Annotated in this window: 49 protein-coding genes, 5 tRNA genes and 1 pseudogene; 23 read left to right on the top strand and 32 right to left on the bottom strand. The window is 46.0% G+C overall.

Going from position 1 to position 54,354, the window contains the following annotated elements; all coding sequences use genetic code 11:
• Window positions 1–189: transposase (locus OCV81_RS11075; protein ID WP_148330066.1), on the top strand; the 189-nt coding region annotated here is incomplete at its 5' end.
• A gap of 112 nt (window positions 190–301) precedes the next feature.
• Here the strand turns inward: OCV81_RS11075 and OCV81_RS11080 are convergent.
• From OCV81_RS11080 to OCV81_RS11105, 6 genes are all read right to left on the bottom strand, one after another.
• Window positions 302–373 (bottom strand) — tRNA-Glu (locus tag OCV81_RS11080).
• Window positions 374–416: 43 nt separating this feature from the next.
• Window positions 417–488: transfer RNA gene (locus OCV81_RS11085), tRNA-Glu, on the bottom strand.
• 270 nt (window positions 489–758) lie between these two features.
• Window positions 759–2,756: a fructose-1,6-bisphosphatase gene (locus OCV81_RS11090; RefSeq protein ID WP_148330067.1), complete on the bottom strand. Its 1,998-nt coding sequence runs from the start codon at window positions 2,754–2,756 to the stop codon at window positions 759–761.
• Window positions 2,757–2,781: 25 nt separating this feature from the next.
• Entirely contained in the window at window positions 2,782–4,443 is a 1,662-nt protein-coding gene (locus tag OCV81_RS11095; RefSeq protein ID WP_148330068.1) for a putative transporter, read from the bottom strand.
• A 159-nt stretch (window positions 4,444–4,602) separates the two neighbouring features.
• Window positions 4,603–6,792 carry a glutamine synthetase III family protein gene (locus tag OCV81_RS11100; protein ID WP_148330069.1) on the bottom strand — a complete coding sequence of 730 codons (2,190 nt, stop codon included), beginning with the start codon at window positions 6,790–6,792 and terminating at the stop codon, window positions 4,603–4,605.
• A gap of 53 nt (window positions 6,793–6,845) precedes the next feature.
• On the bottom strand, window positions 6,846–8,075 hold the full coding sequence (locus OCV81_RS11105) for an LL-diaminopimelate aminotransferase (protein WP_148330070.1): 1,230 nt from the start codon (window positions 8,073–8,075) through the stop codon (window positions 6,846–6,848).
• Between the two features lie 150 nt (window positions 8,076–8,225).
• Here OCV81_RS11105 and OCV81_RS11110 point away from each other — a divergent pair, with 150 nt between their 5' ends.
• Complete coding sequence (locus tag OCV81_RS11110; RefSeq protein ID WP_022352762.1) at window positions 8,226–9,113, top strand: YitT family protein; 888 nt, start codon at window positions 8,226–8,228, stop codon at window positions 9,111–9,113.
• A gap of 23 nt (window positions 9,114–9,136) precedes the next feature.
• Window positions 9,137–9,724 carry a Crp/Fnr family transcriptional regulator gene (locus tag OCV81_RS11115; RefSeq protein WP_022352763.1) on the top strand — a complete coding sequence of 196 codons (588 nt, stop codon included), beginning with the start codon at window positions 9,137–9,139 and terminating at the stop codon, window positions 9,722–9,724.
• Window positions 9,725–9,758: 34 nt separating this feature from the next.
• Here the strand turns inward: OCV81_RS11115 and OCV81_RS11120 are convergent, their stop codons facing one another.
• The 5 genes from OCV81_RS11120 to thiD form a co-directional block, all read right to left on the bottom strand.
• The gene (locus tag OCV81_RS11120) at window positions 9,759–11,006 is read right to left on the bottom strand and encodes a hypothetical protein (protein WP_148330071.1); all 1,248 of its coding nucleotides are present in this window, start codon (window positions 11,004–11,006) and stop codon (window positions 9,759–9,761) included.
• Between the two features lie 4 nt (window positions 11,007–11,010).
• The gene (locus tag OCV81_RS11125) at window positions 11,011–12,669 is read right to left on the bottom strand and encodes an AMP-binding protein (RefSeq protein WP_148330072.1); all 1,659 of its coding nucleotides are present in this window, start codon (window positions 12,667–12,669) and stop codon (window positions 11,011–11,013) included.
• 123 nt (window positions 12,670–12,792) lie between these two features.
• The gene (locus OCV81_RS11130; protein ID WP_148330073.1) at window positions 12,793–14,493 is read right to left on the bottom strand and encodes an alpha-amylase family glycosyl hydrolase; all 1,701 of its coding nucleotides are present in this window, start codon (window positions 14,491–14,493) and stop codon (window positions 12,793–12,795) included.
• A gap of 124 nt (window positions 14,494–14,617) precedes the next feature.
• The gene (gene fabD, locus OCV81_RS11135; protein ID WP_148330074.1) at window positions 14,618–15,505 is read right to left on the bottom strand and encodes an ACP S-malonyltransferase; all 888 of its coding nucleotides are present in this window, start codon (window positions 15,503–15,505) and stop codon (window positions 14,618–14,620) included.
• Window positions 15,506–15,559: 54 nt separating this feature from the next.
• Window positions 15,560–16,393 (bottom strand): bifunctional hydroxymethylpyrimidine kinase/phosphomethylpyrimidine kinase, encoded by an 834-nt coding sequence (gene thiD, locus OCV81_RS11140; RefSeq protein WP_148330075.1) that lies wholly within the window; start codon window positions 16,391–16,393, stop codon window positions 15,560–15,562.
• Window positions 16,394–16,476: 83 nt separating this feature from the next.
• Here thiD and OCV81_RS11145 point away from each other — a divergent pair, with 83 nt between their 5' ends.
• Complete coding sequence (locus OCV81_RS11145) at window positions 16,477–17,541, top strand: mannose-1-phosphate guanylyltransferase (RefSeq protein ID WP_148330076.1); 1,065 nt, start codon at window positions 16,477–16,479, stop codon at window positions 17,539–17,541.
• An 88-nt stretch (window positions 17,542–17,629) separates the two neighbouring features.
• Here OCV81_RS11145 and tpx read toward each other — a convergent pair whose 3' ends face one another.
• Window positions 17,630–18,133, bottom strand: coding sequence for a thiol peroxidase (tpx, locus tag OCV81_RS11150; protein WP_148330077.1), 504 nt, complete (start codon window positions 18,131–18,133; stop codon window positions 17,630–17,632).
• Window positions 18,134–18,260: 127 nt separating this feature from the next.
• Between tpx and OCV81_RS11155 the strand changes: the two genes are divergently transcribed.
• Window positions 18,261–19,175: a DUF368 domain-containing protein gene (locus OCV81_RS11155; protein WP_022352771.1), complete on the top strand. Its 915-nt coding sequence runs from the start codon at window positions 18,261–18,263 to the stop codon at window positions 19,173–19,175.
• 249 nt (window positions 19,176–19,424) lie between these two features.
• Here the strand turns inward: OCV81_RS11155 and OCV81_RS11160 are convergent, their stop codons facing one another.
• Window positions 19,425–21,164 carry a glutamine--tRNA ligase/YqeY domain fusion protein gene (locus OCV81_RS11160; protein WP_022352772.1) on the bottom strand — a complete coding sequence of 580 codons (1,740 nt, stop codon included), beginning with the start codon at window positions 21,162–21,164 and terminating at the stop codon, window positions 19,425–19,427.
• Window positions 21,165–21,703: 539 nt separating this feature from the next.
• On the opposite strand from OCV81_RS11160, the gene OCV81_RS11165 reads away from it, so the two are divergent.
• The 4 genes from OCV81_RS11165 (at window position 21,704) to OCV81_RS11180 (ending at window position 24,784) form a co-directional block, all read left to right on the top strand.
• Entirely contained in the window at window positions 21,704–22,978 is a 1,275-nt protein-coding gene (locus tag OCV81_RS11165) for a replication-associated recombination protein A (RefSeq protein ID WP_148330078.1), read from the top strand.
• A gap of 27 nt (window positions 22,979–23,005) precedes the next feature.
• On the top strand, window positions 23,006–23,965 hold the full coding sequence (locus OCV81_RS11170) for a D-2-hydroxyacid dehydrogenase (RefSeq protein ID WP_148330079.1): 960 nt from the start codon (window positions 23,006–23,008) through the stop codon (window positions 23,963–23,965).
• Between the two features lie 14 nt (window positions 23,966–23,979).
• Entirely contained in the window at window positions 23,980–24,447 is a 468-nt protein-coding gene (locus tag OCV81_RS11175) for a C-GCAxxG-C-C family protein (RefSeq protein WP_148330080.1), read from the top strand.
• Between the two features lie 133 nt (window positions 24,448–24,580).
• Window positions 24,581–24,784 carry a winged helix-turn-helix domain-containing protein gene (locus OCV81_RS11180; protein ID WP_022053671.1) on the top strand — a complete coding sequence of 68 codons (204 nt, stop codon included), beginning with the start codon at window positions 24,581–24,583 and terminating at the stop codon, window positions 24,782–24,784.
• Window positions 24,785–24,850: 66 nt separating this feature from the next.
• Here OCV81_RS11180 and OCV81_RS11185 read toward each other — a convergent pair whose 3' ends face one another.
• Window positions 24,851–25,777, bottom strand: a complete 927-nt coding sequence (locus OCV81_RS11185) for a cation diffusion facilitator family transporter (RefSeq protein ID WP_148330081.1) — start codon at window positions 25,775–25,777, stop codon at window positions 24,851–24,853.
• A 165-nt stretch (window positions 25,778–25,942) separates the two neighbouring features.
• On the opposite strand from OCV81_RS11185, the gene OCV81_RS11190 reads away from it, so the two are divergent.
• The gene (locus OCV81_RS11190) at window positions 25,943–26,149 is read left to right on the top strand and encodes a hypothetical protein (RefSeq protein ID WP_148330082.1); all 207 of its coding nucleotides are present in this window, start codon (window positions 25,943–25,945) and stop codon (window positions 26,147–26,149) included.
• Between the two features lie 157 nt (window positions 26,150–26,306).
• The gene (locus OCV81_RS11195; RefSeq protein ID WP_148330083.1) at window positions 26,307–26,771 is read left to right on the top strand and encodes a MaoC family dehydratase; all 465 of its coding nucleotides are present in this window, start codon (window positions 26,307–26,309) and stop codon (window positions 26,769–26,771) included.
• Between the two features lie 87 nt (window positions 26,772–26,858).
• Here OCV81_RS11195 and OCV81_RS11200 read toward each other — a convergent pair whose 3' ends face one another.
• The 5 genes from OCV81_RS11200 to OCV81_RS11220 are packed head-to-tail and all read right to left on the bottom strand — an operon-like array spanning window position 26,859 to window position 31,073.
• Window positions 26,859–27,416 carry a phosphatase PAP2 family protein gene (locus OCV81_RS11200; RefSeq protein ID WP_148330084.1) on the bottom strand — a complete coding sequence of 186 codons (558 nt, stop codon included), beginning with the start codon at window positions 27,414–27,416 and terminating at the stop codon, window positions 26,859–26,861.
• Window positions 27,416–27,790: a diacylglycerol kinase family protein gene (locus OCV81_RS11205; protein WP_148330085.1), complete on the bottom strand. Its 375-nt coding sequence runs from the start codon at window positions 27,788–27,790 to the stop codon at window positions 27,416–27,418. The genes OCV81_RS11200 and OCV81_RS11205 overlap by 1 nt, the downstream gene beginning before the upstream one ends.
• A gap of 10 nt (window positions 27,791–27,800) precedes the next feature.
• Window positions 27,801–28,559: an exodeoxyribonuclease III gene (locus OCV81_RS11210; protein WP_022352782.1), complete on the bottom strand. Its 759-nt coding sequence runs from the start codon at window positions 28,557–28,559 to the stop codon at window positions 27,801–27,803.
• Window positions 28,560–28,564: 5 nt separating this feature from the next.
• A complete protein-coding gene (locus OCV81_RS11215; RefSeq protein ID WP_022352783.1) occupies window positions 28,565–29,272 on the bottom strand; it encodes a porin family protein in 708 nt (235 codons plus the stop codon).
• A 1-nt stretch (window position 29,273) separates the two neighbouring features.
• Complete coding sequence (locus OCV81_RS11220; protein ID WP_148330086.1) at window positions 29,274–31,073, bottom strand: PBP1 and LysM peptidoglycan-binding domain-containing protein; 1,800 nt, start codon at window positions 31,071–31,073, stop codon at window positions 29,274–29,276.
• Between the two features lie 110 nt (window positions 31,074–31,183).
• Here OCV81_RS11220 and uvrA point away from each other — a divergent pair, with 110 nt between their 5' ends.
• The 3 genes from uvrA to OCV81_RS11235 are packed head-to-tail and all read left to right on the top strand — an operon-like array spanning window position 31,184 to window position 35,313.
• Window positions 31,184–34,033: an excinuclease ABC subunit UvrA gene (uvrA, locus tag OCV81_RS11225; RefSeq protein ID WP_148330087.1), complete on the top strand. Its 2,850-nt coding sequence runs from the start codon at window positions 31,184–31,186 to the stop codon at window positions 34,031–34,033.
• Window positions 34,020–34,502, top strand: coding sequence for a Cys-tRNA(Pro) deacylase (gene ybaK / locus OCV81_RS11230; RefSeq protein ID WP_022352787.1), 483 nt, complete (start codon window positions 34,020–34,022; stop codon window positions 34,500–34,502). Before uvrA ends, ybaK begins: the two co-directional genes overlap by 14 nt.
• A gap of 28 nt (window positions 34,503–34,530) precedes the next feature.
• Window positions 34,531–35,313: a TerB family tellurite resistance protein gene (locus OCV81_RS11235; RefSeq protein ID WP_148330088.1), complete on the top strand. Its 783-nt coding sequence runs from the start codon at window positions 34,531–34,533 to the stop codon at window positions 35,311–35,313.
• 1 nt (window position 35,314) lies between these two features.
• Here OCV81_RS11235 and OCV81_RS11240 read toward each other — a convergent pair whose 3' ends face one another.
• The gene (locus OCV81_RS11240) at window positions 35,315–36,487 is read right to left on the bottom strand and encodes a dicarboxylate/amino acid:cation symporter (RefSeq protein ID WP_148330089.1); all 1,173 of its coding nucleotides are present in this window, start codon (window positions 36,485–36,487) and stop codon (window positions 35,315–35,317) included.
• A 116-nt stretch (window positions 36,488–36,603) separates the two neighbouring features.
• Between OCV81_RS11240 and OCV81_RS11245 the strand changes: the two genes are divergently transcribed.
• A complete protein-coding gene (locus OCV81_RS11245) occupies window positions 36,604–38,157 on the top strand; it encodes a carbon-nitrogen hydrolase family protein (protein WP_148330090.1) in 1,554 nt (517 codons plus the stop codon).
• 49 nt (window positions 38,158–38,206) lie between these two features.
• Here OCV81_RS11245 and rfbC read toward each other — a convergent pair whose 3' ends face one another.
• Window positions 38,207–38,782 (bottom strand): dTDP-4-dehydrorhamnose 3,5-epimerase, encoded by a 576-nt coding sequence (rfbC, locus tag OCV81_RS11250; protein WP_148330091.1) that lies wholly within the window; start codon window positions 38,780–38,782, stop codon window positions 38,207–38,209.
• A gap of 15 nt (window positions 38,783–38,797) precedes the next feature.
• The gene (gene rfbA / locus OCV81_RS11255; protein WP_148330092.1) at window positions 38,798–39,691 is read right to left on the bottom strand and encodes a glucose-1-phosphate thymidylyltransferase RfbA; all 894 of its coding nucleotides are present in this window, start codon (window positions 39,689–39,691) and stop codon (window positions 38,798–38,800) included.
• Window positions 39,692–39,898: 207 nt separating this feature from the next.
• Between rfbA and OCV81_RS11260 the strand changes: the two genes are divergently transcribed.
• From OCV81_RS11260 to OCV81_RS11285, 6 genes are all read left to right on the top strand, one after another.
• Window positions 39,899–39,970, top strand: a tRNA-Cys gene (locus tag OCV81_RS11260).
• 25 nt (window positions 39,971–39,995) lie between these two features.
• A tRNA-Cys gene (locus OCV81_RS11265) sits at window positions 39,996–40,070 on the top strand.
• Between the two features lie 11 nt (window positions 40,071–40,081).
• Window positions 40,082–40,154, top strand: a tRNA-Lys gene (locus OCV81_RS11270).
• A 242-nt stretch (window positions 40,155–40,396) separates the two neighbouring features.
• Window positions 40,397–41,200 (top strand): phage integrase SAM-like domain and Arm DNA-binding domain-containing protein, encoded by an 804-nt coding sequence (locus OCV81_RS11275; RefSeq protein WP_148330093.1) that lies wholly within the window; start codon window positions 40,397–40,399, stop codon window positions 41,198–41,200.
• Window positions 41,201–41,476: 276 nt separating this feature from the next.
• Complete coding sequence (locus tag OCV81_RS11280; protein WP_068856636.1) at window positions 41,477–42,076, top strand: hypothetical protein; 600 nt, start codon at window positions 41,477–41,479, stop codon at window positions 42,074–42,076.
• Window positions 42,077–42,079: 3 nt separating this feature from the next.
• Window positions 42,080–43,150: an XRE family transcriptional regulator gene (locus OCV81_RS11285; RefSeq protein WP_068856637.1), complete on the top strand. Its 1,071-nt coding sequence runs from the start codon at window positions 42,080–42,082 to the stop codon at window positions 43,148–43,150.
• Window positions 43,151–43,437: 287 nt separating this feature from the next.
• On the opposite strand, the gene OCV81_RS11290 is transcribed toward OCV81_RS11285, so the two are convergent.
• From OCV81_RS11290 to OCV81_RS11325, 8 genes are all read right to left on the bottom strand, one after another.
• The gene (locus OCV81_RS11290; RefSeq protein ID WP_148330094.1) at window positions 43,438–47,370 is read right to left on the bottom strand and encodes an Eco57I restriction-modification methylase domain-containing protein; all 3,933 of its coding nucleotides are present in this window, start codon (window positions 47,368–47,370) and stop codon (window positions 43,438–43,440) included.
• A gap of 6 nt (window positions 47,371–47,376) precedes the next feature.
• Window positions 47,377–48,396: a restriction endonuclease subunit M gene (locus OCV81_RS11295; RefSeq protein ID WP_148330095.1), complete on the bottom strand. Its 1,020-nt coding sequence runs from the start codon at window positions 48,394–48,396 to the stop codon at window positions 47,377–47,379.
• Between the two features lie 232 nt (window positions 48,397–48,628).
• A complete protein-coding gene (locus OCV81_RS11300) occupies window positions 48,629–49,837 on the bottom strand; it encodes a tyrosine-type recombinase/integrase (protein WP_148330096.1) in 1,209 nt (402 codons plus the stop codon).
• 5 nt (window positions 49,838–49,842) lie between these two features.
• The gene (locus OCV81_RS11305) at window positions 49,843–50,502 is read right to left on the bottom strand and encodes a hypothetical protein (protein ID WP_148330097.1); all 660 of its coding nucleotides are present in this window, start codon (window positions 50,500–50,502) and stop codon (window positions 49,843–49,845) included.
• 2 nt (window positions 50,503–50,504) lie between these two features.
• Window positions 50,505–51,437, bottom strand: coding sequence for a relaxase/mobilization nuclease domain-containing protein (locus tag OCV81_RS11310; RefSeq protein WP_148330098.1), 933 nt, complete (start codon window positions 51,435–51,437; stop codon window positions 50,505–50,507).
• Entirely contained in the window at window positions 51,434–51,799 is a 366-nt protein-coding gene (locus tag OCV81_RS11315) for a plasmid mobilization protein (RefSeq protein ID WP_148330099.1), read from the bottom strand. The genes OCV81_RS11310 and OCV81_RS11315 overlap by 4 nt, the downstream gene beginning before the upstream one ends.
• A gap of 181 nt (window positions 51,800–51,980) precedes the next feature.
• Window positions 51,981–52,436: a DUF3408 domain-containing protein gene (locus OCV81_RS11320; RefSeq protein WP_148330100.1), complete on the bottom strand. Its 456-nt coding sequence runs from the start codon at window positions 52,434–52,436 to the stop codon at window positions 51,981–51,983.
• 249 nt (window positions 52,437–52,685) lie between these two features.
• Window positions 52,686–52,910, bottom strand: coding sequence for a hypothetical protein (locus tag OCV81_RS11325; protein ID WP_148330101.1), 225 nt, complete (start codon window positions 52,908–52,910; stop codon window positions 52,686–52,688).
• Window positions 52,911–52,979: 69 nt separating this feature from the next.
• Here OCV81_RS11325 and OCV81_RS11330 point away from each other — a divergent pair, with 69 nt between their 5' ends.
• A complete protein-coding gene (locus OCV81_RS11330; RefSeq protein ID WP_148330102.1) occupies window positions 52,980–53,294 on the top strand; it encodes a helix-turn-helix domain-containing protein in 315 nt (104 codons plus the stop codon).
• A gap of 41 nt (window positions 53,295–53,335) precedes the next feature.
• On the top strand, window positions 53,336–53,638 hold the full coding sequence (locus OCV81_RS11335) for a helix-turn-helix domain-containing protein (RefSeq protein WP_148330103.1): 303 nt from the start codon (window positions 53,336–53,338) through the stop codon (window positions 53,636–53,638).
• 96 nt (window positions 53,639–53,734) lie between these two features.
• Here OCV81_RS11335 and OCV81_RS11340 read toward each other — a convergent pair whose 3' ends face one another.
• Both OCV81_RS11340 and OCV81_RS11345 read right to left on the bottom strand, forming a co-directional pair.
• Window positions 53,735–54,127, bottom strand: a complete 393-nt coding sequence (locus tag OCV81_RS11340) for a transporter (RefSeq protein ID WP_262640335.1) — start codon at window positions 54,125–54,127, stop codon at window positions 53,735–53,737.
• Window positions 54,124–54,354: pseudogene (locus OCV81_RS11345) on the bottom strand (hypothetical protein); the annotation flags it as partial. The gene OCV81_RS11340 and the pseudogene OCV81_RS11345, both read right to left, overlap by 4 nt.

Raw genomic sequence — 54,354 nt, forward strand, 5'->3', positions numbered from 1 at the left:
CTTGCCTTTGGAAGAGTGGCAAGATCCATACAGACACATTATCTGGAAATCATCAACTTCTTTGAGAAGCGTTCCACAAACGCTGCATCTGAATCCTTCAATGCAAAAATAAAGAGCTTCCGTTCACAGTTCAGGGGAGTAAAGGACAAGGCTTTCTTTTTGTTCAGGCTGGCTAAAATTTATGCTTAATCAACGAATCCCTCAGATTTTTACGTTGAGCCTTTTTTTGTGCAACTACCTCTCTTGGTAAGGCTAAAACAAAAAAGCCGTTTCAAATTTCTTTGAAACAGCTTTCTGAGAGTAGCCCGTGGGGGAATCGAACCCCCCTTTCAAGAATGAAAATCTTGCGTCCTAACCGATAGACGAACGGGCCATCCTTTTGCACCGGATTTCCGTGTGTGTTATTTCTTTTTCAGTAGCCCGTGGGGGAATCGAACCCCCCTTTCAAGAATGAAAATCTTGCGTCCTAACCGATAGACGAACGGGCCATCCTGGCTTTGTGTTGAGGCGTTTCTCAATCACGGGTGCAAAGGTACGCATTATTTTTGAATTTGCAAGCGTTTTATGAAAAAAAGATGCATATTGGGTCAATTTTATGTATAACGGAAAACGTCTAAGCGTTTTGCTTCAAACGCCGAAACGTTTTCTACAAAACGCTTAGACGTTTTACATAAAACGCAAGGGCGTTTTATTGCAAACGTCCTTGCGTTTTTTAAGGGGTATCTTAACGACTGAAAAATCGATAGAGAATTTTCAAATTAAATACCTTTTTCCTTGATAATACCATTCTGATAAGCCACCAGCAATTTTTTCAGGTCTTCAATCTGGACCATCAGTTCTCGTCCCTTGTCGGTGTCTTTCACCATCATTCGTTTGCTGCTCAGCTCTACGATTTGGGTGGTCGACTTGATATCGAGTCCTTCTTCGATTGCTTTCTGGGTGGAAGTGAACGGTTCATGTTGTACGAGTTGGAAACCGCGGGAGTGATATACCAGTGTATAGCCTGCAATACCTGTTTCCGGCTGGTAAGCTTTGGAGAATCCTCCGTCGATGACCATCAGTTTTCCGTTGGCTTTGATGGGTTTTTCTCCCTTCACGGCTTTCACGGGTACATGTCCGTTGATGATGTGGCGGTGCTCGCCTTCCACTCCAAACTCATCCATAATCATGTCGCAGATATCTTCCCGGTCGCGTAGGGTATAATAGTATCCTTTCACCTCCTTGTGTGTCTCCTTGTCGGTCAGGAAGTATCGTTCAAAAGTAGCCATCTTGCTCTTGTCGAAAGCGGGAGAATCTTTTCCGCACCACAGATACCAGATGAAATCTTTGGCAAAAGCTTTCTCCGGATGGTCGTCTTCTGCGAAATAGGCCGTACGAATAAGTTGTCCTACCCGTTTCAGTAGGGCCTCACCTTTATATTTGTTACCCAGTATTTCTACTTCTTTCAAGGTTCCGTCGGCGTTCATCGGCATGGAAGCATGGAAAAGCAGGTTGGAATTGCAGACATTGTACATGCAGCCGTAACGGAAGATGCATTTCATGTGTTTGCGCAATTTCTCACTGCCCGTAAAGGAATTGTGCAGTTTCAGCACGATTTCCTGTTCTTCTTCCGTCAGCTGGTACGGGTTTTCCGGGTCGACGGTGGGGAACAGACAGTCGCGCATCTCATAATCTTTTCCATCAAGCTGGAATACTTTCCGTTTGAAGTCAATGTGATGCAGGAGCAGTCGGCTGTTCATGTCAAACTCCGGATGGCGGAGAATGGCGGCTGCTTCCAGCTTGAACTGTATGATGGTGATGGCCTTATGCATCTGTGCGATGAGCCGTAAGGTCTTGTCGTTGTAGGTGCTGCTTTCCGGCGCAATTTTGGGCGCAAAATACTGGCATGGGTCGTTGGCGTATGCCTCCATGGCAAAAGTGGCCAGCGGAAGCAGATTGATTCCGTATCCGTCTTCCAAGGCCGAGAGATTGCCGTAGCGCATGGCCAGACGGAGCACGTTGGCGATGCAGCAGTCGTTGCCGGAAGCGGCTCCCATCCACAGGATATCGTGATTACCCCACTGGATGTCAAAGTTATGATAGTCGCAAAGTGTGTCCATGATGATGTGCGGACCGGGACCGCGGTCGAAGATATCTCCCAAAATGTGCAGGGAATCGATAGTCAGCCGTTGGATAAGGTTGCACAAGGCAATGATGAAGTCATCGGCACGTCGTGTGTCAATGATGGTACGGATGATGACATTGATATAGGCCTGCTTGTTGGGGTCCATGGAGCTTTCGTGAAGCAATTCCTGAATAATGTAGGAAAATTCTTCAGGCAGTGCCTTGCGGACCTTTGAGCGGGTATATTTAGACGAAACGTTCTGGCAGACTTTGACAAGCTGGTTCAGGGTGATGACATACCAGTCTACCAAATCTTTTTCCACTTCCTTTACCAGTTGCAGCTTTTGTTCGGGATAATAAATCAGCGTACAAAGCTCTTTTTTCTCCATTTCGCGGAGGTTGTTGCCAAATATTTCGTTGACTTTTCGCTTGATGGCTCCAGAGGCGTTGCGGAGCACATGTTGAAAAGCTTCGTATTCCCCGTGTAGGTCGGCCAGAAAGTGTTCTGTACCTTTCGGCAGATTGAGGATAGCTTCCAGGTTGATGATTTCCGTACTGGCAGCTGCCAGGCTGGGAAAATCGTGGGAGAGGAGTTCCAGGTAACGGATGTCCTCTTGTATCATTTCGGGAGTGATTTGTTTGTACGTTTCCATGATATGGCTTGAGTTAAGATTTTGTTTATAAGAATAGCATCAGTACCAACTGGGCAATGATGACGCGGGTAAACATGCCGAGCGGATATACGGTGGCATAACTTACGGATGGTTCATCACCGGGTATGATGTCGTTGGCATAATTCAGTGCCATGGGGTTGGCCATGCTTCCGCACAGCATGCCGCAGGTATTTCCAAAGTCCATCTTGCACAGACGGAGGGCCACTATGGCCATGATGACAACCGGGATGAAGGTAATCAGGAAACCAATTCCGACCCACAAGGCTCCTTCCGGTCGCATGACGGTTTCAAAGAAATGGGCTCCGGCATCCAGTCCGAGGCAGGCCAGGTAGAGAGAAAGCCCGATACCTCTCAGCATGAGGTTGGCACTTCGGGTAGTATAAGTCACCAGGTGCAGACGAGGCCCGTATGCACCTATCAGAATACCCATGACGATGGGACCTCCTGCCAGTCCCAGTTTGACGGGAGAACTGATTCCTGGAATGGCGATGGGAATGGAACCGACCACCAGTCCCAGTACGATACCGATAAAAATGGAAGCCAGGTTAGGGTCTTTCAGTGTTTTGACGGTATTCCCCAATACTTTTTCTACGTTTTGGATGGCTGCAGCTTCACCTACTACGGTCAGTCGGTCGCCCAATTGCAATACCAGTCCGGGGGTAGCCAGCAGTTGTACACCGCTTCGGAGTACCCGGCTGATGTTGATTCCGTAAGTATTTCTCAGTCGGAGTGAGCCCAGCTTCTTTCCGTTGATTTCCGGGCGCGACACGATGATGTGCTTGGATATCAACTTGCTGTCGATGGCATTCCAATCGATGTCCTCCTTGTTCCAATCCCGTTTCTCCTGTTCGCCGAAAAGAATGGTCAGTGTCGGTGCATCTTTTTCGGTGGTGATTACTAGGATACGGTCGTTTTCCTTCAGTATCTTTTCGGAAGTAGGAATACTGACCATGCCTTCTCTCCAAAGACGGGAAATGACGAATTTGGGATAGCCGGCTTGAGCGATATCTTGTATGCTTTTATTGAAGATAGCAGGATTGTGTACCTGAAAAGTAGCGATGTAGGTGTGATTCGGGTCATCGTGTTCATGTTCCTGCATATCGGACGGGCGGACAAAGAATTTTTTAATGACCAGAATCGCGAAAATGACACCTACCACACCTAGCGGATAAGTTACTGCACAGCTGAGGGCTGCTCCACTGGTGGGTTCTCCCAACTGTTTCAGGGTCTGTTGAGCCGCTCCAAGTGCAGGGGTATTGGTGGTGGCACCACACAGGATACCAATCATGTCAGGTAATCCGATGGGGGTGGTCAGACTCAGTATTACGGCCATTATTGTACCTAGAAAAATAACTCCCAGCCCCAGCATGTTCAGACGGTATCCGCCCCGCTGGAAAGAACTGAAGAAGCCGGGACCCACCTGCAGCCCGAGTGCATACACAAAAAGTACCAGTCCGAAACTTTCTGCGTAACTCAGCATCTGTGGGTCGATGGAAAAACCGAGATGTCCGGCCAGAATGCCAGTAAAGAAAACAAATGTAACTCCGAGAGAAATTCCGCAAACATGAATTTTTCCCAGTCCTAACCCGATGGCTGTAATCAGGGAAAGTATGACGACCGCCTGTAGTGCGGATTGTTCCACAAATAAATTAATTAACCATTCCATGCTGCAAAGATATATACTTTGGCGAAAATAAATCTTCTGTGCCCGACAAAATGTTAGAAAAGTGCACCGATAACAAATCCCCGAAGGGTTTCCGGGCGGAATGTAGCCACAGAAAAGCCTTCGGGGATGATAAAATAATTGCGAGGTGGAACTTGTGGGTTACCGAACGAACAGCAGTTCGCGGTATTTCGGAAGTGTCCACATCTGGTCGTCGACAATCAGTTCCAGTTTGTCGATATGGTAACGGATCTGTTCCAACATCGGAGCTACCGTGTCATGATAAGCAATGGCTTTTTCACGTTCGCTGGCAATGCGGTTGGCAACCTTGCGGGCTTCTATCATTTCGTCTACATGTTTCTTGATGAATGAAGTATGTTCAGAAATTGCCTTGATGATGGCCAAATTTTCGGCTGACAATGCGTGAGCTTCGTCTTCCGGGAACAGTGATTTCATCTTGTAGGCATTGTCAATCAGTTTGGTCTGGTATTCAATGGCTACTGGAACGACGTGGTTCATCACCAAGTCGCCCAATACACGGGCTTCAATCTGGATTTTCTTGGTGTACATTTCCCATTTCACTTCATTGCGGGCCTCCAGTTCCTTGCGTGTCATGACACCGGTAAATTCGAACATACGGATACTTTCCGGTTTCAGGTAGTTGTCAAAGATAACCGGACAGCTGGTTTCGCAGTCCAGTCCGCGGCGGGCGGCTTCTTCCTTCCATTCTTCACTGTAGCCGTTTCCGTCGAAGCGGATTGGTTTGCATTCTTTGATGCATTTGCGTACAATCTGGATGATGGCTGAAATTTTGGGTTCTCCTCTTTCAATCAGTTCGTCGACTTCTTTCTTGAATTCAATAAGTTGTTCGGCTACAGCAGCATTCAACGCAATCATGGCACTGGCGCAGTTGGCTTCAGAACCTGGTGCACGGAATTCGAAACGGTTGCCGGTGAAGGCGAACGGAGAAGTACGGTTACGGTCGGTGTTATCAATCAGCAGTTCCGGAATCTGCGGAATATCGAGTTTCATTCCTTGTTTTCCCCCTAAAGAAACGAGGTCGTCGTTGGTACTTTCTTCCAGGTGGTCGAGTACCTTGCTGAGCTGTGTACCCAGGAAAGAAGAGATGATGGCAGGAGGTGCTTCGTTGGCTCCCAGACGGTGTGCGTTGGTAGCGCTCATGATAGAAGCCTTCAGCAGTCCGTTGTGACGGTATACAGCCATCAGTGTGTTGACCACAAATGTAATGAAGCGCAGATTTTCTTCAGAAGTTTTTCCCGGAGCCATCAGCAGGGTGCCGGTATCTGTACCGAGCGACCAGTTGTTGTGCTTACCGGAACCGTTGACACCTTTGAACGGCTTTTCATGCAGCAGTACACGGAATCCGTGGTTGCGTGCAATTTTTCGCATGAGCGACATGACCAGCATGTTGTGGTCGACAGCCAGGTTGCATTCTTCATAAATGGGGGCTAGCTCAAACTGGTTCGGAGCTACCTCGTTGTGACGTGTCTTGACTGGAATACCCAATTCGAGCGACTGGATTTCAAGTTCTTTCATGAAAGCGGCCACACGGGTAGGGATAGCACCGAAATAGTGGTCTTCCAACTGCTGGTTCTTTGAAGCCTCGTGCCCCATCAGCGTACGTCCTGTCAGCAGCAGGTCCGGACGGGCGGCATACAAACCTTCGTCTACCAGGAAATATTCCTGTTCCCAGCCCAGGTAGGAGACAATTTTTTTGACAGATGGATCGAAGTAATGCATGACGTCCAAGGCAGCTTTGTTGACTGCGCGGAGAGCTTTCAGCAGCGGAGCTTTGTAGTCGAGTGATTCTCCGGTGTAGGCGATGAACACTGTGGGAATACACAAGGTGTCGTCTACCACAAATACGGGTGAAGAAGGATCCCATGCACTGTAACCGCGGGCTTCGAATGTGTTACGGATACCTCCGTTCGGGAATGAAGAACCATCTGATTCCTGCTGTACCAGCAGTTTGCCGGAGAATTCTTCCAGCATGCCGCCTTTTCCGTCGTGTTCCACGAAAGCATCGTGCTTTTCAGCCGTTCCTTCTGTCAAAGGCTGGAACCAGTGAGTGTAGTGAGTAACTCCCAGTTCAATGGCCCATTTTTTCATTCCGTCGGCTACGGCATTGGCGATGCTACGGTCGAGAGAAGCACCGTTGTCAATTACGTCAATCAGTTTGGCATAGACATTGCTCGGCAGATACTTGAACATTTTTTCCCGGTTGAACACGTATTTCGCAAAATACTCACTCGGACGTTCAGCGGGTGAAGGTACGTCTACCGGTTTTTTGTGGAATGCCTTTTCCACTACTCTGAATCTTAATTTTGACATACTACCTTATTTCTTATTTTAAGTTGTTTGGTTTTTATTTGATGTATGGATGTTTATAAACACTGGCAAATTCTCCGGATGCCTTCTTCACATTGGTGACGGTCTCCGAAAGAAGTGAGGCGTACATATCCTTCACCGCTAGGACCGAATCCAACTCCCGGAGTACTTACTACGTGGGCTTCGTAAAGCAATTTGTCGAAGAATTTCCATGCTGTCTGGTTCCCCGGTGCTTTTACCCATAAGTAAGGGGCATTGTCTCCTCCAAAGAACTGGATTCCAGTTTTCGACAGCATTTTTTTCATGATTTTGGCGTTGTCCATGTAATAGCTTACCATTTTTTTCACTTGTTCCTTCCCTTCCGGCGTATAGATGGCTTCGGCTCCCCGTTGGGTGATATAGGAAACTCCATTGAATTTGGTGGACTGGCGTCTGAGCCACAGTTTGTTTAATTGTATCCGTTCGCCTTCCAGTGTGGCGGCCGTCACTTCTTTGGGTATGACCATGTATCCGCAACGCACTCCGGTGAATCCTGCGGTTTTTGAAAAACTCCGGAATTCGATGGCTACCTTTTTGGCTCCTTTTATTTCATATATGGAGTGGGGAATATCCGGGTCTTGTATATATGCTTCGTATGCCGCGTCAAAAATAATAAGGGCATCGTTTTCAATGGCATAATTCACCCATTTTTTGAGCTCGCTTTTCGTAAGGACGGCTCCGGTGGGATTGTTGGGGTAACATAAATAAATGATGTCTATGCGTTGTTTGGGAATTTCGGGTACAAATTTGTTTTCTATCCGGCAAGGCATGTATACGACATTGCTCCATTTGCCGTCTTTTTCCAGTACGCCGGCTCTTCCGCAGGAAACGTTCGAGTCAATATAAGCCGGATAAATGGGATCGGTTACTCCAATGCTGTTGTCATGTCGCAGGATGTCGCCGATGTTTCCTGTGTCCGACTTTGAACCGTCGCTGATGAATATTTCATTGGCGTCGAAGTTGATACCGTGGGCGGCATAATCATGTTTTAGGATAGCCTCGATTAAAAAATCGTAGCCTTGTTCGGGACCATATCCCCTGAACGTTTCCGGATTGCCTAGTTCTCCGGCAGCTTTTTGCATTGCTTCTACACATGCTTTGGGGATAGGAAGGGTCACATCGCCGATTCCCAGATGAATGATGCGGGCCTGGGGATGTGTCACTTTAAAAGAATTTACTCTTTTTACAATATCGGTAAACAAGTAGTTTTCCGGTAATTTGAGCAGGTGTTCGTTGACTAATGCCATTTATTATTCTATTTGCCGGCAAAAGTACGAAAATCATGTCATTTTTAAAAGTATGTGCTCTCTTATTTTCGTATTTTTGGACTTGATATAAGTCAATTATTTGGATTTTTTTCTTACTTTTGCAGTTGAATTTTAAAGATTATCCATAAAATGAATCCAGCTTTGCCTGCTACTAAAAAGCAGAAATTATTGAGAGAGACCAAGGATTATTTAATGATTGCTTTGGGAATGATTATGTATGGTATCGGATGGACCGTGTTTTTGTTGCCAAGTGACATTCCTTCGGGAGCGGTACCCGGAATTGCATCCATTGTGTATTGGGGAACGGGTTTTCCGGTGCAGTATACCTATTTGATTATAAATTTTCTGTTGCTTTTGCTTGCCCTCAAGATTTTGGGACTTAGGTTTTGTTTGAAAACTATTTTTGCGGTTTTCACATTGACTTTCATATTAAGTGTCATCCAAAAGTTTGTATCAGGGCCGTTGATTCATGACCAACCTTTCATGTCGTGTGTACTGGGAGCTTCTTTTTGTGGAGCGGGTATTGGAGTCGCATTCTCGGCCAATGGAAGTACAGGAGGAACGGATATTATTGCGGCTATTGTCAACAAATATCGTGATATTACTTTAGGAAGAGTCATCTTGATTTGTGATATAATCATTATATCTTCCAGTTATTTGGTGTTGCATAATTGGGAAAAAGTGGTGTATGGTTATGTAGTGCTGTTTATTTCCAGTTTTGTGCTTGACCAAGTAGTGAACAGTGCTCGTCAGTCGGTGCAGTTTTTCATCATTTCCAGTAAATACGAAGAAATTGGAGCGCGCATCAACAAGGATCTGCACCGTGGAGTGACATTTATAGATGGAGTGGGTTGTTATACTCATAATGGCGTGAAGATGATGTTTGTTTTGGCTAAAAAGAGTGAGTCGAGCGTAATTTTCCGGTTGATTAAAGATATTGACCCGAAAGCCTTTGTGTCACAAAGTGCGGTGATTGGTGTGTTTGGTGAAGGGTTCGATCGTATTAAGGTTAAATAAATTCTAACGTTAAATTGAATAATATGACAACAAATATAGAGGCTGCCAAGATGATGGTTTCCGGGATGAATTGTCTTCTCAACCGGGAGCAGATTCATGGGTTGGCAGAGATACTGACTTGCAAGAAATATAAAAAAGGGGAGCGGATATTGGATGAAGGTGATGTGTGTCGTTCTATGCTCTATATTGAAAAAGGATTGACGCGTCAGTTTTATTTCAAATATGATAAAGACCTGACAGAACATATTGCTTATGAAGGCGGAGTGGTAATCTGTTTGGAAAGTTATTTGAAGGAAGAACCTACCCGGTTGATGATTGAAACGTTGGAACCGACGGTATTGTGGGAAATCCCTAAAAGCAAAATGGAGCAACTTTCACTGGAAGATGCGGCAATAGGGGCATGGTACCGTAGAATATTCGAACTGTCGTTGATTGAGTCGCAGGTGAAAGCCGATACATTGCGTTTTGAGCCTGCCCACGAACGTTATACCAAACTGCTTCAGCTGCATCCTGAGATTTTGAAGCGTACGCCGCTGGTTTATATTGCTTCTTTGTTGCAGATGACGCCGGAGACACTGAGTAGAGTACGTTCGGCTAGTCTGAACAGTTGACGTCAAAATTGAAAAAAGAATGGAATGGTCTGTGTCAGAACAGAACCATTCCAGCTTCTATTACCATTTTCTTGTCGAAGGCCTGATTTCCTTTGTAGGTACGTGTCCATCCGTATCCGCCGGAAACAAAAAGGCCGAATTTCTTTGTAAGGCTGTATTCCAGGCTGATGCGGGGTTCCAATGCATACAGGCGGGCCGGAAATCCTTGATTCTTGTTGTCTAATGACTCAATGTGATAGTATCCGATATCGGCACTGAGGTCCAGTTTCTTCGTGAGGCTGTGGTATACGCCAGCACGATAAAATCCACTGACAGAGAATGGATGGTTTGTTCCCAAATAATAGGCTCCTGCACCGATTTGTGTATAAGTAAACCGGTTTTTGAAGCGGATTGAAACACTGCCTTTATTGGCATTACCTCCTGAAACAATCATTTGCACACGTGTGTCAGGCTTCAGGTTGATGCATCCTATCTGGTGTGCCGTACTGTCTGTACTTACATTGATGATTCCTATTTGATAGCCTCTCGAATTGCTTTTGGTGTTGACATTCCCGATTCCTAACTGAACACCTTTGTTCTCTACGCTATAGTTGAGCAACGCGCTTTGTACACCTCTATTTTCCACACTGACATTTCCTAAAGCCGCAATCTGCCATCCTTGATTGGATTTTCCGGTGACATTGAGCAAGGAAGTCAATTGTACCCCTCTGGAAGAATTTCCGGAAACGTTCATGAGGCCTCCGATAATCAGTCCGGCTTGTATGTCTTTGTTGACGTTCGCCAGTCCGGCGATGGCCATGCCTCTGAGATCTTCACTGACATTCACCAGCCCGGCGATACCCATTCCTTTAATATCTCCTCCGGAAATATTGCCCAGTCCGGCAACTGACAAACCGTATGTGGAAGTTCCTGTTACATTGGTCAGTCCGGAAAGAATAAAGCCACACGCTCTTTTTCCTGTTACATTGGCAATGCCCGAAATCTGGACACCGGTAGCTTTCAGTCCAGACACGTTGGTCAGTCCGGATAATTGGAGTCCGTAGGAATTGTAATGTTGTAAACTTGATATGACATTGATTCCCAACCCATTCAGACAGGGCGAATTGGTGAATAATCCAACGTTCAGGTACGTTCTTTGAGGAAATTTCTTTTTGTTGGTAATATTCAGTGACACATTCGGTCCTTTTTTCAGTACGCTTTTCTGTTCTGTTTGCTGAGCAAAGAGATGTGTTCCTGCGAGGAGACTTCCCCACAGGAACACCGATATAACTTTAAATCTCATAGTGTTATTTGACATCTTGATAAAGGAAACGTTTAATGCTCTTCTTCGGCGTTTTCTCAAATTCTTCCGGGTAGATTTTGACACGGGCAATCTGAGAGTAGGCAGGAAGTTCTGCATTTACGGCCACTCGGTTTTCTTCCATAATTCTTTCGATATCTTCCTTTGTCAGTCCTTGTTTGAATGCTTCATCGAAGTCTGGATAAATCAGTGCCGCCAGTTTATTGTCACTCTGTTGGATAACGATGTTTTCACATACATAAGGCAGATTGCTCAGCTTTTCCTCAATCTCTTCCGGGTAAATATTTTGTCCGGAAGGGCCAAGTAGCATATTTTTGCTTCTTCCTTTGATTGTGACATTTCCATCCTTGTCCATGATTCCTAAATCTCCGGTATGCAGCCAGCCGTCCGCATCAATGGCTTGGGCGGTCGATTCTGGATTCTTGTAGTATCCCAGCATGACATTTTCGCCTCGGGTGAGAATCTCTCCGACAATGCGTTGCGGATCTGGACTGTCAATTTTAACTTCCATGCGGGGGGCAGCTTTTCCGCAAGACCCCGGTTTGTAGCGCTTCCAGTCTTCGTAACAGATAATCGGCCCACACTCTGTCATTCCATAACCTACTGTGTAGGGGAAATCCAAGCTCCTCAACAGGCGTTCCACATCTTGATTGAATGCCGCTCCTCCAATAATGACTTCATAGAAGTTTCCTCCAAATGCTTGTACCATGTGTTCGCGTACAGCTTCTTTGATTTTATCATTAATAAGTGGAACTCTCAATAGAATTTTCATCTTCAGTGTTTCCAGCTTAGGAAGTACATTCTTCTTAATGATTTTTTCAATAATAAGTGGAACCGAAATCACAATATGAGGTTTGACTTCCGTGAATGCCTGGAAGATAATTTTGGGGCTTGGCATACGGGTTAGGAAATATACATGACAGCCTGCACAAACTTCATAGATAAACTCGAAAGCCAGTCCGTACATGTGTGCCATCGGAAGGATGGAGATTACTTTGTTGCCGGGCTGCATGTGCAGTACCTCGAAGGCAAATTGCGTGTTGGACCACAGGCTGCGGTAAGGAATCATGACACCTTTTGAGAAACTCGTCGTTCCCGATGTATAGTTGATTAAGGCCAGTTCTTCCGGCGTGTCTCTCCGATAGCTGACATGTTCTTTCCGGAAATTACGCGGGAATTTTTTTCCGAACATCTCATTCAGGTGCTCGCGGGCATATTCCAGTTGTTTGCTGCGGCAGACCAGTAAGGTGAAATCGGTCATCAAGATGATTCCTTCCAGATTGGGCATTTCGCTTTCGTTCAACGACTCCCATACCACATCGCCCACAAAAAGCAGGCGGGCATCGGAATGGTTCACGATATTGTGAATGTTGTCTGCCTTGAACTCATGCAGAATGGGAACAGCCACGGCTCCGTAGGTCAGAATGGCCAGAAAAGCGACTCCCCAGTGCGAACTGTTACGTCCGCACAAGGCCACTTTGTCGCCTGGCTTGATACCGCTTTCTTCCAGCAGGATATGTAGTTTTTCTATTTTTCGTGCTACGTCCTTGTATTGCAAGGTGGCGCCTTTGTAGTCTGTCAGGGCGTCAAGGTCCCAGTTTTTCTTGATGCTGTCTTCGATGAAGGCCAGAAAACTTTTTTCCATATAATCGTATTTATTGTTTGCACAAAGTTGGCTCATTTGTGCAAAGATACCGTTTTGTTTCAAGTTACCAAACAAAATAAAATAAAACTATGCTGTTTGGTATGCTTTTCGTAAGGAAAAGGATTATTTTACCTTGAATTTCAGAATCTTTCCTCCGTAGGCTGGAAGTTCCGTGCAGACCGGACTGTCCGGAGAGAAGCAGATGGTTTCCTGTTTCCCTGAGAGCAGGTCCTTGCATTTGCATTTCGGGGAGGGAGTCATTTTCAGGTAATCGAATGCATGCGTAGGGATGTTGACCCCAATCTGTGCGGGAGCATCTCCGAAGTTTACCATAACCAGTAATACTTCATTGGCAAATTTCCGTAGGAAGGCATACTGCTTGTGTTCGTTCATTTGCCATCCGTTCAGATTGACATACATCAAATCGAAAAAGTCACCGTCACTGATGGCCGGTTCATTCTGGCAGATGTGCAGCACGGTTTCATAGAAATGCCGCAATTCCTTTTCTCTTTCATTCAGCAGATGTGTGTTCCAGCGTCCGTGGTTGTTCCAGCGGAAAATGCTGTCCACGCACCAATAGTCGAAAATAGTTGTCCTTCCGTCGCGTCCGCTGAATCCTTCACTGTCCATGCCTTTTTCGCCCAGTTCCTGACCGAAATAGACCATGACCGGATTTTTCCGCAGACAAGCCGAAACGATGAAGGCCGGGATAGCCTTGAATGGGTCTTCGGCAAAGAAGCCGGAGGCGATGCGTTGTTCGTCGTGGTTCTCCAGGAAGTTCAGCATGTGGTCCTGGATGTCGTCCACGCTCTGCCAGCAATGCGTAATGCCGGTGGCTGAGGCATAGTCGCAGGTGATGTTTCTCAGCGTGTCATAAAGGCCCACTTTGTCGTACAAGTAATCAAAGTGTCCATTGTGGATATAGTTCCGGTATTCGTTCGGATTATATACTTCGGCAATAAAGATAATATTCGGGTAAGCAGCTTTGATGCGCGGGATGACCCATCCCCAGAATTCGCAGGGCACCATCTCTGCCATATCACAGCGGAAACCGTCGATTCCTTTTTCGGCCCAGTAGCTCAGTATCTGCTCCATTTTATACCAGGTGTCGGGAATCGGGTCGAAGTGTCCTCCCGTATGGTTGATGTAATCCACTCCATAGTTCAGTTTGACCGTTTCGTACCAGTCGTTCCGGTTAGGCCACGGGTCAAAGCGGTCGTTGCCGGTAGCCTTTGCCGGCATCTCTTCGTAGGTCCCCATTGCAGGGTTGTAGAAATCAATTTCCCCTTCCAGTTTCTGTCCGGGAATGTAGTAGAAATTGTTTTGCGGGTTGAAAGCCTGTGTGCAGTCGTCGTTTTCTCCCAAATCTTTGACTCCCTGTGGCTTGGCGATGGAATGATACTGGCGTGCCACGTGGTTGGGTACGAAATCGATAATCATTTTCAGTCCACATTCATGGGTACGTTTCACCAGCTCCTCGAATTCTTCCATGCGTTTGTCCACATGTTCAGCCAGATCGGGGTCGACATCGTAGTAATCCCGGATAGCGTAGGGAGAACCGGCTTTTCCTTTCACGATGGAAGGATGGTTTTTAGGTATGCCGTAGGCTGTGTAGTCTGTTTGTGAGGCATGGGCCAGCAGGCCTGTATACCAGATGTGAGTGGCTCCCAGCTTTTTGATTTCATGCAAGGCTTGTTTGGTGAAGTCGTTCATTTTTCCACATCCGTTTGTCTCGATGTCTCCGTCCGGCTGGCAAGTTTTGTTTTGGTTGCCGAACAGTCTTGTAAATACTTGGTAAATAATGATTTTCTTTGTCGTCTCCATAGTGAATCTTTATTTCGTATATTGATAAAAATAAAAAGCACGAATTATACGCTTTAGCACGGATGTATGGAAAGGATCCGCCTGTTTCGTATAATTCGTGCCTTGTGTCAGACTTTGAGTCTGCTTATGCTATTCCGTGTGCGTTGACTTCTTTGTTGATTTTCTTGATCAGTCCCTGCAGTACGGCGCCCGGACCACATTCTGTAAAGTCGTCCGCTCCGTCGGCAATCATGTGTTGTACGGTCTGTGTCCAGCGTACAGAAGCCGTGAGCTGTGCTACCAGATTCTTCTTGATTTCAGCCGGGTCTGTATGAGGAAGAGCGTCTACATTCTGGTAAATCGGACATTTCGGGGTGTGGAACTCCGTGGCGTTGATGGCTGCTTCCAGTTCCACCTTGGCAGGGTCCATGAGTGGAGAGTGGAAAGCACCGCCCACTTTCAACGGAAGCGCACGCTTGGCACCGGCGGCTTTCATCAGTTCGCAAGCCTTGTTGATACCTTCGATGCTTCCTGAAATGACAATCTGTCCCGGGCAGTTGTAGTTGGCTGCCACGCAGACTTCTCCTTCAGCAGCAACCGAAGCGCAGATTTCTTCTACCTTTTCATCCGGCAAAGCAATGATGGCCGCCATGGTAGAAGGCTGGGCTTCGCAGGCTTTCTGCATGGCCATGGCACGTGCGTACACCAGTTTCAGTCCGTCTTCGAATGACAAGGCTCCGGCTGCGACCAAGGCAGAGAATTCACCCAAGGAGTGTCCGGCGGTCATTTCCGGCTGGAAAGCATCTCCCATGCACAAGGCAGAGATGACAGAGTGAAGGAATACGGCGGGCTGAGTTACCTTTGTCTGACGCAAATCTTCGTCGGTACCTTCGAACATGATGTCGGTGATGCGGTAACCCAAAATATCATTGGCTTTCTCAAATAATTCTTTGGCAAGTGGAGACGTTTCGTACAGGTCTTTTCCCATACATACGAACTGGGCTCCTTGTCCGGGAAATACAAATGCTTTCATATTTTCTTCGTTGTTTAAGTTATTGCCTGCAAAGGTAATGATTATTTTGACATATTACTCATTTTTGTCGAAAATGTGCATAGGCACAGGCGAATAGAAGTGGTTCAACGGGCCATGTCCGTGTCCGATGCAGACGTCTTTTCCGGATTCGATGCCTAAATAGACATATTGTTTGGCTTTTTCTACGGCACTGGCAACAGGCTCACCCAGAGCCAGATACGTGGCGATGGCCGAGGACAGTGTACAGCCCGTGCCGTGGGTGTTACGGCTTTCTACCTTCGGGGCCGTGAACAGATGGGGGGCGTCATCATCGGCTGTCTGAAGTACATCGCACATTTGTCCGCCGTCCAGGTGTCCTCCCTTGATAAGTACGCCTTTACAGCCCAGTTCCAGCATCTTTTTAGCCTGGCGTTGCATGTCTTCGACGGTATTGATTTTTTGTCCGGCCAGTATTTCGGCCTCACTCAGGTTCGGCGTGATGAGGGTGGCCAAAGGGATTAACCGGGTCGTGATGGCTTCTATGGCTTCATCTTCCATCAGCTTGCATCCACTGGTGGATACCATGACAGGGTCGAAGACCACAAACCGTGGACGGTATTTCTGGAGTGATCCTGCGATGACCTCTACGATTTCCGTATCATTAATCATCCCAATTTTGATGGCTTGCGGGTGGATGTCCTCCATGACAGCCTCTATTTGTCCTTTCACATAGGCAGGAGGAACAGGATGAATGCCTGTCACTCCGCAAGTGTTTTGTACAGTGATGGCGGTAATGGCACTGGCCGCGTAGGCTCCCAGTGCAGAAATGGCTTTGATGTCGGCTTGGATGCCCGCTCCACCGCTACAGTCGGAACCGGCGATGGTCAATATACAGGGGTAAGTTCTCATTTTCAGTAGATAATTTTTTACAAAGATAGGAAATATTCAAAATTAATCATTTAACTTTGCGTAGTTACCAAGAAAAGTTTGTTATGAATCCAACGAATAATCATGTGGTCATTATGGCCGGAGGCATAGGCAGTCGCTTTTGGCCGATGAGCAGTCCGGAAATGCCCAAGCAGTTCATTGACGTGCTGGGTTGCGGACGTACGCTCATTCAATTGACAGTCGACCGTTTTAAAGCTGTATGCCTGCCGGAGAATATTTGGATCGTGACTTCAGCCAAGTATGCGGATATTGTAAAGGAACAGCTTCCCAAAGTGGCTGAAGATCATATTTTGCTTGAACCGTGCCGCCGTAATACGGCCCCTTGCATTGCGTATGTAAGCTGGAAAATCAAGGCCCGTAATCCAAAGGCCAATATCGTGGTGACTCCCAGCGATCATATTGTAATGAATGTGCGTGAGTTTGCCCGTGTGGTGACTTCCGCCATGAAGTTTACTGCTGATTCGGACGCTATCGTGACCTTGGGAATGAAGGCCAACCGTCCGGAAACAGGTTATGGATACATTGAGGCTGACTTGTCGATGGCCTGTCCTTCAAATAAGGAAATATATCGTGTTGACGCTTTCCGTGAGAAACCAGACCTTGCTACGGCTGAACGTTACTTGCAGCGGAGCAATTATTTCTGGAATGCGGGGATTTTTGTATGGAATGTAAATACAATTGTCAATGCCATACGGGTTTATCAGCCGGTAATGGCCAAGATATTCGAACGTTTGCTTCCTTATTTTTATACGGATAAAGAACAGGAGATGGTAAACGAACTGTTCCCGTCGTGCGAAAACATTTCAGTAGACTACGCTATTATGGAAAAGGCGGATGAGATTTATGTCTTCCCGGCCTCTTTCGGCTGGAGTGATTTAGGCACGTGGGGTTCGCTTCATGAAAATTCCAAGCGTGATGCACACAACAATGTATGCATCGGTCCTGATATAAAGATGTATGAATCACGTAACTGCGTAGTGCATGCCACTCAGGAGAAGAAAGTCGTCATACAAGGGTTGGACGGATATATTGTAGCTGAAAAGAACAATACATTGCTGGTATGCCGTCTGACGGAAGAGCAGCGTATCAAGGAATTCTCTACAGAATAAGGAAGGTTATATATAGCAGAAAAGGGACAACCCGCATGTGTCGGTGGTTGTCCCTTTTTCTTTATTAATATGGGTTATGGATGGGTCGTTACTTGAGAGCCGCCAGTGCAGCTTCGTAATCGGGTTCTTCTACAATTTCCGGTACCAGCTGCGTGTAGATGACTTTTCCTTCCGGGTTTATGATAACTACGGCGCGAGCCAGCAGTCCACACAAAGGACCGTCTGTCATCAGTACGCCATAATCTTTTCCGAAAGTAGAAGTGTAACGGTAGTCTGACAGCGGGATGACGCGTTCGATACCTTCAGCCGTGCAGAAACGTCCTTGTGCAAACGGCAGGTCTTTGGAAATAGCCAGCACCAGTGTGTTTTCCATACCGGCAGCCAGCTGGTTGAACGTGCGGACAGAAGCGGCACATACGCCGGTATCCATACTTGGGAAAATGTTCAGCACCACGAATTTACCTTTGGCATCTGCCAGGGTAAATGAGCTGAGATCACCTCTTACCAATGAAAAATCGGGAGCCTGTGCTCCTTTTTGTATAAACTCTCCGGCCAGTGTGACGGGAGCTCCTTGAAATAAAGTTGTAGCCATAATGAATCTATTTTTGAATAATCGTCATAAATATAACAATAAAAACCATAAAATGTTTTGGAGAATGATAGCGCAGAGACTTTTTTTTATTTACTTTGCATCCGCTAACTATTTATAGATAAAATTGATGGAACGAAAACTGAAAGACTATGCGGTTCTTGTTTTAAAAGGAATGGGGATGGGAGCCGCCGACGTAGTGCCCGGAGTGTCGGGAGGAACCATTGCCTTTATCGTAGGCATTTATGACGAACTGATCAATTCAATTAAAAGTATCAACTTGGAAAGCCTGAAACTTTTCTTTACGGGAAAATGGGGGGCGTTTTGGAAGAAAATCAATGGAAACTTCTTGTTTTTCTTGCTGGCAGGCATTGGCATCAGTGTCTTTTCGTTGGCTAAGCTCATAACCTGGCTGTTGGTTGACCATCCGGTATTGGTGTGGTCGTTCTTTTTCGGGCTGGTACTGGCTTCCACTTGGTTCGTTTCAAAGGATATTAAGGAATGGAAGAGCTGGAAAACGTGGGTAGCTTTTGTCATTGGTGTAGTGATAGCGTTTTATATTACGGTGGCTACTCCTGCTGAGACGCCGTCGAATTTGCTTTTTATTTTTCTGTGCGGAGCCATTGCCATTTGTGCCATGATTCTCCCGGGTATTTCCGGTAGTTTTATTTTGGTTCTGTTGGGAAAATACTTTTTCATCATGGATGCCGTCAAGACGTTGGATGTGGTGGTGATAGCTGTATTTGGAGCGGGTGCCTGCATCGGAATCACTTCTTTCTCACGGATTTTGTCGTATGCGTTGGCACATTTCCGTAACATCACCCTTGCTGTACTGACTGGTTTTATGCTGGGTTCTTTGAATAAGGTATGGCCCTGGAAAGAAGTGGTGGAAACTTTCGTGGATAGCCACGGGGAAGTGAAACCATTGGTGGAACATAATATTCTTCCCAATGCCTATGTAGCTGAGGCCGTTGTGCTAATGGTTGTAGGATTCTTTCTTGTGTATTTTTTGGAAAAATTGTCTGCCAAGACGCCGGTGCGTTAAGGCTTTTATAAAGTGGTGAGAAGGTCGTTGAACTCTCTTTTCTAAGGGAGTACAGCGACCTTTTCTTGTAGGATAGAAAGATTGATAAAACGTCGAAGTGTTTTGTCTGAAACGTCGAAGCGTTTAAAGTAAAACGCCTTTGCGTTTTAGTCCAAACACAAAGGCGTTTTCGTCAACCGTCAAAAAGCGGTGTAATTCTTTCTTAGAATTTCTTAAAACAAGCGTTTTTCAGCTTTTGCAAAGGCGGATTTATTTATTGATTTTACTCCATGTATCTTTTAATGATACGGTACGGTTGAACACCAAGTGTTCCGGAGTAGAATCTTTATCTACGTTGAAGTAACCGATACGCTGGAACTGCAGGTAGTCGAGCGGTTTGGCATCGGCCAGGAATTTCTCGACGTAACATTCGTGCAGTACCTTCAATGAATCCGGATTGATCATTTCCTGCATTGCTTCCAGTGCGGAGCATCCTTTGGCTTCGCGGATGGCAGCCATTTCGTCGCGTGGATTTTCTACCTTCCACAAGCGGTCGTACAAACGTACTTCTGCTTTCAGGCAGTGGTTGCAGCTTACCCAGTGGAGGGTTCCTTTCACCTTGCGGTTGGCTTCCGGCATTCCGCTCTTTGTGTTCGGGTCGTATTCTGCATAGACTTCCACCACGTTTCCGTTTTCGTCTTTCTTGCAGCCCGTACATTTCACGATGTAGGCATTTTTCAGGCGGACTTCCTGTCCTGGAGTCATACGGAAGTATTTTTTCGGTGCATTTTCCATGAAGTCGTCGCGTTCCATCCAGAGTTCACGGCTGAATTCAATGGTATGTGTGCCGGCGCTCAGGTCTTCCGGATTGTTGATGGCTTCCATTTCTTCCACTTTTCCTTCCGGATAGTTGGTCAGAATCAGTTTCACTGGATTCAGCACGGCAGACACACGGGTGGAACGTACGTTCAGGTCTTCACGTACGGCACTTTCCAGCAGGGCGAAATCGTTCAACGCGTCGTAAGTGGTATAACCGATTTTGTCGATGAACTTGCGGATGGATTCCGGAGAATAACCACGGCGACGGAATGCACAGATGGTCGGCATTCGGGGGTCATCCCATCCGTCTACCAGTCCTTCTTTCACCAGCGTCAGCAGGTTACGCTTGCTCATCAGCGTATAGCTCAGGTTCAGTTTGTTGAACTCATACTGGTGTGGGCGGTTGTCGTTCAGGTCTTTGCCCTCTTTTACCCAGTCGACGAACAAGTCGTACAGCGGGCGGTGTACCACGAATTCCAGTGTACACAGTGAGTGGGTTACGCCTTCAAAATAGTCGCTCTGTCCGTGTGCGAAGTCGTACATCGGATAAGCCTTCCATTTGTCACCCGTACGGTGGTGTGGCGTTTTTACCACACGGTAGATAATCGGATCGCGGAAGTGCATGTTCGGGTTGGCCATGTCAATCTTGGCACGCAACACCATCTTGCCCTCTTCAATTTCTCCGGCATTCATTTTCTGGAACAGTTCCAGGCTTTCTTCAATCGGACGGTTGCGGTAAGGACTTTCCGTTCCAGGTTGGGTAGGAGTACCTTTCTGGGCGGCGATTTCTTCTGAAGTCTGCTCATCCACGTATGCTTTTCCTTCCTTAATCAGACGGATGGCGAAGTCCCAAAGTTGCTGGAAATAATCAGATGCATAATATTCGTGTCCCCACTGGAATCCAAGCCACTGGATGTCTTCCTTGATGGCTTCTACATATTCCACATCTTCCTTGGTGGGGTTGGTGTCATCAAAACGCAGGTTGCATACGCCGCCGTAGCGCTGGGCAATTCCGAAGTCCAGGCAGATGGCCTTTGCATGTCCGATGTGCAGGTATCCGTTGGGCTCAGGCGGGAAACGGGTCTGTATTCTTCCGCCGTTTTTACCTTCCTGTAAGTCTTTCTCTACAATTTGCTCAATGAAATTCAGACTCTTCTTTTCTGAATTTTCAGTCGTATTTATCTCTGTCATACGGAAACTTTTTATTTTTTCTTTTATGGTTGCAAAAATAGTAAAAATAATCGCCGTGTGAATAAATGCGGAAAATATTTCTGCAAATGGATGCGTTTTACTTAATTTTGCTTATCTTTGTAAGAGCACACGGATGTATGTTGTTAATAATGGCAAATGAAAGAAAATGAAAAAAAACGCAGAATGTGTTTTATGACATGTTTTTTTATTTGGTTACCTGAAAAAAACGCCGCATCTTTGTGCCGTTATCCTGAAAACAATCTTTTTACCTTAAGAAAAAAAACTAATACCTATTGAAAACTTAAAAAGGCCCTTTGTGAAAAGCGCCTTTTTTTTTGTCCTTACATTTCTGTTTCATTTTTGTTTCTTCATTTCTTTTTAGGTTCTCGAATGGGGGTATTGTACCGTTTTGTCATAAACTTTGGCTATCTTTACAAAGATTTAGGATACGCCATAGCCAAAGTCAAGAAAACTGTATTTTCTGTTTGGCTCTGCGCTTGGCTTTCACTATCTTTGAACGATATTTAAATTGATAGTGTATGTCACAACCATTGGCTGAAAGAATGCGTCCGAAGACGCTGGATGAATATATAGGTCAGAAACACTTGGTGGGAGAAGGGGCTGTGTTGCGTAGAATGATTGAATCGGGACGGATCTCCTCATTTATCCTGTGGGGACCTCCGGGAGTAGGGAAAACCACTTTGGCTCAGATTATAGCCAACCGGCTGGAGGTACCTTTTTATACATTGAGTGCAGTTACTTCGGGAGTGAAGGAAGTGCGCGAAGTCATTGAAAAGGCCAAGGCGAACTGGTTTTTCTCTCAGCAGAGTCCTATTCTGTTTATCGATGAGATTCACCGGTTCAGCAAATCACAGCAGGATTCACTGCTGGGAGCTGTAGAGACAGGTACGGTGACCCTGATAGGAGCTACTACCGAAAATCCCTCGTTCGAAGTCATCCGGCCGTTATTGTCTCGCTGTCAGCTTTATGTATTAAAACCACTGGAAAAGGAGGATTTGCTGGAACTGATACACCATGCTTTGGAAAAAGACGCGGTGCTGAAAGAGCGGAAGGTGGAGCTGAAGGAGACGGATGCCATGCTTCGTTATTCGGGAGGCGATGCCCGCAAGTTGTTGAACATTTTGGAGCTGGTCATCGAGTCGGAAGCTGAGGATCCCGTAGTTATTACGGATGAGAAAGTGGTGGCAAATCTGCAACAGAATCCGCTGGCGTATGATAAGGAGGGAGAAATGCATTATGACATTATCTCTGCTTTCATCAAGTCGATCCGGGGGAGCGATCCCGACGGAGCCTTGTACTGGCTGGCCCGGATGGTGGAAGGAGGGGAAGACCCGGCTTTCATAGCCCGGCGTCTGGTGATTTCGGCTGCGGAAGATATCGGTCTGGCCAATCCCAACGCGTTGCTGCTGGCCAATGCGGCTTTTGAGGCGGTGATGAAAATCGGCTGGCCTGAGGGACGGATTCCTTTGGCAGAGGCAACGGTGTATCTGGCAACCAGTCCGAAAAGTAATTCGGCATACGAGGGAATCAATTCGGCTTTGCAACTGGTGCGCGATACAGGCAATCTGCCGGTTCCGCTTCATTTGCGTAATGCTCCGACGAAGCTGATGAAACAGCTGGGTTACGGAAAAGACTATAAGTATGCGCATGCGTATAAGGGAAATTTCGTGAAGCAGGACTTTCTGCCGGAAGAAATCCGTACACAGCGTTTATGGCATGCGCAGGAGAATCCTTCAGAGCAGAAAATGAAGGATCGGATGGTCGGACTGTGGGGAGAACGTTTTAAAGAATAACATATAATAATCTAAGGAGGATAAAAGATGAAGATTGTCGTATTAGATGGATATACATTGAACCCGGGCGATTTGTCTTGGGATGCTTTGAAAGAGTGGGGAGAACTCACCGTGTACGAACGGACGGCTCCCAAAGAGGTGTTGAAGCGTGCTGCCGGTGCGGAAGTGCTGTTTACCAATAAAGTGGTATTGGATGCGGATACGATTGAAAAGTTGCCGGATTTGAAATACATCGGCGTGCTGGCTACTGGATATAATATTGTTGACATAGAAGCGGCATCCCGCCGGGGAGTGGTCGTGACGAACATTCCGGCGTATAGTACGAAGTCGGTGGCTCAGATGGCATTTGCCCATATCTTGAACATTGTACAGCGGACAGGACATTATGCCGAGGAAGTGAGGAATGGAAGGTGGAGTGGTCAGGCGGACTTTTGTTTCTGGGATACACCGCTGCATGAACTCGACGGAAAGAAGATGGGAATCATCGGTTTCGGCAATACTGGTCGGGCCACAGCTCGCATTGCCGTCAGTTTCGGACTGGATGTGTATGCCTATACCAGCAAATCGGCCATGGAACTTCCTCCCGAAGTGCATAAATGTCCTTCATTGGACGAACTGTTCCGGAAATGTGACATTGTAAGCCTGCATTGTCCGTTGGCAGAAGATACCCGTGAACTGGTAGATGCCCGTAAGCTGAGTTTGATGAAGCCGACTGCCATTCTGATTAATACAGGCCGTGGCGGACTGGTCAACGAGCAGGATTTGGCAGATGCCTTGAACGGGGGGAAGATTGCAGCTGCCGGTTTGGATGTGCTTTCTTCTGAACCACCTCGTGCCGATAATCCGTTGCTGAAGGCACGTAATTGTTACATAACTCCTCATCAGGCTTGGGCCACCAGCGAGGCGCGTGTCCGGTTGATGAATCTCGCTGTAAACAACCTGAAGGCTTTCGTGGAAGGTTGTCCGGTAAATGTGGTATCAAGATAAACAGGGAGTGACGTATGACAAAGGAAGAACGTATAGAAAAGGCGGTCGGCCTGTTTAAGGAAGGATATAATTGTTCACAATCGGTGGTAGGAGCATACGCCGATTTGTATGGGTTTACGTTTGAACAGGCGATGCATATTTCAGCTTCGTTTGGTGGAGGCATTGGAAGGATGCGTGAAACTTGTGGAGCGGCTTGTGGTATGTTTCTGTTGGCCGGGTTGGAACGGTGTGCCAAGGATGGAGCCGACCGTGAAGGGAAGGCAGCCAATTACAAGCTGGTACAGGAACTGGCCGGAAAGTTCAAGGAGGAGTGCGGGTCGCTTCGTTGCGCCGATTTGTTGGGACTGTCTAAAAAAGAACCTATTGTTTCTACGCCGGAAGCCCGTACTCCTCAGTATTATGCCAAGCGACCATGTGCTCGAATGGTGGAAACTGCAGCGAAAATTTGGGGAGATTTCTTGGAAAATGAAGGAAAATTGTAATAAGATACGCTTTTCTCAATTTTAAAATGAAAGTTTCCAGTTTTTCTGTATGCATTTATCTTGTTTTTTGTTAATTTTGCCACAGTTTGATGCGCGTCAATTTTAGATGTATAATTATAAAAGCAAAAAGACTATGTTAAAAGAAAAAGCAGGTGTCATTGCCGGACAAATCTGGGAGGCACTGAATGAAACAGAAGGCAAAACTCAGAAGCAGCTTAAAAAAGAAGCCAAATTGAAAGCAGACAAGGACTTGTTCTTGGGATTGGGTTGGTTGCTGAGAGAGGATAAAATTGAAACAAGTGAAGTGGATGGGGAATTGTTTGTAAAATTGAAATAATTCTTTAAGAAAATAGAAAAGTGCGCTGGCTGGGATGGAAGTCCGGGTGAGCGCACTTTTTTTGTTTTAGTGGGAAGCTTGTTTATAGCATCCTTCGGCGGTTTCCTCACAAGGTGTATCCGATGTTTCGAACTCGATGGTAGAATGCGAAATACCATGTGCGGAAAGCAGCTGTTTCAGTTGATGTTTGGTGTTCTCCATGTCCGAAAGTTTGGGGATTACGATATGGAGAGTAGCTGCATTTTCAGTGGTGCTGACAGCCCATATATGCAAGTGATGCCAGCTTTCCACTCCGGGAACCCGGTTGATTTCTGTTTCCAGTTTTTCCAATTGAATCTGTTCGGGGACAGCATCCAAACACAAATACAGACTTTCTCTGAGCAGTTTCCAGGTAGACAACAGAATAATGATGGCGATAGCCATTCCGATAAAGGCATCAATGACGTAGCATTGTGTAAAACTGATGAGAATTCCGGAAAGGACTACTCCCACCGAAACCAGGGTATCCATTGCCATGTGCAGAAACGCTCCCTTTATGTTCAGGTCGTTTTTCTGGCCTTTCATCAGGAGGAGAGCTGTGGCCCCGTTGACCAGGATGCCTATGCCGGCTGTCCAGGAAATCGCCTCACCAGAGATGGGGGCCGTACTTCTAAGTTTGTAGATACTTTCAATCAGAATGCCTCCTACGGAGATGAGCAGGATAACAGCATTGACCAGTGAAACCAGGACAGTACTTTTTTTATATCCATAAGTGAAGTGTCGGTTCCCTTTTCGGGCAGCCATTCGGATGGCAAAGAGTGAAAGCAGGAGACTGAATACGTCGCTCAGGTTATGTCCGGCGTCAGAGAGCAGTCCCAGTGAATGATAGATAAATCCGATACCCGCTTCTACAATGACAAACAGCAGGTTCAGCAGGATACAGACAATGAAGGTGGTGCTCACGGATTGTATGACGTGATGATGTGCGTGGGCATGTGAATGAATGTGTGACATAAGTATTTGTTTTTGTTTCTGCCGCGAAGTTAAGTGCTTTTGTGGCATCTTGTACCAGGGAGGTGACAATAACAACCTGGTTGCAGCAGAAGTCGGATGTGGAAAGAAGATGAGGCGATTTTGACGGAAACTATTATCTTTGCAGCAAATCAAAGAGATAAAGTCATGAAAAAAATGGTATGTCCGCAATGTAAGATTGCCGCAATGTATGTAAAGAATGCAGCTGGGGAACGTCGGCTGGTGTATGTGACTTCAGAAGGAGAAGTCGTTCCTAAGAAGGAAGATGAATCGCTTGTGGGCTTCAACCTGGAAGAAGTCTTTTGTCTGGGTTGCTCGTGGCATGGTTCACCTAAACGTTTGGTAAAGTATTGAACTTTCAGCCCTTTGGCCTGGATATATGATGAAATCTGAAGAATAGTCTATTTATCGTGAGTTATAGTCTAGTTTATTTGGAAAAGAAAAAAGGTGAAATAAAAAAATATACTTATCTTTGTCTATATTTTATGCTTTTTAAAGAACAAAGATAAGTATGGAAAAAGTAATTATTAACTCGTACGAAGAGTTTGAAAAGTTGGTAGGTCAGCAGATTGGAGTATCCGACTGGCTGGAAATTCCACAGGAGCGTATTAATCAATTTGCTGATGCCACATTGGACCATCAGTGGATTCACGTAGATATAGAACGTGCCAAGATGGAAAGTCCTTATAAGAGTACCATTGTGCATGGTTACCTGACGTTGTCTCTGCTTCCTTATTTGTGGAATCAGATTATTGAAGTTAATAATCTGAAGATGATGGTCAATTACGGGATGGATAAAATGAAATTCGGTCAGGCAGTTTTGTCGGGACAAAGCGTAAGACTGGTAGCAAGTCTGCATTCACTGGTCAATCTGCGCGGAGTAGCAAAAGCCGAAATAAAATTTTCTATTGAAATCAAGGATCAGAAGAAGAAAGCACTGGAAGGTATAGCTACTTTCCTGTATTATTTCAATTGATGTTTTTATTTTTATTGTAGAGAGGAAAAATGTCGGAAGTGAGCCGGGCGTATCTATGAGCTGAGGACTTACTTCCGGCTTTTTTTTTTAGAATTTCAGTGAAGCATAGAAACCGCAATAGCCATCGCCTGCTACCGGACTGAGGGATAGGTCATGTTTCTTTGCAAATGGGCGGGTAAAGATATAAGAACTTCCTGCTCCGATGGCAGCGCCAGCTGCTACATCCCACCAGTCGTGTTTTTTTCCATATACCCGGCTCCAGCCTACGTAAGTGGATACCACATAAGCGGGCAGTCCCCATTTCCATCCATAACGTCGTTGGATGAAAGAAGCAGCTGCGAAAGATACGGAAGTATGCATGGAGGGAAATGAATGATTGTCGCTGTAGTCAGGCCGTTCTTTTTTGACGGCATATTTCAGGGCGTAGGTTACCCCCAGTGTCGTAACTCCGGCCAGTGCTCCTTGTTTCAGTCCTTCCCAGTCTTTTTGAATGAGAATGGCTGTCAGTCCGGCTACGGGTAGCAGGACTGCTCCAATGTCGCCGGAAGTACGAACAGCCTTCCGTTGACTGCTGATTTCAAGTTGCTGGGCTTGAAGAGGCAGGGTGAGGCAGAGAACTGCCAGAAAAAATAGAATCTGTTTCATTACAGGGCAAGAAATTTGGGTAGAAAGATAATGCATCCAATGGTTGCGGCACCGATAGCCAGTATCAGTACGGCTCCGGCCGCCAGGTCTTTGGTTCGCTTGATTGCTTCGTTGTAGCCGGGAGAAACCAAATCAGCCAAGGCCTCAATCGAGGAATTGACAGCTTCTGCAGCCAATACCATGGCGATGGCGAATACGATGGCAATCCATTCGATAGGAGATAGTCCGGTTACACATCCGGCTATTATGGCGCATCCGGCTGCAAAGCAGTGAATCCAGGCATTGTGTTCGCGAGTAACGAGCAAACGGATGCCGTTGCCTGCAAACTTGAAGCTTCGGAGCCGTTTCCGTAAGGTGAATCCTTCGTTCTTCATCTTCAAAAACTTAAATTTCTACCGTAACTTCTACCGGGCAATGGTCGGAACCGAATATTTCAGTGTGAATTTTAGCTCCCTTCAATTTGTCAGAAAGGCTGGCTGAAGCCAGGAAATAATCAATACGCCACCCTGCATTCTTTTCGCGTGCCTTGAAACGATAAGACCACCAAGAATAGATGTTGGTCTGGTCAGGGTAGAAATGGCGGAAGGTGTCAATGAATCCTGCATCGAGCAGCTGTTGAAACTTTTCACGTTCCTGGTCGGTGAATCCGGCATTCATTCGGTTCGTTTTTGGATTCTTCAGGTCAATTTCCTTGTGAGCCACATTCAAGTCTCCGCATACCAGAACCGGTTTGATTTGGTCGAGTTTCTTTAAATAGTTCCGGAAGTCATCATCCCATGTCATACGGTAGTCCAGTCGTTTCAGACCATCTTGTGAATTGGGGGTATAAACCGTTACCAGGAAAAATTTTTCCATTTCCAAAGTAATGACACGTCCTTCACGGTCATGTTCTTCGAGTCCCAGCCCATAGGTTACTTGTAAAGGTTGATGCCGGGTAAAGATGGCCGTACCGGAATAGCCTTTTTTTTCGGCATAGTTCCAATAGGAAGTATAGCCTTCAAAAGAAAGGTCAAGTTGTCCTTCCTGCATTTTTGTTTCCTGCAGGCAGAAAAAGTCGGCATCAAGCTGGTTAAACACTTCTCGGAAACCTTTGTCGCAGCAGGCACGCAGCCCGTTTACGTTCCAGGATATCAGTTTAATCATACGAGTTATTTTTTCAAGTCAAATAAATAGGTGAGACGTCCGCCGATATATGAATGTGCGGAACGTGAGAAATAATCTTTTTTAGTGTTATTATAAAAATCGCTCAGTCCGAAATAGTAGCGGGCTTCCAGCAGGAAGTGTCCGATACCGGTGCGTATTTCCACGCCTCCGCCTCCTACGATTCCGTAGTCGAATTTCCGGTCGGCAAATTTCCCATACTGTTCAATGGTACCTTGCGGACGGTTGGATGTATTCCAGGTGGATGGGTCACTATAAAATTCTTTTTCTCCCATCAGAAATCCGATTTGCGGGCCGAGGTTCAAGATGAATCGGGCTCCGTTACCTTGGTCTTTTCCGAAGGCAAGATGTGCCAGTAGAGGAATTTCTATGTAGTTCATGGCCCGGTGGTAGGTGTTGTTACTGCCATCCTCAATCACTTCTTTCCATCCTCGTTGGGAGAAGTTGATTTCGCCTTGGATACCACAAATCATCTTGAAGTATTTTTCGGAGATATAGCGGACGGTGAGTCCGAATTCCGGAGCAATGAAGTTGGTCTGTTTGATGCTGGGAGTAAAGCTGACAGAGTTCAGGTTGACTCCTCCGTTGATTCCTACTGACAGATTATGCCGTTCGTCTTGCAGCTGGGCATGAATGAATTGTGGAATCAGGCAGAGCAGACTACACACGAATAGGATTTGCCGAAATCTTTTCATCTTATTCAAAATCAAGTTTAATCAGTTCGTAGTCTTTGGTCAGGTGGACAAAGAATACTTTCTGGTTGATAAAGCCTCCCCAGTTGTTTACTCGTTCAAATTTGAATCCGGTCTGTATGGGGGTGACGTTCACTTTATTCAGGTTGTCTTCCAGTTTGTTGCCTTGCTGTGAGAGACCTTTCAGGAAAAAATATCCTGTATCAAATCCCAGCATGCCATATTTGGGGAAGGTATTGGCCATGTCTTTGCTATACCAACGGCGGTAGTTTTGGGCAAAGCGTACTGCTTCTGGAAACAGATTGTTGGTATAGAAGGATGAATAGAAATACGTATCCAGCTCATAGAAGCTGGCAAGATGTTCTTGCGTATAAGTCTGCCATTCCGGATAACCGAATAAGTGCATGTTGAAGTTCGGGTGCGACCGCAATACATTGCTCAATTGAGGAAGTATTCTGGTCAGGGCACTGCTTCGCCCGGAAGTCGGGATGAAAATATTTTCCCGTAGCGTATCCATGGCGGCAATGATTTTTTCAGGGGCAAGGTTTGTGCCCAGCTGTATCTGTTTGAATCCGATACGATTGTCTTTCAGCTCATTTTTCATTCCATTGATAAATTCTGTCTTCTCTTTATCTCCGTTGGCCACATCGATGAATACAATGTTTGTCCGACTGAATTTTCGGAGGAAATGTTCATACACTTCGGAATAGAAGTAAGATTGTGGAGTGTTTATTTGATAAATCATCGGATTGTTGAACACTTGGTCCACTTTCGGAGCAAAAGGAATGACCAGGCGGATTTTATTGCGTTTGGCAAAGTCGGATAACTGTCCAATCTGGGCTGTATGGACAGGTCCGAAAATTATGTCCATGTTTTTCATTTCCGGCTGGTTTAAAATACCGGAAATGACGCTGGAACTTCCTTTGGTATCGTATGTGTATAAATTAATGGATACACCTTGACGTTTCAAACTGTCCATAGCCATCAGGAATCCTTCGTAATATTCCACCATACGTGTCTGTTCGTCCGATTTGGCATTGTTGACAGATGTAAACGGGAGCATGACCGCAGCTTGGATAGTATGAAAGGATTTGGGAGCCAGTCTGGTCTGATTAAAAAGTTCTTCATTCGATGGACTGGTGGATGGGGCGACGGGCTGTTGTTTGCTTGCCTGAGTATTTTTAGGATAAGGGATGAAGAGGTACATTCCTTTCTTTAATTTTCCAGTCTTTAACTCCGGATTCAGCTCCAAAAGGTCTTCTTGTGAAATGTTATATTCCTGGCAAATACTGAAGATGGTTTCTTTTCGTTCTACCTTGTGCATTTCCTTCCAGTCTTTTTGGGATATGGCGGAACTGGTAGGGCGAGTCTCGGCTGGTTGGGAAACAGGTGCTGTAGCATTCTCTGTCGGGATGGAAATAACTTGGCCAATACGGAAGTTGCTGGCGCTTAGTCCTGGGTTGGCATCACAGATGGCTTGTGCACTGACATTGTATTTTACGGTCAACTGATACAAGGTTTCTCCAGCCTGTATGGTGTGAAACGTATTTTTTTCGTTGGAAGAAACATTGTTCGTCTGTGGTATTTTCAGTGCTTCTCCGGCGCGAATTTGTTTGTCGCTTCCCGGATTCAGGCGGACGATATCATCCACTGTCACATGATACATGCTTGCAATGGAGTAGAGGCTTTGGCCTTTACTTACTGTATGTAGAAAATAATTGTTTCCGTTTTGTGCGTGGAGAGCCGTTTGGGCACTTCCAATCGTTAAAGCCAGTGAAAGACAAACTATCTGAAAGAATCTCATGGTCATTTATGGATTGATTGAGTGGCAAAAGTACAAAAAAAATTGCATTGTAGGATGAAAATGGAAAAGTAAATATCTCTATCTTTGCAAAGATATCATTGAAGGATAATATGACTGAAGGAACTGAAACGATTTGTGTGCAGGGGGCCCGGGTACACAACTTGAAAAATATAGATGTAGAAATTCCCCGTGATAGTTTGACGGTGATTACCGGATTAAGTGGAAGTGGAAAATCTTCCTTGGCCTTCGACACCTTGTTTGTGGAAGGACAGCGGCGTTATATCGAGACCTTTTCGGCGTATGCCCGTAATTTCCTGGGAGGAATGGAACGTCCGGATGTGGATAAGATTACGGGACTGAGTCCGGTGATTTCCATCGAGCAGAAGACGACCAATAAGAATCCACGTTCTACGGTAGGAACCACTACAGAAATATATGATTATCTGCGTTTGTTGTTCGCGCGGGCAGGCACGGCTTATTCGTATCTGTCGGGAGAGAAGATGGTGAAGTACACCGAAGAGCAGATTTTGGATTTGATTCATCGGGATTATAAGGGAAAACGAATTTTTATTCTGGCTCCTTTAGTTCGGACACGTAAAGGACATTATAAAGAGTTGTTCGAGCAGGTGCGTAAGAAGGGTTACCTTTATGTCCGGGTAGACGGGGAAATCAAGGAGATTGTCCATGGCATGAAATTGGACCGTTACAAGAACCATGACATTGAGGTAGTGATTGACAAAACGGTGGTGACGGACAAGGAAGACAGCCGGTTGAAGCAAAGTGTGTCTACAGCCATGCAGCAGGGCGACGGCCTTCTCATGATATTGGATGCACAGACCGAGAGTGTACGTCACTATAGTAAGCGACTGATGTGTCCGGTGACAGGATTGTCCTATAAGGAACCTGCACCGCATAATTTTTCGTTCAATTCGCCACAGGGAGCATGTCCGCGTTGCAAGGGATTGGGGTACGTCAATTTGATTGACGAGGACAAGGTGATTCCCGACCGTTCGTTGTCTGTCTATGAAGGAGCGGTCGCCCCGTTGGGAAAATACAAGAATGTGATGATTTTCTGGCAGCTGGAAGCCTTGTTGGAACGTTATGAGGCCACGCTGAAAACGCCGGTAAGTGAATTGCCGGAAGATGCCATCAATGAAATCTTGTACGGATGCGATGAGCGTCTGAAAATCAAGAGTACATTGATTCATACCACTTCCGATTATTTTGTAGTGTATGAAGGGATTGTCAAGTATATCCAGATGATGCAGGAAAAGGAGGCTTCGGCTACCGCACAGAAATGGGCGGAACAGTTTGCTAAGACGGATGTGTGCCCGGAATGTAAGGGGGCACGTCTGAACAAGGAGGCTTTGCATTTCCGTATTCATGACAAGAATATTTACGAACTGGCCACCATGGATATCAGTGAACTGTATGACTGGGTGTGTCATGTGGAGGATTTTCTGGAAGAAAAGCAACGTCTGATTGCGACGGAAATCTTGAAGGAAATACGTACCCGCTTGAAGTTCTTGCTGGATGTGGGACTGGATTATCTTTCTCTGAACCGTTCTTCGGTCACTTTGTCGGGCGGAGAGAGTCAGCGTATCCGTCTGGCCACTCAGATTGGTTCCCAGTTGGTCAATGTGCTGTATATCTTGGATGAGCCCAGCATCGGGTTGCATCAGCGTGACAATATCCGGTTAATCAATTCCTTGAAAGAACTGCGGGATTTGGGAAATACTGTGATAGTGGTGGAGCATGACAAGGATATGATGCTGGCCGCAGACTACATTGTAGACATGGGGCCGAAAGCCGGTCGGTTGGGAGGAGAGGTAGTCTTTTCCGGTACTCCGGCAGAAATGCTGAAAACCGATACGCTGACCTCACAATATTTGAACGGGAAGATGAGCATTGAAGTGCCGGCGGAGCGGAGAAAGGGCAATGGGTATTCTTTGATTCTACGAGGAGCCCGTGGCAACAACCTGAAAGGCGATGATGTGGAGTTCCCGTTGGGCAAGCTGATTTGCGTGACGGGCGTTTCCGGTAGTGGAAAGTCTACGTTGGTAAACGATACGTTGCAGCCGATTCTCTCCCAGCATTTCTACCGTTCGTTGCAAGACCCCTTGCCGTATGACAGTGTGGAAGGATTGGAATACATTGACAAAGTGGTGAATGTGGACCAGTCTCCGCTGGGAAGAACGCCCCGTTCCAATCCGGCAACATATACGGGTGTGTTTTCTGATATCCGTAACCTGTTTGTCGGCCTTCCGGAGGCGAAGATTCGCGGCTATAAGGCCGGACGTTTCTCGTTTAATGTGTCTGGCGGACGATGTGAAGCTTGTGGCGGAAACGGTTACAAGACTATCGAGATGAATTTCCTGCCGGATGTGCTGGTGCCGTGTGAGGTGTGTCACGGCAAGCGCTACAACCGTGAGACGCTGGAAGTGCGCTACAAGGGAAAGTCCATTGCTGATGTGTTGGATATGACCATCAACCGTGCGGTGGAATTCTTTGAGAATGTACCGCAGATTCTGAATAAAATCAAGGTGTTGCAGGAAGTGGGGCTTGGCTATATCAAACTGGGGCAACCTTCCACGACCTTGTCGGGAGGGGAGAGCCAGCGCGTGAAACTGGCTACGGAATTGTCGAAGAGAGATACGGGTAAGACCGTGTACATTCTGGACGAGCCGACCACCGGATTACACTTTGAGGATATTCGGGTGTTGATGAATGTGCTGAACCGTTTGGTGGACAAAGGAAATACGGTTATCGTGATAGAGCATAATCTGGATGTCATTAAAATGGCAGACTATATTATTGATATGGGCCCCGAAGGCGGAAAGGGAGGAGGCCAGTTGCTGGTTTGCGGTACTCCGGAAGAGGTGGCCGAATCGGGTAAAGGATATACATCAGGTTTCTTAAAGGAAGAATTGAAAGGAGCGATAAAAAATGGCAAAAGATAAGATTGCAAAGACCAATGCAGCCCGTCTGTTGGATCGGGACAAAGTGAAATACGAACTGGTTCCATACGAGGTGGACGAGAACGACTTGAGTTGTGTGCATGTGGCTGCCACATTGGGAGAGAATATCGAACAGGTGTTCAAAACACTGGTTTTGCAGGGAGATAAATCGGGATATTTTGTTTGTGTAGTTCCGGGGGAACATGAAATCGACCTGAAAATGGCGGCCAAGATTTCCGGAAACAAGAAATGCGACTTGATACCCATGAAAGAACTGCTTCCGCTTACGGGTTACATCCGTGGGGGATGCTCTCCCATCGGAATGAAGAAACATTTCCCCACTTACATCCATCACACTTGTAATGATTTTCCTTATATCTACGTCAGTGCAGGAGTGAGAGGTTTGCAGGTGAAGCTGGCTCCGGCCGATTTGATTAAAGTGAGCCAGGCAGAAGTGTGTACATTGTTTTAAGATAGTAGAATAATAGAATCAATCGTTTATGGGATACGGAAAATGGATTGGGGGAATCATGGGATTCATGACCATGGGACCTTTGGGAGCCTTGGCAGGATTTGCCATCGGTTCTTTGTTTGATAAAAGTGTGGCTGCACAGAATGAAATAGATGAAGCAGGCGGTACGGCACAAGAAGATATCTATGCCGGGCAGCGTAATAGTTTCTTGTTTTCCATGCTGGTCATGGCTTCGTATATTATTCGTGCAGACGGTCGCATCATGCACAGTGAGATGGAATTTGTACGTCAGTTCCTGCGGGTTAATTTTGGCGCCAATGCAGTGGACGAGGGCGAACGTATTTTGTTGAATCTGTTTGAACAACGCAAGCAGATGGAGCGGAATGACCCTTCTGCGTTTCGTCGTACCATCCGGGAATGTGGGGCGCAGATTGCGGCCAATTTAACCTATGAACAGCGTCTGCAGTTGCTCGATTTTCTGGTAAAGATTGCCCAGAGTGACGGCAATGTGTGTCAGGCAGAGGTGGATGCCTTGAAGGAAGTGGCTCAGTCCATGCAGTTGTCTTTACAGGAAGTGGATTCCATGCTGAACCTGAAGGGCGATTCACTGGAGGATGCCTACAAGGTGCTGGAAATCGAACCTACCGCTTCGGACGAAGAAGTACGCAAGGTTTATCGCAGTCTCGTGCTGAAACACCATCCCGACCGCGTAGCCACATTGGGAGAAGACATCCGAAAGGCTGCCGAAGAAAAGCTCCAGCTCATCAACGATGCCAAAGAGCGGATTTTCAAGGCGCGTGGTATGAAATAACCTATTTTTTATCTTCCGACGGGCCGAACCATTTGTCAATGAGCAATGCCAAGGCTCCGTCGCCAGTCACGTTGCAGGCTGTGCCGAAACTGTCCATGGCGATGTATAAGGCAATCATCAGGGCCTGTGCATTCTCGTCAAATCCCAGCATGGACGACAAGATGCCGAGCGAGGCCATAATGGCTCCTCCAGGTACACCCGGGGCGGCTACCATGGTGATTCCCAATATAAAGATAAATCCGGCAAACATTTGGAAATCGTAGGGAATATCTTGCATCATCATCAGGGCCAGGGCGCAGGCCACAATCTTCATGGTACTTCCCGACAGGTGGATGGTGGCACACAAGGGGATGACAAATCCGGCAATCCCTTCGTGTACACCGTTTTGTATGGTCTGTTTCAGGGTGACAGGAATGGTGGCGGCAGACGACTGAGTTCCTAAGGCAGTGAAATAGGCCGGCATCATTCTTGCCAGCAGACGGAACGGATTCTTGCGTACAAACAGTCCCGCGATGCAGTATTGGAATATCAGCAGGAAAATGTGCAGCAGGAAGATGATACCGATAATCTTGATAAACACTGCCAGTACGTGGAACACTTGTCCGGAGTGAGTCATGTTGAAGAAAATGCCGAAGATATAAATCGGCAACAGGGGAAGTATCACGGCTTGTATGGTCTTGACGATAATTTCCTTGAAATCGTTGCAGACATTTTTCAGGTAGGTGGTATCCAGGTGAGCCAGTCCGAGTCCGAGAGTGAAGGCCATGACGAGTGCGGTCATAACGTTGAGCGGTTCGGGTATGGCTACGGTGAAGAACGGGGTGGTTCCTTGTGCCTCACTGATTTCCGACAAAGGTATGTTTCGGGTGATGAGGCTGGGGAAGAAGGTCTCTCCCACGCCGAATGAAAGAAATCCGGAAAACAGGGTGGCTCCGTAAGCCAGCAACACGGTGGCTACCAGCATTTTCCCGGCTCCTTTTCCGATGTCGGCGATGGCCGGGGTGACCAGTCCTACAATAATCAGAGGAATGATGAAGTTCAGAAACTGGCTGAAAAGCGCGTTGAATGTCACAAAAATGCGTACCGGAAGTGCCGGCGAAACTGTACCTGCACCAATACCCAGAGCGATAGCTAGGATGATGCGGGCAAGGAGTCCTAGTTTAATTTTTTTCATGGGGTTTAGTTTTTGTCACAAAGATAGTATAATAATCCTGAATAAGCGATACACCCTACCTGAGGAAATGATTACTTTTGTGCCCGAGAAAAATAACGGACAAAATTAGTTAAATTATGGAACCGACTCAAAAGAAGATTAACAAGGTAGAGCTTCGAAATTTGCAGATTGAAGACTATGCACAGCTTGCCCAGTCGTTTACTCGTGTTTATGCAGACAAGGATGTGTTCTGGACACATGCACAAATAGAAAAACTGATTCGTATTTTCCCCGAAGGACAGATTGTAACCGTCGTGGATGACAAGATTGTGGGATGCGCACTTTCTATCATCGTGGATTATGATTTGGTCAAGGGAGACCACACGTATGCGAAGGTGACAGGAGATGAGACTTTCAGTACACACAACCCGAAAGGAAATATCCTTTATGGTATTGAAGTGTTTATCCATCCGGAATACCGGGGATTGCGCCTGGCCCGCCGAATGTATGAATACCGCAAGGAGTTGTGTGAAAAATTGAACCTGAAAGCCATCATGTTCGGTGGACGTATTCCGAACTATTACAAATATGCCGACCAGATGCGTCCGAAGGAATACATCGAGAAGGTCCGTTCGCGCGAAATCTACGATCCGGTGCTGACCTTCCAGCTTTCGAATGATTTCCACGTACGTCGTGTGATGCGTAATTACCTGCCGAACGACGAGGAATCCAAGCACTGCGCTACGTTGTTGCAGTGGGATAATATTTACTATCAGCCGCCTACAGATTCGTACATTGACAAGAAGACCACAGTCAGAGTAGGGTTGGTACAGTGGCAGATGCGTTCCTATCAGACATTGGATGACGTGTTTGAGCAAGTGGAGTTCTTCATCGATGCGGTGGCCGGATATAAGAGTGACTTTGTACTTTTCCCGGAATATTTCAACGCTCCGTTGATGGCCAAATTCAACAATATGGGAGAGGCCCAGTCTATCCGTGCTTTGGCTCAATATACGGAAGATATCAGAGAACGTTTCATCAACCTGGCTATTAAGCATAACATCAATATTATCACCGGAAGTACGCCTTACGTGAAAGAGGACGGCGGACTCTATAATGTGGGTTTCCTTTGCCGTCGTGATGGAACTTACGAAATGTATGAGAAGATTCATGTAACTCCCGATGAAGTGAAGAGTTGGGGATTGAGCGGCGGTAAGAAAGTACAGACCTTTGACACCGACTGTGCCAAAATCGGTGTGCTGATTTGCTACGATGTGGAATTCCCGGAACTTTCCAGACTGATGGCCGATCAGGGCATGCAGATTCTGTTTGTGCCGTTCCTAACCGATACGCAGAACGGTTATTCACGTGTACGGGTCTGTGCACAGGCACGTGCCATTGAAAATGAATGTTTCGTGGTGATTGCCGGAAGTGTGGGCAACCTGCCTCGTGTGCACAACATGGATATCCAGTATGCCCAGTCGGGAGTCTTTACGCCGTGCGACTTTGCTTTCCCGACCGACGGAAAACGTGCGGAAGCTACTCCGAATACGGAAATGATTCTGGTTTCCGATGTGGATTTAGACTTATTGAATGAACTTCACACCTATGGTAGTGTGCGTAACCTGCGTGACCGCCGGAATGATTTGTATGAATTGCGTATGAAAAAGAACGCACAGGAAAATAATTGATAAAAAAATCCCCGGACGGCAATCTCGTTATCCGGGGATTTTTTGTGTCTTATTTTTTGTAAAGGTCTTCGTGGTAGTCGAACAGCCAGTCGGCTTCTGCCAGTAGCGGATGGTGTTTGTCTTTCTCCGAAAGGATGACTTTTTCGGCAGGAACCTTCCAGTCAATCTTCAAAGCCGGGTCGTTCCAAGCGATGGCTCCTTCACTTTGGGGGGCATAGAAATTGTCGCACTTATACTGGAAGATGACTTCGTCGCTCAGTACGCTGAATCCGTGGGCAAAGCCTCGTGGAATGAAGAACTGGCGGTGATTGTCTTCGGTCAGTTCCACAGCTACATGTTGTCCGAAAGTGGGAGAACCCTTTCGGATGTCCACCGCCACGTCGAGTACAGCACCTTTGATGACTCTTACCAGTTTGCTTTGAGCAAACGGTGGTTTCTGAAAATGCAGTCCGCGTAACACTCCGTAACTGGATTTACTCTCGTTGTCTTGTACGAAATGGATGGTGCGTACTTGCTTGTCGAAATCTCTTTGTGAAAAAGATTCAAAAAAATATCCTCTCTCATCTTTGAACAGGCGGGGTTCAATAATGACCACCCCTTCAATCTCTGTATTTATTACTTCCATTTTTGAATGATTCATTTATCGATTGTTTCTTTGCAACTCGTCGATGACTTTCAGTAAATATTGGCCGTATTGGTTTTTCAGCATGGGCTGGGCCAGTTCTCTCATCTTTTCGGGGGTAATCCAGCCTTGTCGCAGGGCGATTCCTTCCAGGCAAGCCACTTTCAGTCCTTGTCGTTTTTCAATTACCTCGATGTAGGTGGATGCCTCTGCCAGCGAGTCGTGTGTGCCGGTGTCCAGCCAGGCGAATCCTCTTCCCAAAGTCTGGACTTTCAGCTCTCCGTCGGCCAGGAAACGCTGGTTCACCGAAGTGATTTCCAGTTCACCGCGGGCGGAAGGCTTGATTTGTTTGGCTACTTCCACCACCTTGTTCGGATAGAAATAAAGGCCTGTCACGGCATAGTTGGACTTGGGGTGCTGAGGCTTTTCTTCAATGGACAGGCAATTTCCTTCCTTGTCGAATTCAGCCACTCCATAACGTTCCGGGTCGCTCACCCAGTAACCAAAAACAGTGGCTTTTCCTTCTTCTTCAGCCATACGGACTGCTTCTTTCAGCATCACCGTGAAGCTGTTTCCATGGAAAATATTGTCACCCAAGACCAGACAGACCGCATTCTTTCCGATAAATTCTTCTCCAATCAGGAATGCCTGTGCCAGTCCGTCGGGGGAAGGTTGTTCTGCATATTCAAAATGTACACCGAAATCACTTCCGTCTCCTAGCAGTCGGCGGAATCCGGGAAGGTCGTATGGGGTAGAAATAATCAGAATATCACGTATCCCTGCCAGCATCAGCACAGATATCGGGTAATAAATCATGGGTTTGTCGAAAATTGGAAGGAGCTGTTTGGAGACTCCTTTGGTTATTGGGTAGAGGCGAGTGCCCGACCCTCCTGCAAGAACAATACCTTTCATGGTTGTATGTTTTTAATTAGTTTGATGCAAAGAAAAAAGTTTTTTGTGAGAACTCAAAGTTTCTGACCATTATCATTAAGGTGGAAAAGAAATCCTGGATACTTTTTGTAAAGAAAAATACAAATTCCTTTCCGAAGGTATTGCAGGTTTCAAAAATAGTTGTACCTTTGCAACGCATTTGAGAAAAACAAGTGCGGCGAACATTTTGGTTCCTTGGATGAGTGGCTTAGTCAGCGGTCTGCAAAACCGTGTACGGCGGTTCGAATCCGCCAGGAACCTCGCAAATTGGAAAGAGAGCACATTCGGTTCCTTGGATGAGTGGCTTAGTCAGCGGTCTGCAAAACCGTGTACGGCGGTTCGAATCCGCCAGGAACCTCCAGACGACAAGATGCACTCTTAGCTCAGTTGGTAGAGCAACTGACTCTTAATCAGTGGGTCCAGGGTTCGAATCCCTGAGGGTGTACAACAAATTAGTGCAAAAAGTAGAAAAGTTCTGAAAATCAAGTGGTTTTCAGAACTTTTTTGTTTTTTACTATGCAGAATAAGGTGGTTTTCGGAAAGAAAGAAAGGACTTATTCGTGGGACTTTTTTTAGCCCCTAAAAAAGTCCCACGGATATGATTATATTTCATTATTTATCAGTGTTTTGCATGAATTCATCTTGTGGTAAATAAATTAAATTTGTAGAAACAAAAGAAATTGGTTTATGGCAAGAGAAGAAAGAGAAACAATGAGCATTTTGTTCTTTATTAAGAAGACAAAACTTCTAAAAAATGGTGAAGCACCAATTTGTTTGCGCTTGACATTGAATAAGCAAATAGCAGAAATCCGAATTAAACGCAGTATCTTGGTTAATCGTTGGAGTCCAGCTAAAGGATGTGCTCTTGGAAAAGATAGAGTTGCAAAAGAACTGAATAGTTATCTTGATGCTATCCGTTTAAAAATGCACCAGATACATCGGGAATTAGTTTTGGACATGTCTGCTCCAGTTACAGCAAATGCCATAATAAATCGATATTGTGGTAATGATGTAAAAATGTTGTTGGAGGTTTTCGAAGATCACAATGATAAATGTCGTGCACTTATTGGTAAAGAATATGTAGAAGGGACGGTCAGAAAATTTGATACGACTTTGTTATATTTAAAGCAATTTCTTAAACAGAGGTATCGTAAAGATGACATTCCCCTTCCCGAGATAAATCAGGAATTTGTTAGAGATTTCGAATTTTTCTTAAAAACAGAGAAGTCGTGTCAGAATAACTCAGCTCTTAAGCATATAAAAAATTTCCGTAAAGTAATACGTATAGCTATAGGTAATGATTGGATTAAAAGAGATCCTTTTTTTGGACTTCGTTTTAAAGCTGAAGAAGTGAATGTAGATTTTTTATCTAACGATGAGTTGAAACGTATCAGACAAAAGAAAATAACGATACCAAGATTGGAGCGTATTCGTGACATTTTTGTGTTTTGTTGCTTCACAAATGTTGCGCTAAGTGAAATATTCTTGTAAATCAGAAAGTTATCCTCAATCAAAAAGAGAATAGGTAATGGTTTGGAAACCACCGAACTTCACCATTCTGCTCATCTTCAATAAGTCAATCAACTGGAACAAAGGTACGAAATAAATTTGAGAATGTTCCATAAAAACACTTTTTAAACGATAGATGTATATAAACAAATTATTGCGAAATGTTAAAATACGAGCAAATGGAATATTTTTCTACATATTGTTGCTTGTATTCGGAATATTTTCCGTATATTTGTTACCAGATTAAAAAATTAAATTATGGAGATATTTCAGACATCTTTATTCCCTTCAAGGAAGGGAGAGTTTAAACCCGATGAGTTCAAAAATGCAATCCATGGTACCCCATTTTTAGAATGCGTAAAAAATGGATTAAACAATGGCTTTCGTAGAATGCGAGAAACTTTTGCAGCAGGTGATATGTCAATGCGGAATGAATCCAACTTTTTACATGAGGCTATTTTTAATAGTATAAGGACTCAGATTGATACCTATATGCCAACTTGGAATGTAAATTTTTCTACCAATAAAATTGGTTCTGAAAGGTTGTTCTTTACATTTGGGGACTATATCTTTATTCTTAAGATTACTGGGGCAAAAACTAATGACACCAAGCCGTCACGATGTATTGAATATCAAGAAGCAGATAAGCATATTATCACTTTGGAATACACCTTAGATGACATGCGGGAATCAATACAATCTGCATATTTCCAATATAAAAAGGGTAAATCGTCAACTTACATTATGTCTGTTCCATTGTATCAACCTTTTGAAATCCAAGAAGAAGCTCAATCGGAAGATATAAAAATAGAAGTGAAGAAGCCAATACTAAAGGTTTCAAAGAAAAAAGCGAAGTAAAATATGAACCCATTTAATTATGAGAAGTTAGAGATAGCTCGATTACTCAGACAAAAGACCCAAAAAGACGTTGTTAAAGATGTTGGAATATCACAATCAACTTTATCTAAAGCTGAACATGGGTTATTGGAGTTGTCTGATGATATGATGCAGAAATTGAGCCAATACTACGACATGCCTATTGAGTTTTTTTCCGAAATGTATGAGGTTCCACCTGTAGGTTATCTATATTATAGACGGAAATTGACTATAACAAACAAAATAATAGATTCTTTCATAGCGAAAGTACAAATTTTCAAGGCTATCATAGATTCTCTTATGCAATCAGTTGAACTTCCAGATTATACCCTAGACAACTATAGACCAAGCGAAGATTTATCTCCCAAAGAAATAGCGCATAAAATTCGCTTTTCTTTGAAAGTATTTCATGGACCTGTTCCTAATTTAAGTACTTTATTGGAAAATAATGGAATTGTGATAGTTCGGTTTGATTTCGGAACCGAAAAAATTGACGGTGTTTCAGCTATAACAAATGAAAATAGGAAGGTTATGTTCATTAATAGCCAAATGCCTGATGATAGAATTCGGTTTTCTATGGCTCATGAATTAGGACATATTATTATGCACATTGCAAATCCACCAAAATCAAGTGAAGAGGCTGAAAGAGAAGCGGATGAATTTGCAACAGAGTTTTTAATGCCCGAACTTGAAATACGTCCGATGTTGGAAGATTTAACAATTTCAACCTTAGCCACACTCAAAAGAAGATGGAGAGTATCCATGCATGCAATAGTGAGAAGAGCTAAAGATTTGGAAGTTATTAGTAATCAACAATATCGCAATATGCAAATTTATTTTTCAAAGAAAGGATACACTAAATCAGAACCAATACAATTGCCAATTGAGCAACCTACAATTCTGAAAGAAACATTACGATTATACAAAGATGAGCTTGGATATTCTGACCAAGATTTGATGAGCATAATGCATATAAATAAGAATGATTTTGCAGAATGGTTTGCACCACAACCTAAAATTATAAGGCTTCAACCGATTTTTAATAAGAGTATTTAGGAATAGCGTGTTCTTGGCTATATAATTCAAGAATAAAAACATAGGAGATTAAGCATATGGCAACGAATCCACCGTCTGGTGACAGACATCGTAATGGGGCAGTGAAAGGACGTTCACAGACTTTCAATCCCAAGACAGAACAATGGGTAAAACGAGATTCCGAAACAGGTCGTTTTATGGATGTTAAGAAAGATGGTACGCCATTCAAAGGCGTAAGGAAAGAAAAATGATTATTGCTTATAGCGAAGGTGGGCGAGTTATCCCCACCTTCGCTTTAATTTATACTTTTACTGCATTGGTTTTATCATCTTTTCGATGAATGCAATTTCTTCATCGGTTAGATGATATTTGATATAAAGTTGTTGGTCTATTTCGGGTATTGTTCCACTCCAATTAATATCACCATTTATGGTAAAATCTTGAATCGGAACAAATGCAAAACATTCCTTTGTCACATTTACAGAAGTTATCCCTTGCCGAAGAAAAAAACGAGCAAATTTCGTTAGAAGATACTTTTTATAATTCGTAGCTTCTTCCAATGTACAGAAGACAGCTGTATCAATGTAAGTTTCAGTATTAATTTCAGCAGGGGATAGTATTTGAGGCTCGGTTAATACCCGATATCCTTCACCCGGTTTAACACTCATTTCACCATTGCTGGGAACAAAACGACCAACAATTATCTTAAATTGGTCTATATACTCAATACCCTTAGATATGTCTGTGCGATAAACTTTCGCCCATCCTTTGCTTGTAAGTATCTTCACATCACCTTTATCACTTCCTCGAAAATATGTTCTAAATCCAAATGGATTGATTGAAAGAACAAGACTATTCAGATATGATATGGATTTTGATGTTATTTTTTCAAGGATAGAAACAGCCGCATTTGAACGAATAAGTGTATCAAATTGATTTAAGTATCGGTTTGCCGTAATATCTTTTAAGGCATTATAATTTGTTACCTTACAAGTTCCATTATAATTCGCATCCCATAAGAACGTACAAAGCCCGCCTGCAATATCAACCGTAGGAAAAAGGTCTTTGCTTAGCTCGTAGTCATGTAGTTGAGAAAGATGAGTATCAGAAATCATATCAGAACGAAATTCATCCAAACCTCTTCCACCCGCATACCAACGTGCAGGCATTATCAAACTTATATAATCAGGATGTACTCGTTTTGCAATATTCATAAAGTATTGATACACAGGAACGGCTCCTCTATCAGTGCCTCCGTCCATAACCTGATACGGTGGATTTCCTACTATCGCATTGAATTTCATATTGTCGTCATCATTAGCTTTCCAGAACGAGCGTCCCTTTGCCATCTTCTCGATGAAGTTCTGGGGTTTGTTCTTGATTTGGTTGATTAAATCCTCGAAATAACGTGTGTTTACTTTGGTTTTTCGGAAGCCTACCAGCGTCCGCTTGGTGATACTCTTTGCCATCGGTGTCTTGCACACCACGAAGATGTTCTCCGCCACCACCTTGTCCCATACCGCCTGTTGTTCCTCCAACGTGTCGGCGGAAATGGTGCTGTCTTTCAGCCGCGCCCGATAGATGCCGTAAGCCATGTAAAGCGGATACAGGCCGGACTTGGAGTTGATTTCCAATATCCGTGCATCGGAAGTGAATACCTCAGCCGTCACCTTGCCGTGGTCAATGAAACGTGGCTCGTAAAGCGTGTACTCGTATTCCTTATCAAAGAAGTTGTAGCCACCCAGACAGTCGCCGAGGTGCATGTTCACCACGCGCCACGGCGTAAGCACGGTTTCCTTATCCGGATTGCGGAAGGTGCTGAAAATGTCCGTGATGCGTCCGATGCGTTTTTCCACACTTAGCTTGTCCGCAGCCTTGGCCATCGCACGGATGCGCTTGCCTGCCGCACGGAAGATGTCTGGGTCGTAGTATTTCTTGAAGGTGTTGAACTTCTGCTTGCTCACCCCCTTGGGCATAAACTCTTGCCACGAACGCGGGTCTATCTTCTCGGCGAAGTTGTCAATGGTGATTTCCTCGTCCTCGTTCTCCAACTCCGCACCATAGATGAGCAAAGGCATACGGATGGAAATGCCCCGGAGAATAGAAATGGCCGCCTCACGGTTTTTCGTCTTCTTTTTCAGTTCTTCCAGTCTGCGCTTCTCTTCCTCGGTAAGTTCCTTCTTGGATTTCTTCTCCAGTTTCTCCTTCTCCTCGTATTCCTCGCCCGTCAGCCCTTGGTTGTTGATGTCCACCTGATTGGTCTTGGGCATCGCCTTGGTCTGGCCGATTATCTTTTTCAGGTCGTCAAACTCCTGCAACTCCAAATCGCCCAGTTTCAACAGTTCGTCATTGTAAAGGCTGTTGTCCTCGAAGCCGTTGCGTACCACGCGCTCCACATAGACTTTCTTGAGCTGCTCCAGCATACGAGGCACATCAAACTTGTCCATCCGGGAGCCTTCAATGGAAATGACCGGACAGAAGTTGAGGAAGTCGCCCATAATCTTGCGGTCGTTCTGTGAGGTCTTTCCCGCCTTAGCGGAAATCTTGGCGGTCTCGGCAAGCACACGCAAGGTGCGGTCGGGGGCAAAGTCGAACACGTAACACTGCTCCTTCACACGCCCGTTGATGGTGGCAGGGGTCTGCACCCGGAAAATGGTCTGCATATAACTGGATGCCGCCGTATTGTATGAGCCGGACAGCATGAACACAGCCGTCCATGCAGGAACACTTACACCCGTTGTCAAACGCCCGCAGGACAGGGTGATGGTGCGTGTCGCATCCGGGTCTTTGCCGATGGCGTTGTTCACCGCTTCCAAGGCATCGCGGCTTTCCTCGTCCTCATCGCCGTCACCAGCCACGTTGACGATGTTAAAATACTGGAATACTGGATGCCGCTGTAACAACGCACTGAGTGCCTTGGCCTCCTTTACCCCCGGAAGCATCCACAGCGTATGCCGGAAGATACCCCGGTATTCCTCGTTGGCAAAAGGATAGCAGCTATCCTTGTCCTCCTTGGTCAGCAGGTTGAGGAAAGCGGGAACATCCCGTTTGTGGACAAAGCCGCCATCCTCGTTCACGCGGAAGAACTCGCGGAAATTGAACGCTACGTCCTCATCGGCGAACTCTTTGAGCAAGCGTCCGAGGTCGTAGGTATAGATGTTCATGACGGGCAGTGCTGCGTAGGGATTCGGGTCACCCTGATGTACCCTGTCCCATTCCTGTTTGGCGCGTTGCTCCATCACGTAGTCCCAGGTGTATATCTCGTCCTCCTTGAAATCGTCCAGTAGGTTGAACGGTGTTCCTGACAAGCGCAGGACTTTTGTATCGTCCTTGACCAGTTCCACCATCACCGCCTTGCCCAGTTCCGTCTGTGTGCCCTCGTGCGCCTCGTCCACGATAATCAAGTCCCAAGGCGTGGCGAACACTTCATTGTTCTTATCGAAGTTGCCGCCCACCAGTTCCGAGCCGCGTAAGTCCTGCATGGAAGCGAAATAAACGTAATGCAGACCGTTAGCCTTTGTCCGCCGTTCAAGGCTCTCGTGACTGTCCCCGTTGTTCTTCGAGCCGTAGGCAAAATCACTCCGGTCATAAAATATCTTGCCGAAGTCCTCGAACCATCCGCTGTCTACCACGGGACGGTGGGTCAGAATGAGTGTCCGCCGGAAATCCATGTCCTTGACCACCTGCAAGGCGGACAGGGTCTTACCGAAACGCATCTTGGCGTTCCACAGCATCTGATTGCTTTTCTTGAACTGCCGCTTGGTCTTGTCGATGGCTTCCCGCTGCTCGGGACGGAAGATGATTGGGCTTCGCCCGTATGCCACCTCTCCCGGCAAAAGGGATTCCTTGCCCTCCTTGACGGCTGCGATGGCACGTTTCACAACATCCAAGTTGGTGATGAACCATTCGTTGGCTCCGTTCACCTTGTCAAACACTTTCTTCTTTACGCCGGAACGCTCCAATACGACATGGACTTCCTTGTCGTTGAATGAACGCAAGCCTCCCCGGTTGTAGAGAGCCAACTCGGTGTAAAGCAACTCATAGCGGATGCCTGCCGTCTGCGTGTATTGGTTGATGCGTTTCCTTGCCGCCTCGTTCAAGGGCTTGCTGTTCGGTGCCAGCCCGATGACGTTCCCGTCGTCACAGGTGGCCTCGCCTATTTTCAGACAGCCCTCGTGTTCGGCATCGTTGATGCGGAACACATATATCAGCTTCAGTTTCAGGGAAGAGAAGTATTTCATAGGCATTCATTTTAGGAGGTCGATATATTTGATTCGCTTACCTTTGCGTCCGGTCTGAGGATCTTTGGCCCGCCAGTCCTTGATAAGGCAATACGTCCCGTTGTGCTTGAATATGTTATCCGTTCTGCATCCCTCGCAAGGAGTGACAATTTCCTTGCTTTCACCGAAAAGGGACACTTCCGTGTGTACCTTGTCCTTACAACTTCCGGGGACAACGCCTTTCAGCCCGTCCATCTGCCACACGTTCCACGAGATGATATAGGCGATGTAATTGATGGATTTTTGCAAAGGGTTCTTGCCGAATTTGGCACGGTAATACTCGATGAAAGAATAGAGCATGGACTCACGGGCGATGAGCAGGCTGTCACCCTGCCATTCGTAAGCGTATGTACTCTTGTAGGCTTCCTGTGCAGCTTCCAGCCACTGGCCGGAAGTGTCTGTATTCTCGCTGACGACCCGCAGTTTCCGGTCAAGCAGGCCTATACGCTCGACGATGGGAATGACAGCCCCAGTGGTGGTATCATAGCGGCTGACTATATAGGGAGCTTCGCCACAGGTGATTTCAAGACGGGTGTCACGCACATAGTCCTTCCATGTTTTTCCTTCGGGAAAAGTTATCTTGTCAGAATTCGTTGTCCATCCGTACGTGCCATCCTCTGACGTGTATTCCGTGTTGAACACGTCTTTCCTGCCGAACCACGCTTCATCAATGAGGTTGTTCTGCGCGTTGCACACCCATGAAGGGGTGAACACCTCCGCCATTTCCCGTACACGCGCCGACTGGGTGTCCCTGTGCTTCAGGATGCGTGGCATGATGACCTGTCCGTTTTCGCCCGTAATAAGCTCCGGCAATATCGGGTCATGGTAGCCATACCCTTCACCGAGGTGTTCATAATCGGAAGTTGCCCAGAAGATATTGCACACGGCATCGCCCCTGCTCGTCGTATGGTCTTTGAGCAGGGTCGCCAACAGTTCCGGAGAAGCCCGGAGGATGTCGTTCTCCAATATGTCCGCTATGTCTGGCATGTTTGATACGCTAGGGGCAAAGCGTATCTCCTGACGGGAGAGAATAAAGGCTGATAATCAGATTGTTTCCTGTTGGCTTGTAAAACAAAGGCTATTTTTAGGCTGCTTTTATGCTTGTCAAGTGTATTTTAGCCGGGTGCAAACTGCTCATTTTTCGCAAAAATGTGTAAATTTGCACCCGATAGTGTATCTCCCGTCAGAAGCACCGCCATTGTTTTCAAACAATCCCTGCCTATAAGTCTTTTAGGATGATAGAGTTCGCCTTGTCTATCACCGAACCGTCCAAGGAGGCGAGATAGATGCGTGTGGTTTCTTCCGAATCATGTCCCATACCTTCGCTGATGACTGAAATCGGTATGTTCTTGCTTTTGGCAATACTTGCCCATGAATGCCGGCTCACATACATGGTAAGCGGTGTCGTTATTCCGCACAGCCGGGCGATTTCCTTCAGATACTTGTTGATACGGAACATCGTGCTCTTGTATTGGCTGCGCAAATTGTTAGATGGAAGCTTGAGGATGGGAAGCAGATAATCCTCGGAACAGCCTGCCGCATATTGGGCGACAATCGCTTCCATGCAGCTTTCCCATTTGATGTGCAATTGCTGCCCCGTCTTATGCCTGCGGTAACTCAATATCCCGTTCTTCAGGTCGGACTTCTTGAGGTACGCCATGTCAATGAACGACATGCCACGGGTGTAAAACGAAAAGAGGAACATGTCCCTCGCCAGTTCCCAATGCGGTTTCCCGCTCAGGTTAAGTTCCTTAATGTGCTTGATGTCCTTGAAATGGATGGCACGTTTTGGGGTCTTGTCCATTCCGGTATAGACATGCTTGAATGGATGCTTTTGCACGGTCAGCCCTTTTTCCACGGCACGGTTGTAGGCGGCACGGAGGATGCGCATATAAAATGATATAGTATTCAAAGACACGCTTTTCATCTTCAACCAAGCCTCGTATTCCATCATCAGGTCCGCATCCATATCATCCAACTGCACATCCTTGTTGCGTCTGAAACGCATGAAACTGGATAATGCCGCCGAATAGGTTTCTGATGTCCGTTCCCTGTTTAACCGCCTTAACTGAGCGATGACCGATTCCATGAAGCTGTAGAAGGACTGCAATTCAGATATTTCACGGAAACGGCTTATGATGGCATCTGTGGAGCAACTATCTTTACAAGACAACTCTTTGATAACGGATTCCAACCTCCCCACATCCCGGTTCACTTGCTGGACAATCAACCGAAGGTGATGCTTCCTTTCTGCCGGAAGCATGGTGGGTATGTCAATCATTGACAACTTCCCGTTCCATTCGCTTTCAAATATCCGGTAGTCCGTCCTGATGTGTCGGACCACGCGGTTGTGTATCACTTGATAATAAATGCTGCCCTCCTTGCCGTCTATGGAAGAAGGACGGAATTTTGCTTTTACTGATGCCATCCACGTTACTTTTTGTTATTGGTAATTTGTTCCACTTTCAACTTCTCCTGCATCAGGCTGTCGGAAACAGCCTTCAAATCCCTGTCATAATCGTCAGCCTCTTGGCGCAACCACTCTATGGTTTCCTCGTCACGCCGGATGTCAAACACATCGTTCAGCCAAAGGATAGTCTTTGCATCGCAACCTCCCCATGAACGAATAATCCGGAACTTCAGCGCATCGTCCGCATACTGACATCTGGACTGCCAAAGTTCGATGTTGCCCCAGATGGATAGACCGCAAACGACACCCATGACGACCAAAAAGGAAAACACCTTGCTTGACTTGATGTCGAAGCTGTGGCGGTGGATATGTTCCTGCGGTTCGTTCACCTGTCCGTTAGCACTTCGAGTAAACGATTCTTTCAAATCACGCAACAGATTCAGAATCCGGTTTGACGTGTAGACTTCCGCCTCTCCGAATTTGTTCAGTATGGCTTTAGTCTGTTCCCGGTTTTCTCTGGCAGAAGTATTCAGCAATTCCTTTATGGGAGCCAAATCCATTGCCGGAGGCTGTCCGTCTGACTGGTTGTTGCTTACTTTCGGAGTATTCTCCAACTTGCTGTTTATACTCTTTAAGGCACTTTTGATGTCCTCAAAGAGCGCATACACTTCGTTATTATCCATGTTTATAAACTGATTTTACGTTGTTTCTTTTTCTTACGTTTTAACTGTTTCTCAAAATAGTTCTCATCTGCCTGACCGTTTGTAGCATTCGGCATGAGCAAGCCTATGGAACCACTGTACAAATCATCGTTGCCCATCACTTCAGATTGCAGTGTCGGCTGCTCGGAAACCTGATTGCCCGTCATTATCCTTTGCTGTTCCTCCTGCCTGTTGGCGTTCATAGCCTCGTCTATCTTGGAATAGCTGAACCGCCTGTCAATCTTGGAGCCGCTGAACGAATAGCCGTTCTTGGAGAATATGACACCCTGTACCTCGTTCGACTTGCCTTTGTACTTGAACTGCATTTCCACTCCTTGTTTTTCCAGATTAACGGCTAACTGCCGCCAGTTACCGTATCTTGAAACTTCCGATTTAAGGAGAAAATAAAGTTCGTATTTAGTCTTGTCCGGTTCTTTCAGCCGATGCAGTTTCACCTTTTCCTTGCCTTCGGATACGTACAGACCGTACTTCCGTGTCAGTTCCTTGCAGATACGTGTGCTACGTATCCGCTCGTTCTGGTCGCTGATTATCCTGCCGTCATTAGCGATGCGGTTGAATGCGATATGCACGTGCGGATGCTCCTTATCAAAGTGGCGCACGACAAGAACCTGTGTGTCCTTTATACCCATTCTCTCCAAGTATTCCAATGCAATTCCTGCCATTGTCCGGTCGGTAAGACGGTGCTCGTCCTCCTTGGAGAATGCCAGTGCGATATGTCCGACAGGCTTCATAACCCTCGGATTCATCCCAGCCTGCGCCTCAAAACTCATGACTATTGTGTCCTTATCTTCGGAAAACAAGCCGTCGCAAACAAGGATTTTGGCATCCTTTTCCTTGTCAAGAATGTAGTTAACCACACCCCTGAAGCTGCTTCCCTTGACAATTTTGGCTATCATAGGAGGATAAGGTTCAGCAGTTCCTCGATACGTGCCACGAGCACACGGCATTCCATCCTCACCGTGACGAAGCCTGCGGCATTCGCCTTGTGCGCAAGCTGGTTCAGGTTGTTCGCCATACCGCACAGCTTGCGGACATAATCCGTATGTTCCGGCGTGAGCCGTTCCTTTACATGGCAGCTTCTCATACACTCGCGCAGGAATTCCCCGGCGGATATGCCTGCGCTCCGAGCCTTGCCTTTCAGGGTGTAGTAGTCCGATGTCGCCATCTTCACCGTGAGACGGTATTTCAGCTTGTCTGCCGCCTCCTTCTTGGGGCGACCGCCCTTGTTCCTTCTGTCGAATTTTCGTTTCTGTTCCATTGATTTATAATGATTAAAATGTAATTACTTGATAGACCAACGGGATGCGTTTCCCACGAATTTAAAGAGTGGAAGCAGGCGGTTTCGGTATGCCCGAAACACAAACTTGCTCCCCTCAAAACTCCGTTGGATTGGTTCAGAGTAACTCTCAATAACACCCCGTAAACCTGTTCTTTAATTCTCAGAGTTTACGCCATGCCTCGATGTTCTCCCCGTAGGTGGCAAGGTGGTGGCGGGCAATGTTCTCCATCAGTCCCGACACGCTCATCCTGCGACTGCCGAACAGGCTGACGATGCGGTCGAGGGCATCGCGTGTGTCGCGGCTGAGGAACACGGGTTTCCGGTCTTCGATGGACGGTACCGGGAGGAACATTGCCTTGTATTCCTCCAGCGATGCCCTGCGTTGCTTGCCGCTGACACGGTGTACCACCTGCGGGCTTCCATCCGTATTTTCCTGCACGGTTTCACCTATTTGTTCATCCATGTTCTCATCCGTACCTGCCTGTACATCCTCGTGCTCCTGTGCCGGCATACCGGCAGGCACAGGTGCAGGCTTCTGTTCTTCCACTTCCGGCTTGGTTCCCAAAAAGATTTTCAACTCTTCATCCATTGTCCGGCTGCTTGCATTCTTTCTCATACTTGTTTGAATTAAATGTTTAACAATAGTGGTCGTAGTGCGCACATTTGACCGATTATCGGCAGCAAAGGAAATGGATATAATACAGGAAATCAAATACTTGGATTGGCAGTGGCAACAATGTGGCATTTTGCATTTTTCATGAATGATTAGTGGTGGATAATTCACCGATTTGCCACAGAGGTAAAAAATAGCTGTTTCATATTTAAGGGCCTAATCCGACCGGATAAGACGAGAATAAGAATGTTCTCAGGAACTTGATTGGAAAATCATCTTGCAGTACACGGTATCCGAAATATGCCACAGGCTACCGTACCAGCGCCAAATGCTGCCACGATGCTGCGGGTTGGTTGTAATCTGCCGAAGTTGGCTTTTCTTTGTACAGTCGGCAACCGGAAGGGCTGTTGCGGAATATGGAATTAAGCCAATCCCTACCACTTGCCGCCACAAGCTGCCAGTCAGTAGTAAAGCCATTGTCCGATACTGGTATTGGCTTTACTTTGCAGACAAACAGGATTACCAACAATAAAAACAGTATATGCAATGAATGAATTTGTGATTATCTCGAAAGACGTGTTTGAAGAAATGGTCGGAAAATTTAACCACTTCTCCGACCGAGTGAATGAAATCCTCGGCAAAAGAGAGGAAGGACGGCTCAGCCGCTGGATGGACAATCAGGATGTCTGCCAGCAGCTTCGTATCAGTCCGAGAACCTTGCAGACGCTTCGCGACAACGGGACGCTGGCTTACTCCCAGATAGGGCATAAGATTTTCTACAAGCCGGAAGACGTATTGCGTATTGTCCAGCTCGTGGAGGACAGACGAAAGGATGCAACCTGTCGGGGAAAGACTATCTGAATATAATCAAATCTATTGTACCACTAAATCCACTGTAACAAATGAACGGAACGATTAAAACAAATGATGAATGGGCTGTCGGCTTCATGAAGGAACTGGACTCTATGCTGAACGGCATTGAAAGCATGAACGAAAAAAGCAAGGCTTCATTCGGTAATGAACGCTTCCTGACGGACAAGGAGGTGTCGGCATGGCTCAAAGTGAGCCGACGCACCTTGCAGGATTATCGTAACAACGGGATAGTGTCCTATTACCAGTTGGGTGGTAAGATTCTCTACAAGGAATCTGACATCGAAAAGCTGGTGATGGGCGGGTATCGGAACGCCTACCGAACGGAAACGTAATTTTGTAAAGTATGAAAGGAACAGAAGCCGATGGCGACAGGTAAATTACCCGGCCATCGGCTTCTTGCATTATTATCATTATAGATACAGACAACATTAACATTTGTATCGTGGATTGGCTTCGGACAGTGAAAAGAACAAATGAATGGGCTTTTCCCGATTGGAGGCATACAGCCTTTCCATAATGAACATTCTGAAAGCCATACATTCCCTGCTACGTAGCCTGAACGCAAGAGCTATGACCATTTCAAGGCTGTACACCTCGTAACGTGTCCCGTCTTCCTGTCTGATGTAGCACATTGTTGTTTCTTCCAACAGTTCATGATTCTTATAAATATCACGGATAGCCTTGTGGATGTCACAGCAGAATACCATAAACAGGTCTGCCATTTCCTGCATCGTCATCCAAACAGGATCGGTCGGTATCGTGACCATTCCTATTTCACTAATTGTAATGATTCCTCGTTCCATGTTTGTATTATTTTTCATTTGTCAGAATTTCGTTTACATTCCTTTTTCCAGCCGCTGTAATTGCCACATTTGAATACACGTGAGGGCATCTCGTCATCAGGCAAGGAGAACTTGCCTTTGGTCGTTTCGGACAATACAGCCAAATCCCGGCTTACTTTCTGGTTGGTGATTTGTAGGCTCGGCTGTCGGCGCCATGCCACCTTACGGTGGTAGGTTTCCGACAGCCTGCCTCCGAACCGTACGTA

This window comes from Phocaeicola fibrisolvens, assembly GCF_025567125.1.
Classification (GTDB): domain Bacteria; phylum Bacteroidota; class Bacteroidia; order Bacteroidales; family Bacteroidaceae; genus Phocaeicola; species Phocaeicola fibrisolvens.

What these genes read in the sequence shown, in the direction of transcription:
- OCV81_RS11090 (WP_148330067.1), bottom strand. Translation starts at nt 2,756, where the DNA reads ATGGAAACGTACAAACAAATCACTCCCGAAATGATACAAGAGGACATC.
- OCV81_RS11095 (WP_148330068.1), bottom strand. Translation starts at nt 4,443, where the DNA reads ATGGAATGGTTAATTAATTTATTTGTGGAACAATCCGCACTACAGGCG.
- OCV81_RS11100 (WP_148330069.1), bottom strand. Translation starts at nt 6,792, where the DNA reads ATGTCAAAATTAAGATTCAGAGTAGTGGAAAAGGCATTCCACAAAAAA.
- OCV81_RS11105 (WP_148330070.1), bottom strand. Translation starts at nt 8,075, where the DNA reads ATGGCATTAGTCAACGAACACCTGCTCAAATTACCGGAAAACTACTTG.
- OCV81_RS11110 (WP_022352762.1), top strand. Translation starts at nt 8,226, where the DNA reads ATGAATCCAGCTTTGCCTGCTACTAAAAAGCAGAAATTATTGAGAGAG.
- OCV81_RS11115 (WP_022352763.1), top strand. Translation starts at nt 9,137, where the DNA reads ATGACAACAAATATAGAGGCTGCCAAGATGATGGTTTCCGGGATGAAT.
- OCV81_RS11120 (WP_148330071.1), bottom strand. Translation starts at nt 11,006, where the DNA reads ATGAGATTTAAAGTTATATCGGTGTTCCTGTGGGGAAGTCTCCTCGCA.
- OCV81_RS11125 (WP_148330072.1), bottom strand. Translation starts at nt 12,669, where the DNA reads ATGGAAAAAAGTTTTCTGGCCTTCATCGAAGACAGCATCAAGAAAAAC.
- OCV81_RS11130 (WP_148330073.1), bottom strand. Translation starts at nt 14,493, where the DNA reads ATGGAGACGACAAAGAAAATCATTATTTACCAAGTATTTACAAGACTG.
- fabD (WP_148330074.1), bottom strand. Translation starts at nt 15,505, where the DNA reads ATGAAAGCATTTGTATTTCCCGGACAAGGAGCCCAGTTCGTATGTATG.
- thiD (WP_148330075.1), bottom strand. Translation starts at nt 16,393, where the DNA reads ATGAGAACTTACCCCTGTATATTGACCATCGCCGGTTCCGACTGTAGC.
- OCV81_RS11145 (WP_148330076.1), top strand. Translation starts at nt 16,477, where the DNA reads ATGAATCCAACGAATAATCATGTGGTCATTATGGCCGGAGGCATAGGC.
- tpx (WP_148330077.1), bottom strand. Translation starts at nt 18,133, where the DNA reads ATGGCTACAACTTTATTTCAAGGAGCTCCCGTCACACTGGCCGGAGAG.
- OCV81_RS11155 (WP_022352771.1), top strand. Translation starts at nt 18,261, where the DNA reads ATGGAACGAAAACTGAAAGACTATGCGGTTCTTGTTTTAAAAGGAATG.
- OCV81_RS11160 (WP_022352772.1), bottom strand. Translation starts at nt 21,164, where the DNA reads ATGACAGAGATAAATACGACTGAAAATTCAGAAAAGAAGAGTCTGAAT.
- OCV81_RS11165 (WP_148330078.1), top strand. Translation starts at nt 21,704, where the DNA reads ATGTCACAACCATTGGCTGAAAGAATGCGTCCGAAGACGCTGGATGAA.
- OCV81_RS11170 (WP_148330079.1), top strand. Translation starts at nt 23,006, where the DNA reads ATGAAGATTGTCGTATTAGATGGATATACATTGAACCCGGGCGATTTG.
- OCV81_RS11175 (WP_148330080.1), top strand. Translation starts at nt 23,980, where the DNA reads ATGACAAAGGAAGAACGTATAGAAAAGGCGGTCGGCCTGTTTAAGGAA.
- OCV81_RS11180 (WP_022053671.1), top strand. Translation starts at nt 24,581, where the DNA reads ATGTTAAAAGAAAAAGCAGGTGTCATTGCCGGACAAATCTGGGAGGCA.
- OCV81_RS11185 (WP_148330081.1), bottom strand. Translation starts at nt 25,777, where the DNA reads ATGTCACACATTCATTCACATGCCCACGCACATCATCACGTCATACAA.
- OCV81_RS11190 (WP_148330082.1), top strand. Translation starts at nt 25,943, where the DNA reads ATGAAAAAAATGGTATGTCCGCAATGTAAGATTGCCGCAATGTATGTA.
- OCV81_RS11195 (WP_148330083.1), top strand. Translation starts at nt 26,307, where the DNA reads ATGGAAAAAGTAATTATTAACTCGTACGAAGAGTTTGAAAAGTTGGTA.
- OCV81_RS11200 (WP_148330084.1), bottom strand. Translation starts at nt 27,416, where the DNA reads ATGAAACAGATTCTATTTTTTCTGGCAGTTCTCTGCCTCACCCTGCCT.
- OCV81_RS11205 (WP_148330085.1), bottom strand. Translation starts at nt 27,790, where the DNA reads ATGAAGAACGAAGGATTCACCTTACGGAAACGGCTCCGAAGCTTCAAG.
- OCV81_RS11210 (WP_022352782.1), bottom strand. Translation starts at nt 28,559, where the DNA reads ATGATTAAACTGATATCCTGGAACGTAAACGGGCTGCGTGCCTGCTGC.
- OCV81_RS11215 (WP_022352783.1), bottom strand. Translation starts at nt 29,272, where the DNA reads ATGAAAAGATTTCGGCAAATCCTATTCGTGTGTAGTCTGCTCTGCCTG.
- OCV81_RS11220 (WP_148330086.1), bottom strand. Translation starts at nt 31,073, where the DNA reads ATGAGATTCTTTCAGATAGTTTGTCTTTCACTGGCTTTAACGATTGGA.
- uvrA (WP_148330087.1), top strand. Translation starts at nt 31,184, where the DNA reads ATGACTGAAGGAACTGAAACGATTTGTGTGCAGGGGGCCCGGGTACAC.
- ybaK (WP_022352787.1), top strand. Translation starts at nt 34,020, where the DNA reads ATGGCAAAAGATAAGATTGCAAAGACCAATGCAGCCCGTCTGTTGGAT.
- OCV81_RS11235 (WP_148330088.1), top strand. Translation starts at nt 34,531, where the DNA reads ATGGGATACGGAAAATGGATTGGGGGAATCATGGGATTCATGACCATG.
- OCV81_RS11240 (WP_148330089.1), bottom strand. Translation starts at nt 36,487, where the DNA reads ATGAAAAAAATTAAACTAGGACTCCTTGCCCGCATCATCCTAGCTATC.
- OCV81_RS11245 (WP_148330090.1), top strand. Translation starts at nt 36,604, where the DNA reads ATGGAACCGACTCAAAAGAAGATTAACAAGGTAGAGCTTCGAAATTTG.
- rfbC (WP_148330091.1), bottom strand. Translation starts at nt 38,782, where the DNA reads ATGGAAGTAATAAATACAGAGATTGAAGGGGTGGTCATTATTGAACCC.
- rfbA (WP_148330092.1), bottom strand. Translation starts at nt 39,691, where the DNA reads ATGAAAGGTATTGTTCTTGCAGGAGGGTCGGGCACTCGCCTCTACCCA.
- OCV81_RS11275 (WP_148330093.1), top strand. Translation starts at nt 40,397, where the DNA reads ATGGCAAGAGAAGAAAGAGAAACAATGAGCATTTTGTTCTTTATTAAG.
- OCV81_RS11280 (WP_068856636.1), top strand. Translation starts at nt 41,477, where the DNA reads ATGGAGATATTTCAGACATCTTTATTCCCTTCAAGGAAGGGAGAGTTT.
- OCV81_RS11285 (WP_068856637.1), top strand. Translation starts at nt 42,080, where the DNA reads ATGAACCCATTTAATTATGAGAAGTTAGAGATAGCTCGATTACTCAGA.
- OCV81_RS11290 (WP_148330094.1), bottom strand. Translation starts at nt 47,370, where the DNA reads ATGAAATACTTCTCTTCCCTGAAACTGAAGCTGATATATGTGTTCCGC.
- OCV81_RS11295 (WP_148330095.1), bottom strand. Translation starts at nt 48,396, where the DNA reads ATGCCAGACATAGCGGACATATTGGAGAACGACATCCTCCGGGCTTCT.
- OCV81_RS11300 (WP_148330096.1), bottom strand. Translation starts at nt 49,837, where the DNA reads ATGGCATCAGTAAAAGCAAAATTCCGTCCTTCTTCCATAGACGGCAAG.
- OCV81_RS11305 (WP_148330097.1), bottom strand. Translation starts at nt 50,502, where the DNA reads ATGGATAATAACGAAGTGTATGCGCTCTTTGAGGACATCAAAAGTGCC.
- OCV81_RS11310 (WP_148330098.1), bottom strand. Translation starts at nt 51,437, where the DNA reads ATGATAGCCAAAATTGTCAAGGGAAGCAGCTTCAGGGGTGTGGTTAAC.
- OCV81_RS11315 (WP_148330099.1), bottom strand. Translation starts at nt 51,799, where the DNA reads ATGGAACAGAAACGAAAATTCGACAGAAGGAACAAGGGCGGTCGCCCC.
- OCV81_RS11320 (WP_148330100.1), bottom strand. Translation starts at nt 52,436, where the DNA reads ATGAGAAAGAATGCAAGCAGCCGGACAATGGATGAAGAGTTGAAAATC.
- OCV81_RS11325 (WP_148330101.1), bottom strand. Translation starts at nt 52,910, where the DNA reads ATGGCTTTACTACTGACTGGCAGCTTGTGGCGGCAAGTGGTAGGGATT.
- OCV81_RS11330 (WP_148330102.1), top strand. Translation starts at nt 52,980, where the DNA reads ATGAATGAATTTGTGATTATCTCGAAAGACGTGTTTGAAGAAATGGTC.
- OCV81_RS11335 (WP_148330103.1), top strand. Translation starts at nt 53,336, where the DNA reads ATGAACGGAACGATTAAAACAAATGATGAATGGGCTGTCGGCTTCATG.
- OCV81_RS11340 (WP_262640335.1), bottom strand. Translation starts at nt 54,127, where the DNA reads ATGAAAAATAATACAAACATGGAACGAGGAATCATTACAATTAGTGAA.